Source organism: Niveispirillum sp. FG148, assembly GCF_057809655.1.
In genome coordinates, this window is record NZ_JBMDKJ010000025.1 from 1 (window position 1) to 57,311 (window position 57,311).

Below are 57,311 nucleotides of genomic sequence, written 5' to 3' on the forward strand. Positions count from 1 at the left end.
GAACCCTCGACCCCAACCTTGGCAAGGTTGTGCTCTACCCCTGAGCTACGCCCGCATTGCCAGTTCGGCCCCGCCTTGCGGCGGCTATATTCGGAAGATGGAGCGGGCGAAGGGATTCGAACCCTCGACCCCAACCTTGGCAAGGTTGTGCTCTACCCCTGAGCTACGCCCGCCCATTTCCGAGTTCCGCCAGGTGCCCCCCGGCGGTGAGCGCGGAATATAGCCATCAAAGTTGGGCATGCAAGGACTTTTTTGCCCCGCCTGTCGGATTTTTTCGCACCCGCACCCCGGCACCTTGCGCATGGCCGCCCTCGGGAGGTTTGCGGCCATGGCCTTGCCGCTCTATATAACGGCATGCACGGGTGGTCGGTATCGCCCGCCCGTGGCCCCTTCCTTATTCGACCAGGAACGACAAGACCCATGTTCCCGACCACGCCCGCCCCCACCGGCCCCAAGCCCGCCAGCGATCTGATCAAGGACGGCAGCGACGCCGGCTTCATGGCCGACGTCATCGAGGCGTCGCGCGACGTTCCCGTCATCGTCGATTTCTGGGCCACCTGGTGCGGCCCCTGCAAGACGCTGGGCCCCATCCTGGAAAAGGCCGTCACGGCCGCCAAGGGGGCCGTGAAGCTTGTGAAGATCGACACGGACAAGAATCCGGCCGTGGCCGGGCAGCTTCGCGTGCAGTCGATCCCCACCGTCTATGCCTTCTTCCAGGGCCGCCCCGTGGACGGGTTCCAGGGCGCCCTGCCGGAAAGCCAGATCAAGACCTTCATCGAACGGCTGGTGAAGCTGTCCGGCGGCGCGCCGGGCGGGCTGGACATCGCCGCCATCCTGGCCGAGGCCAAGCAGGCGCTGGATGAAGGCGATGCCCAGGGTGCCGCCGGCATCTATCAGGAAGTGCTGGCCGAGGAGCCGGAGAATGCCGCCGCCTATGCCGGCGTCATCCGCTGCCTGCTGGCCGTGGGCGAAACCGATGCCGCCAAGGGCATGCTGGCCGACGCGCCGGCCGCCATCGCCAAGTCAGCCGACCTGGCTGCCATCAAGTCGCAGATGGAACTGGCCGAACAGGCGGCCAAGGCCGGCCCGCTGCATGATCTGAAGGCGGCCGTGGACGCCGACCCGGCCAACAACCAGGCCCGCTACGATTACGCCCTGGCCCTGTTCGCCGCCGGCCGCAACGAGGATACGGTGGAAGCGCTGCTGGAGATCGTGCGTCGCGACCGTGAATGGAACGAGAAGGCGGCCCGCACCCAGCTGCTGAAAGTGTTCGAGGCGCTGGGCCCGACCGACAAGCTGGTGATCCAGGGTCGCCGCAAACTCTCCTCGCTTCTCTTCTCATGAGCCAGAACCCGTTCGACCTCTCGACCGATGACCTGCCGGAGACCATCCCCGTCTTTCCGCTGACGGGGGTGTTGCTGCTGCCGCGGGGCAAGCTGCCGCTGAACATCTTCGAACTGCGCTACCTGAACATGGTGCAGGATGCGCTGGCGACGAACCGTCTGATCGGCATGATCCAGCCCCGCGATCCGGTCGCGGCGCCGAACCCGCCCTTGTTCGATATCGGCTGTGCCGGCCGCATCACCAGTTTCACCGAAACCGATGACGGCCGGTTCCTGATCACCCTGACCGGTGTCAGCCGGTTCAGGATACGGTCGGAAATGGCGACGACGCGCGGGTACCGCCGCATTGTTGCCGATTGGTCGGACTTCGCCGCCGATCTGGCCGAGGATGCACCCTGCGGCCTTGATCGGGAACGGCTGGATCAGGCACTGCGCGGCTATTTCCGGCAGCAGGGCATCTCCGCCAACTGGGACAGCATTGCCCAGGCGCCGCTGGACCGGCTGGTCACGTCGCTGGCCATGATCTGCCCCTTCGACGCGCCGGAGAAGCAGGCCCTGCTGGAAAGCCCCGACCTGAACACGCGGGCGGCCTTGCTGCTGGCCCTGGTGGAAATGGCGGTGCATCAGGCCGGTGGCGAGGGCGATGGTGGCCTGCGCCATTGAACAGATGACGATCGAGACGACTCCAAAGGAACCATGATGACCGACACCCCCGCCGCCGATACCCCCCTGCCCGACAGCGCCCGCGTCGATCCGCGCCTGCTGGAGATTCTGGTCTGTCCGCTGACCAAGGGGCCGCTGCGTTATGACGCCGCTGCACAGGAACTGATCTCCGACGAGGCCGGCCTGGCCTATCCCATCCGCGACGGCATCCCCATCATGCTGGTGGATGAGGCACGCCGACTGGACAGCGCCGCCTGACATGGCCGAGGAACGTTTCGTCAGCGAGGCCGAGGGGACCCGCCACTGGCCCACGGAACTGCGCCTGAACCGGGCGGAGCGCCTGCTGGTCGTCAGCTTCGATGATGGCAGCCGCTTCGACCTGCCGGCCGAATATCTGCGCGTGGAAAGCCCGTCGGCCGAGGTGCAGGGCCATTCGCCGGCACAGCGGCAATGGCTGGGCGGCAAAAGCGGCGTTGCCATCACCGGGGTTGAGCCAGTCGGCAACTATGCTGTGCGCCTGACCTTCGATGACGGGCATGACAGCGGCATCTACAGCTGGTCGCTGCTGTACCGGCTGGGCCATGACCACGACGCGATCTGGGCCACCTATCTGGCCGAACTGGCCGTGCGCGGGATGGCACGCTGACCCGCCCAGGCCGGTGCGGCGTCTAAAAGTTAAAAAGTCGCTAAAATCCACCGCCTGCTCTTGAAGCCGTTTGCTCTGTCCCCCGCAGTTGCGTAGCATTTGATGGAAATTGCCCACCGGCATCCCGGTGGTGCCGGGGCGGGTGCGGACGGTCCATGACGGACGGAATGGTCGAAGCGGAACAGCAGCAGGTGGCGGTCGCCCGGCCGCCGGCCGCGTCTGTCGGCCCGGTCGATGAACTGGCCGAGGCGGATTACCCCATCCTGCCCGAATCGTCGCTGGTCGGCCCGCTTGATCTTTATGGTCTGGCCGAACAGGTGCTGGTCGCCGAACGGCATCTGGAAACCGTGCGCGATCCCGTGCAGCGCCTGCTGCTGCTGACGACGCTGGCCTGGTACAACCGGCAGCGCGACACCCGCCTGTCGCTGGAGATGGTGGCGGACGCCATGGGCCTGCTGCCGCATGCCACGGGCGCCAACGAGCGGGAGCTGCGCCGGTTGACGGCGCGCCTGCTGCTGATCAAGGCGGAGGGCAAGGCCCTGTTCGCCGAACTGGACCAGGCAGAGGGCCTGCTGGAAAGCGCCCGGCACACGTTCAGCCAGATCGGCGATCTGCTGGGCGAGGGTGACGCCCTGATGACGGAGGGGCTGCTGGCCCTGGACCGGGGCCAGACGCGGCGGCGCATCCAGGCCCACCGCAAGGCGCATGCGCTTTACCTGCGCGCCGGCGACAGCATGCGCCAGCAGATTGCCCAGGCCTGGATCGCGCGCGACGCCCTGTTCAGCGATGCGGTGGCGGCAGAGGCGGAATTCGGGCCGCTGCTGCCGGCGGGGCCGCTGCTGGAACATCCGGGCCTGGATGCAGTCGCTGCCTATTTCCATGGCGGCCTGTGCTTCGCCCGTGGTGATTTCATGAAGGCGCTGCGCCATTACCAGCGCGGCTGCGACCAGGCCGTACTGGCCGGGCAGATGCGTCTGGCGGTGCTGCTGGCCGGTAATGTCGGTGCTGCCTATGCCAACCTGAATGATTATGTCAGCGAGTTCCTGTGGCGGGAGCGGGCGCACAGCCTGGCGCGCGGCACGGGCTGGCCTGCCGCCGTGGGTCAGTGCCTGCGCGGCATGGGCGACACGCTGCGCCGATTGCAGCAGACGGGCAGGGCCCGGCATCTGCTGCTGGAGGCGCTGGAATGGCTGGCCCCGTTCGGCCGTACCCGCAATCACGCCATCGCCTGCCAGTATCTGGGCAGTCTGGAGATGGATGTCGGCAATGCCGCTGCCGGGTTGCATTGGTTCGACGAGTTGGCGGCGGTTGCCGACGATCTGGAACAGTCTGACCTGCTGGCGGAGGCGCAGAGCGGCCGCGCCCGTGCGCTGGCCGCCCTGGGCCGGCGGGACGCGGCGCTGGACGCCGCCGACCGCGCCCTGGCCCTGGTCCGTGCCCGTTCCGATCGCTGGCGGGAAATCGATGTGCTGCGGGCCCTGGCGGATATTCATCGCCGCTTTCCGGACCTGCCCCCACCCGACGGCACGGATGACGGGGCCGACCCGGTCATCCATCTGCTGACCCGCGCCCTGGAACTGGCCGAGTCGATCGAGGGGTACAGCGCACCTGCCGATCTGCTGGCGGCCCTGTCGGACGCGTATGAGGCGACGGGAGATCTGGCCCAGGCGCTGCATTGGGAGCGACGGGCCGGCAAGGCGCGTGGCGTCATCCACAGCCGGGAGGTCAGCGACCGCCTGCTGGCCATGCAGGCGGGATTCGAGACGGAGCGGCTGAAGGCCGAGGGGGAGTTTCACCGCAATCTGGCCGAGGCAGAGGCGGCCCGCGCCGCCGCCCTGCACGAGGCGACGCAGACTTTGGAACTGCTGGGCCGCATCGGCCAGCAGATCACAGCGACGCTGGATGCCGACGCGGTGTCGCACGTCCTGCACCGCCATGTCGGCAGCCTGCTGGAGGTGGACGCCTTCACCATCTATCTGCTGGATGATGCGGGGGAACGGCTGGATCTGCGCTATGGGGTGGAGGGGAACAAGCCGCTGCCGCCATTCAGCCGTCTGCTGTCCGATCCCGTCTCACTAGCTGCCCGGTGCGCGCGCGATCGGGAAGAGATGCTGATCCTGCGGCGTGCCAGCGACCAGATGGCCCCGTCGCATATTCCCGGCACACGCTTCATGCGGACCTTGCTGCTGTCGCCGCTGCTGGTCGGGTCCCGGCTGCTGGGCGTCATGTCGGTGCAGTCGGAACAGGACAATGCCTATGGCGAGCGGGAGAAGCTGATCTTCCGCACGCTGTCCGCCTATGGCGCCATCGCCCTGTCAAACGCCATCGCCTATGCCAAGGTGGACAGCACCCTGTCGGAACTGCGCAGCACGCAGTCAAGGCTGGTGCAGCAGGAAAAGCATGCCTCCCTGGGCCAGCTGGTGGCCGGCATCGCGCATGAGATCAACACGCCCCTGGGTGTGGCCTTCACCATGTCTACGCATTTGCAGAGCGAGCGGGACGAGATCGCATCGGCCTTCGCGGGCGGGCAGCTGAAGCGTCTGGCCCTGGAACAGTTCCTGGAAAAGCTGGACGAGGGTTTCCGCATCCTGACCGGCAACCTGGAACGCGCCGCCGATCTGGTGCGCAGCTTCAAGCAGGTGTCGGCTGACCGCAGCAGCGAGGCGGTGCGCACCGTCGACCTGACATCCTATGTCGCCGATGTGATGAAAAGCCTGGAGCCCATGGTGCGGCAGCGGCGGGTCGCCATCAGTATCGATGGGCCCGCCGGCCTGAACATCACGACATTGCCGGGCCTGTTGGCGCAGGTGGTCAGCAATCTGGTGCAGAACGCCATCGTCCACGGCTTCAACGGTACGGAGCGGCCGGAAATCCGCATCCATGTGCAGCGGGAGGGGGCCAACCATATCCGCCTGTCCATCGCCGACAACGGTACCGGCATGGATGCCGCCGTCCTGGCCCGCGCCTTCGATCCGTTCTTCACCACCAAACGCGACAGTGGCGGCACGGGTTTGGGCCTGCATATCGTGCATAATCTGGTGACGGGGCCCTTGCAGGGCACCATTGACCTGTCCAGCGAGCCGGGGGCGGGTACCCGCTTCGACATCACCCTGCCGGAGGATGTGCGGGCGGATTGAGGTGGGGGGTCCCTTCCACCCACACTTCATGCACCGACAGATCGGCATCCAGCAGCACCAGATCGGCACGGCAGCCCGCGGCCAGACGACCGACACGTTCCGACAGGCCCAGGAATTCCGCCGGGTACAGGCTTGCCATGCGCAAGGCCTCAGCCAGATCGACACCCAGCAGGTGGACCGCGTTGCGCACCGACTGGCCCATGTCGATATCGGCCCCGGCCAGGGTGCCGTCATCGGTGACCAGACGCCCGTCGCGGCGATGGATGGTGGCGCCATAGAGCGTGAAGCTGACCGCGTCCGTGCCCGTGGGCGGCATGGCGTCGGTGACCAGCATCAGCTTGCCGCGCGGTTTGGTGGCCAGCGCCAGCCGCAGAAGATCGGGATGCACATGCACCCCGTCGACGATGATGCCGCACCAGCTGTCGGGGTCGGTCATGGCCGCAAAGGCAATGCCCGGTTCCCGGTTGGCGATGGGCGGCATGGCGTTGAACAGGTGGGTGAAACCGCGCAGGCCCGCCGCCAGGGCCGCGCGTGTGCGGCCCAGCCCGGCGGCAGAATGGGCACCGGCCAGGATCAGCCCCGCGGCGGCCAGCCGGCTGATGGCCGCATCTTCCACCTGTTCGGGCGCCAGCGAAAGTACCGCGCGCCCGCGCTGATCGAACAGCGCCGGCAATGTGCATAGCCAGTCCAGATCGGCGGCGGTCGGGGTGCGGATGAAGCGCGCATCATGCACCCCGCGGCGGGTGGGGGCCAGGAAGGGCCCCTCCAGATGCACCCCCAGCACGCCGCTGCCCGGCAGCTGTGCCGCCATTGCCGCGGCTTCCGCGCCCTGGATCATGCAGTCCATATCATCGGTGATGATGGTGGGCAGCAGGCTGGTGGTGCCGAAGCGGCGATGGGCGGCGGCGATGGCCAGGGCCCCTGCCACCGTCGGACTGTCATTGAACAGTACGCCGCCGCCGCCATTCACCTGAGTATCGATGAAACCGGGGGCCAGCAGACCGTCCGGCGGCAGCGACCGGCGGGCCACCCCCGCCGGTGCTGCCCCTTCCGGCATCACGGCCCGGATATGGCCGTCCTCCAGCAGCAGGGCATGGCCGTCCAGGAAGTCATCGCCGGTGAAGATCCGGGCGCCGGTCAGCAGGGTTTGCATCGGTATCGGTCCTTCGCCGGGATCAGAGGGTCTCTGTGACCTTGCGCAGATTGGGCGGTACGTCCGGGTCCAGGCCCCGGTCGCGGGCGATGCGGTGGATGGCCAGATAGAAGCTTTCCACGGCCGTCAGCGGCGCCAGCTCCGGTGGCTGTCCGGCCAGGCTGGGCAGGGCGATGGTGCCGGGGATGGTGGCATCGGTGGACAGGACCGGCCCACCCAGCGATACCATGCGGGCAATGGCGGCGCGCGTCGGTTCCAGCGTCGCATCGGGCTGCGTCACCGCCAGCACGGGGAAGTCCGGGCCGACCAGGGCCAGGGGGCCATGGATGACTTCCGCCGCACTGAAGGCTTCGGCATGCAACCGGCTGGTTTCCTTGCATTTCAGGGCCATCTCCATCGCGGCCCCGCTGCCGATGCCGCGTGCGATCACATAAAGGCCGCGGGCCGACACCAGGGTGCGCAGGGCGGGATACCAGTCCAGCGCACAGGCGCGCGCCAGCCAGTCGGGTGCGGCCGCCGCCATGGCGCGCAGATTGGCATCGTCGCGCCATGCAGCCACCAGTTGCAGGAAGGCGAGCGCGGAGGTCAAGTAGCTCTTGGTTGCCGCCACCGACAGTTCCGGCCCGGCGCAGAGCGGGATAGGGAACTCCACCGCCTGGAACAGCGGCGATGTCTCATCATTGACGAAGGCCACCGTGATGGCTCCCTCCCGCCGCGCCTGCTCGGTCAGGCGCAGCAGGTCGGGGCTGCGGCCGGACTGGCTGACGGCGATGAACAGGGCGCCCTTGACGTGCAGCGGCGTGTTGTACAGCGACACGACCGACGGCCCGACAGAGGCCACGGGCACGCCCAGATGGGTTTCGATCAGGTATTTGCCATAGGTGGCGGCATGGTCGCTGCTGCCCCGCGCGCAGGTGACGACCAGGGGCACGTCGCGGTCGCGCAGATGCCGGCCCAGGGCGGCGAAGGCATCGGCCGTGCGTTCCAGCTGCCGGCGGGCGGCATCGGGGGTTTCGGCGGCTTCCCGCGCCATGGCGGTATCAAGCGGAAGGGCGGTCATGCGAGGGTTCCTTCAAACGGGGCCAGGGCGCGGCGGGCCAGCAGGATGCCGCCTTCCAGCGCGTCACCCCGGGGCGTGGTGAGCAGGCCCGCTGCGTCGGCGGGCAGATGCGGGGACAGCGGGCCCGACAGCCCGCCCAGAAAACAGATGGCCGGCGCGCCCAGTGCGGCCATGCGCCGGACATAGCGGGCCAGGGCATCGGCGGCACGGCGGCGGATATCCAGCCCTACCACGTCACCGGCCTCTGCCGCGCGCAGCACGGTGGGGCAGAAGCTGCCATAATCGCCGGGTCGGGCGCCGCCCACCCAGGCGACGATGTCACTGGGGCTGCCGCCCAGCCGTTCCAGGATCTGGGAGGTGAGCGCCGTGCGCGGGCCGATGCCGTCATGGGCGTGGAGCGCGCTCCGGATGGCTTCCCGCCCGATCCAGGCGCCGCTGCCTTCGTCCGATACTTCGAACCCCCAGCCGCCCAGACCCTGGCCGCGACCGCCCACCAGCAGATAGGCGGCACTGCCCGTGCCGGCGATCAGGATGCCGCCATCACCTCCGGCAAAGGCGCCAAGGCAGGCGGTATAGCCGTCGCTTTCCGCCGCGATGGCGCGGAAGCGGACGGGGGCGGCCGCGATCATGGATGCCGCATCGGCGGCGTGGGTGATCCCCGCCAGACCCAGGCCGATGGCGGATGCCGGCAGGGCCGTTCGGTCCAGCCCCGCCTGGCCCAAGGCCGCGTCGATGGCGGCCAGGATGCTGTCCCAGGCCTGGTCCAGGCCCAGGCGGATATTGGCCGGCCCGCCCAGCCCTTCACCCAGCAGCGATCCGTGCGGCCCGCGCAGCCGGGCGCGGCAGCGGGTGCCACCCCCGTCGATCCCGATGAAATAGCTCATGATCCCGTCGATCCGTCCGCCGCTGTACCAGTTCCCCCTGTGCGGGCCTTGCCGGAAGGGGGCGGTTGATGTCTCTTTCTGGCGGACCCTTTCACGGATCTCGCCATGGATTTGCTCGTCAAGCTCTACGACCTGCCCACCATTCCGCCGCTGCCCGGCATCACCATCCGTCCCGCCCTGGCCCCGGAGCGGGAGCCGCTGCTGGACTGGGTGGAAGCCCGATTCGGCCGGGGCTGGCGCGGCGAAGTGGCCGGGGCCTTCGGCACCTGTCCCGTGCGCTGCCAGATCGCGGTGGAGGACCGGCGCATCCTGGGCTTCGCCTGCTGGGATGTGACGGCCAAGGGCCTGTTCGGTCCCACCGGTGTGGACGAGGCGGCCAGGGGCCGGGGCGTGGGCAAGGCCCTGTTGCTGTCCGCCCTCTGGTCCCTGCGCCATGCCGGCTATGCCTATGCCGTCATTGGCGGGGCGGGGCCGGTTGAATTCTACCGCGCCGCCTGTGGGGCCGAACCCATTCCAGGGTCGGAGCCGGGCCTGTACCGGGGGCTGCTGCCCGCGGGTTGAGGGCGGGCGATTGATCTTGCGCATGCCCTGTGCCCCTCACGCCGCCTGCGCGATGCGCCGGGCCAGATGGCCGGGGCCGACCGGTTCCAGATCGCCCGGCGACAGCGACAGTTCGCGCACCCGTGCGGCTTCCAACCCGATGCGATGGGCGCCGCCCAGCGGCCGGTCCAGTTCCGGCACGGCGGCCAGCAGCAGCCTTGTATAGGGATGCTGCGGATTGTCGATGACGGCGGCAGTCGGCCCCATCTCCACGATGCGGCCGCGATAGAGGACTGCCGTGTGTTCGGCCACGCTGCGCGCCGTGGCGATGTCATGGGTGATGTAAAGCAGGGCAATGCCCTGTTCGGCCTTCAGCCGGCGGAAACTGTCCAGCACCCCCTTGCGGATGGACACGTCCAGCATGGAGGTTGGTTCATCGGCAATGACGATGCGCGGGCCCACGGCCAGGGCGCGGGCCAGATTCACCCGCTGACGCTGCCCGCCCGACAGTTCGTGCGGGAATTTGGCCATGGTGACGTCCGGGTCCAGTTCCACCTTGTTCAACAGGTCGGCCACGGCATCGCGCCGGGCGGCCCGCGACAGGTCCGGCCGGTGCAGGGCCAGCGGCCGGGTCAGGTGATGTTCCACATCATGGGCGGGGTTCAGGGCCGCGAAAGGGTCCTGGAACACCATCTGCACCGCGCGGCGGTAATCCAGCAGGGCGTCCCGGCCCCGCAGCCGCGTCACGTCGCGGCCGTCGAACAGGATCTGCCCGGATGTGGGCTGCAGGACATGGGTCAACAGCTTGGCGCAGGTGCTTTTGCCCGATCCGCTTTCCCCGACCAGGGCCAGGGCGCTGCCGGCCGACAGGGAGAAGCTGACATGGTCCAGGGCGCGGAAACGGGCGCCGGGGAAATCCATGCACAGGTCGCGCACCGCCAGAACGGTCGTCATCGCGGCACCTCCGCGCTTGGGGTGGATTTTGGATGCAGGGCGGGGATGCTGTCCCACAGCCGGGCGGTATAGGGATGGGCCGGGTTGGCGCCCATCGCCCCCGGCGGCCCCATTTCCACCAGCTCGCCCTTCAGCATGATGCCGACGCGGTCGCAGAACTGGCTCATCAAGGCCAGATCATGGGTGATGAACAGGATGGCGAAGCCGAAGCGGGCCTTCAGTTCCGCCACTTCCTCCAGGATTTCCCGCTGCACCACCACGTCGAGCGCCGTCGTCGGCTCATCCATGATCACCAGCTTGGGCCGCAGGGCCAGCGCCATGGCGATGACCAGGCGCTGACGCATGCCGCCGCTGAACTGATGCGGGTAATCGCGCAGACGGTCGGCCTGGATGCCCACCAGCTTCAGCTGCGCTTCGCTGCGGTCGCGGATTTCCGCCTTGTTGCGGATGCCATGGGTGCGGAACAAGTCGGCAAACTGCGCCTCCACCGTCAGCAGCGGGTTCAGGGCGTTCATCGCGCTTTGCAGGACCAGCGACAGGTCGCGCCAGCGCCAGGACCGCAGCTTGTCACCCTTCAGCCCAAGCACATCCACCCCGTCCAAATGCACCGATCCGCCCGTGATGAAGGCCGGCGGCCGGTGCAGGCGGGCGACGGCGAAGGCGACCGTGCTTTTGCCCGATCCGCTTTCCCCAGCCAGGCCCAGCACCTCACCGGGGGCGACATCGAAGCTGACCTTGTTCACGGCGCGGACCAGCCGGTCGCCCGATGCGTAATCGACACACAGGTCGCGCACTTGCAGCAGGGCGGTCATGCCGCACCTCCCGTCCGGCCGCCAAGCGCCGCCGCCAGCACCTTTTTCGGAATGCGCAGGGTGCGCAGGCGGGGATTGGCAATCTCATCCAGGGCGAAATTCACCAGCGACAGGGCGCTGCCGAACAGGATCAGCGCCACGCACGGGGCCGCGATCTCCCACCACGCCCCCACCTGCAGGGCCGATGTGGTCTGCGCATGGTAGAGCAGCACGCCCCAGCTGACCGACAAGGGGTCGCCCAGCCCCAGATATTCCAGCGTCGCCTCCGTCACCACGGCGTACAGCACGCTGCCGATGAAGTTGAAGCCGATGATGCTGGTCAGGTTGGGCAGCAGTTCCACGGCGATGATGCGCCAGGACGGCTCCCCGATCAGTTCGGCCGCCTTCACATAGTCGCGTTCGCGCAGGGACAGGGTCTGGGCCCGCACCACCCGCGCCCCCCAGCCCCAGGCCGTGCAGCCGATGATGCCGGCGATGACCAGGGGCCCCGCCTGACCGATGAAGGCGGCCAGGACCAGCATCAAGGGCAGGTTGGGGATGACCAGTACGATGTTGGTCAGCAGGTTCAGGCCTTCATCCACCTTGCCGCCGAAATAGCCGGCAGTGACGCCGACGCCGACACCGATGATGGTGACCACCAGCCCGGCGCCAAAGCCCACGGCCAGCGACATGCGCGTGCCGTGCAGCGTCTGGCTCAACACATCGCGGCCCATGCGGGTGGTGCCCAGCACATGTTCGGCGCTGGGGGCCTGATGCGGGCGGCCCACGCGTTCATTGACCTTGGCCGGTGCGATCAGCGGGGCCAGCGCGCCCAGCGCCAGGAACAGGGCGACGATGACGGCGCCGAAGGCGGCCTTGGGATTGGTGATCAGGGTGGTCCAGAAACGGGCCATGGTCATGCCCTCCGCAGACGGGGATCAAGGGCCAGGCAGATCAGGTCGGCCGCGAAATTGGCGGCCAGCATGGCGCAGGTCATCAACATCAACTGCCCCTGGATCAGCGGGTAGTCGCGCGCCGTGATGCCCTGGTAGAGCGTGTAGCCCAGGCCCGGATAGTTGAAGACCACCTCCGTCACCAGGGCGCCGCCGAAGACAGAACCCAGGGTCATGGCGAAGCTGGTCACTGTGGGCAGCATGGCGTTGCGGGCGGCATAGGCCAGGCGCAGGCGCCGGTCGTCCAGCCCCTTGGCCGTGCCCAGCGTGATGTAATCCTCGCCCAGCAGGTTGATCATGCTGTTGCGCATGGTGATCAGGTAGCCGCCGACCTGGGCCAGCGCCAGGGTGCCCACGGGCAGCACGGCATGGGAAATGACGGACCCGGTGAATTCCCAGGTCCAGCCGGGGTCCAGCAGCGGGAACCAGGCGTATCCCGTGGGCAGCCAGCGAAGCTGCACCGCGAACAGGGCCAGGGCCAGCAGAGAGGTGACCAGCGGCGGCACGGCCTGCAGCATCACCGCACCGGGGGCGCCCACGCTGTCGAACCGCCCGCCCCGGCGCCAGGCGGCATGGATGCCGCCCAGCGTGCCGACCGTGAAGGCCAGCAGGGAGGAGAAGACCACCAGCAGCAGCGTCCAGGGCAGGGCGCGCAGCAGCACTTCGTTCACGCTCAACGGGTGGAACTTCACCGACAGGCCCAGGTCCCAGGTGAAGACCGATCCCAGATAGCGCAGATACTGCACAGGCAGCGGCGCATCCAGGAAGCCGAAGGTCGCCTTCAGCGCCTCCAGGCTTTCCGGGGGCAGCGCCGTGCCGGCCTGGGCGAACATCACGTCCACCGGGTTGCCCGGCATCAGCCGGGGCAGCATGAAGTTGAAGGACGCGGCCACCAGGAAGGCGGCGATGTAGAACGCGACCCTTCGCAACAGGAACGCCATCGGTACAATCCCCCTGAACAAGGCAAGGAAGGGGCATTCGAGCCCCGGAGGCCGGGGATCGGCGGAAAGACGGATCGGGAAATCAGGTGCGGTGCCGACCGTCTTAGGGCGGGGCGGCGCGCACAGGTTCAAGCGCCAGCAGGTGCAGCAACCGTTCCGGCGTGCCGTCAAACACGTCGGGACGGCCGCCGGGATTGTCGGCGTTGAACCAGCCCTTGAAACGCTTGGAATTATATTCGTACCAGACCGGATTGCTGAACAGCGGCACATAGGGGGTGTTGGCGGCGATGATGGCCTGCACCTTGTCCATGGCGCGATGCTGTTCGGCGGGGTCGATGGTGGCGATGAAGCTGTCCAGCGCGCGGTCCAGTTCCGGATCGACGAAGCGGGTGGGCGCGAAACGGGTCTTGCCGGAATAGCGGCTGTGGAAGCCGCTGTCGAAGCTGCGATAGGGCGTTTCGCCATTGAACAGGCCGTTGATGGCCATGTCGTAATCGCCGCTGATCAGCTTGGCGGTCCAGGCCGCCGGCTCCGGCGTCGACACGCGCGCATCGATGCCGATGGCGCTCAATCCCTCGGCCACCAACTGCACCGTATTCACCCAGTCGGTCCAGCCATTGGGTGCCAGGATGGTGAAGCGGATGGGGGAGCCGTCGGGATTGTCGATATAGCCGTCGCCATCCTTGTCGCGGAACCCCGCCTCGGCCAGCAGGGCGCGGGCCCCGTCTTTGTCGAACTTGGCGAAGCGGCCGTAATTCTTCTCCACCGTCGCATCGACCCAGTCGGCATAGGCGCGGCCGATGCCGCTGGCATATTCATTGACGACGGGATAGCCGTAGCCGGCAATGTCGACGATGGCGCGGCGGTCCACGGCCATGGACACGGCCCGGCGGAAGGAAAGTGAACGGAAGGCGGCGCGGTTGCCGCGCGCCGGGCTGTCCAGATTGATGTCGATGGCGACCGTGCCGCCGGGCGGGAACCAGTATTTGTGATGGGCCGGATCGGTGGCGACATAGGTGCGCTCGATATCCGGCAGGAAGGCGCCGAACCAGTCCACCCCACCGCTGGCCGCCGCCGTCAGCAACTGTTCATTGTTCCCGATCTGCGGGAACGACATGCAATCGACCTTCAGGCTGGTCGCATCCCAATAGTTGGGGTTGCGGCACTGGACATAGATCTGGCTGGTGAAACGCTTCACCTCCGTCATCGGGCCGGTGCCGACGGGGTTGTCGTTGGTAAAGGTGACGGGGTCCGCCACCTTGGACCAGACATGTTCGGGCACGATGGGCACGCGGACCAGTTCGAACGCCATGTTGGTGTTCACCTGGGCCAGCGTGAAGATGACCGTATGGGCGTCCGGCGCCTCCACGGCGGAAATGCGCTTCCAGATGTCCAGCGTGTCCAGCGCCCGATGCTTCTTCATCAGTTCAAACGTGAAGACGACATCCTTGGCGCTGAAAGCATGACCGTCCGACCATTTCACCCCGTCGCGCAGCTTGAAGGTCAGGCGGCGCAGATCGCTGGAGAAATCATATTCGGTCGCCAGCCGATAATGCGGCCGGCCCCCCTGCAGGGCGTTGAAGACGATCAGCGGCTCGAACACGAATTCGCGCACGCTGGCCAGTCGCGTCGTCTCATTGAACGGGTTGAAATTGCGCACCCAGCCCGTTGACAGGCTGGCCACCACGGTCAGCGTTGCCGGCGGGGCACCGGCGGGCGCGGTCTGCGCCATGGCACCCGGCCCAACCATCAGCGCCGTCATCACCCCGCTCAGAAGGCGGCCGATCAAACGACGTGGGGGTGCAATTCCCTGCATCTCACCCTGTCCCATCACAATCATTATCCCTGTTCATCGGGCTGGTTCCGGTGACCGGCCGCCCTTTCTTTTATGGGATCAGGATGGCAAGCGCCGGGCCGGCCTGCCAGTCCCAACTTCGTCACTTTCGTCAGCGCACCCGGCCATCTCCGTCGTTTTCAGCCTGTTATGCGTCCAGAAGCCGGCGCAGTTCCGCGAGCGCTGCGGCACTGTCGCCCGTCGGCGGCGTGGGTAGGGTCGCGTTGGCGGCGGCGATGCGGGCGGCACTGCCCGGGCTCAGCGGCTTCACGGCGGCGGCGATGGGCATCCATTCATCGACATCGCCATGACTGGACAGGACGATATCCACGCCGGCCGCCTGCACGGACGCCGCGCGTTCGGCCAGGCTGCCGGCCAGGCTTTCCATGTAGATGCAGTCGGAGATCAGCACGCCGTCAAAGCCAATGCGGCGGCGCAGGACCTCACGGACCACCGTGGGAGAGATCGAGGCCGGATGGTCCCCATCCACGGCGGAAAAGACGACATGCGCCACCATGGCCCAGGGCGACCGGTTCAGGCGGCGGAAGGGCAGAAAATCTGTGGCATCCAGCTCGTCCAGGCCCGTCGCGACGACGGGCCGTTCCTTGTGGCTGTCGGCCGTGGCCCGGCCGTGGCCGGGGATATGCTTGACGATGGGCAGCGTGCCGCTGTCCAGCATGCCCTGGATGAAGGCACCGGCCAGGACGGTCACGCTGTCGGGATCGCCGGCAAAGGCGCGGTCGCCGATGACGGGGTCGGCCCCGCCCACCGGCACGTCCAGCAAGGGCGCGCAATCCACGCTGATCCCGTGCTCGCGCAGCAGCGACCCGATGGCCAGGCCATCCAGGCGCGCCGCCGTCAGCCCCGCCAGCGGATCGCGGGCATATAGCCGGCCGATTTCCGCAGGCGCCGGGAAGGCGGGCCAGACGGGCGGGTCCATGCGCTGATGTTCCCCGCCTTCGAAATCGATCAGGATCGGGGCGTCGGCGCGGCCCACGGCATCGCGGAAATCACCACAGATGCGGCGGACCTGATCCGGCGTCTCGCAGTTCCGCTTGAACAGGATCAGGCCCAGCGGATCGGCATCGCGGTAGAAGGCCTTCTGATCGGCGGTCAGTTCCGGGCCGGGCGCACCGAAGATCACGGCCAGTGGCTGGCGGGCGGATGAAGTGGATCGGGACATGGGCGGCCTCTCCCTCGCAGGACTGGTGTGGCAAACCGGTCTCGGTTGGGTGCGACATGGGCCGGACGCGCGCAAGCGTCCCTTTACGGAACAACGAAATTACCATTATGCTCACGGCCGGATCGCGTTGCCGGCCGCAGTAAAAAAGACGTCAAAACCGTCAAAATTAAAATAATCATGCCGCAGTGCGGTCATTCGGGAGGGTGCGGGTGACCATAGGGAAAGTTCGGAACCTGTTTGGGGCATTGCGAAGCCAGCTTCCGCTCGTCGGGGTCCTGGTATTCGTCTTGTTCCTCTGGTCCCATACCATTGCTGACAAGGTTTCGATCCAGGTTGAGGATTCGCGGACGGCGGTCGAACATGACCTGAAGGGGCTGGCCGCCTTCGCCAGCAGTCAGAGTGCGGCCTTCGCCAGCACCAGTTTCATCGGCTATTCCATCGGTCGCTACTACGGCTTCGCCCCCGCCTTCGCGCAAATCTCCCCCGATCCGGAACGCGCATCCGCCCTGTTGCGCTCCACCTATGGTCAGGGCAAGGGTCAACCCACCGATCTGCCGCCGGCACTGGCCGCCTATGACGCCGTGCATGAACGGTTCCACAATTCCTTTGTCGGGCTGATCGGGTCGACCGTGTTCGACGACCTGTTTCTGGCCGACCGGTTCGGACGCGTACTCTATACATTGCGCAAGGATCGCAGCTTCGGCATGGACCTGTCGGACCAGAAGAACCGGGGCAGCCCGCTGGCCGAGCTTTACCGGGAGGTGATGGCGCGCGTGCCCAAGGCCGACGATCCGCAGGACGTGCTGGTCATCACCCCGCCGCGCCGGTTCGATGATGGGGCGGCGATCCTGTTCGGCCGGCCCATCGTGCGGCACGGATCGGTGGAAGGCATGGTGGCCTTCCGCATGCCGCTTTCCACCGTCGAACAGCGATTCCGCGCCCTGCAGCGGCCGGGCCTGCGTTTCCAGATGCTGGATGATGACGGCCAGCCGCTGATGGGGGAGGCGGGACCCAGCGCCGAAAGCGAGGGGCCGCTGGTCACGCCGGGGACGACCGGATGGCAGGTGCGGCTGATGGTGGATCGTGGCCGGCTGGCCGGCTGGGCGCCTTGGACCTGGTGGGTGTCGCTGGCCGCCAGTCTGGCCGCGCTGTTCTGGCCATTGGCCGCGGGATGGCGGAAGCCGGCGCGGACGGCCCCGGCGATGCCCCCGTCGTCGCCCGCTTCTGTGCCCGTATCCGCCCCGCCGCCCGTCATGGCGCCGGTGGCAGCGGTGGAAGATGCCCATCCGGAGGAGAATGGGGAGGCGGCCGATGCCGTCGCCGATGCCACGGTGATAGATCCTGCCAGCGACCTGGACGGTGATGAGACCTTTCGCCGGTCCATCGTGGAAGTCATGTCGGCGGCCCTGGATTACTGGCAGAAGGCAAGGCGCAAGGGAAAGATCGAGCTGGCGGAGGAAAGCGGGCTCTGGCGCGTCTATATGGATCGCAGTTCCCTGCAGACCCGTACGCTGGACAAATATCTGCTGGTGGAGACGCTGCCCCGCAACCCGCGCTGGCGGGATGTCGTGCGCACAGCCGAATATGTCCTGCGCCATTGCCCGGAACCGATGGGTGAGCGCGAAAGCCTGACGGCAGCCCTGACCGAATTGAAACAGCAGTTGCGCCGCGCCGGCCGGATTTAGGGGCGCTGCGGGCCCGCCCAGGGGTGGCCGCCCCTTGCCGGCCCCGCTCGACTCGCCCCGTTCACCGGTTCCCGCGCCTGAATGGGCCGGATATTCCGTCATTTTCGACGTTCTTGCGGAACCAGCCTTTCGGAAAAGCGCCAATCGGCATTCGCTCTGTCCGTCCGCTGGATGACCGGCGACGGGTGGCACTGGTGGCGTAAACGGGGACGAACCGATCCCCCGGCCTCTTTCAAACGACGCCGCCCATAACACGATGAAAATCGAACAGGGCAATCAGGAGGGAGTAATGGGTTCTAAGCGGCTCAAGTTCGTCGGCACCGTCAGTCTGGTGGCAATGGCCGCCGTCGGTGCGGCGCAAGCCCAGAACAGCACCGACAGCAATCAGCTGGAGGAAATCGTCGTTACCGGCATCCGTGGCAGCCTGATCCAGTCGATCGCCACCAAGCGCGACGCCGACGCCATTGTCGATGCCATCACGGCCGAGGATATCGGCAAGTTCCCGGACAAGAATGTGGCCGAAAGTCTGGCCCACCTGCCCGGCGTGCAGATCGACCGCGATTTCGGTGAAGGCGAGCGTGTGGCCATCCGCGGCACCGACCCGGCGCTGAACCGCACCCTGCTGAACGGCCAGACGGTCGCGTCGACCGACTGGTTCATTCTGGACGCGCCGGGCCGCACCTTCAACTACACCATGCTGGCCCCCGACGTGGTCGGGCAGTTGGAAGTCTACAAGAGCCCGGAAGCCCGCATCGATGAAGGCTCCATCGGCGGCACCGTCATCCTGCATACCCGCAAGCCGCTGGATATGCACCCCGTGGCCGCCAGCCTGTCGGTCGAATACGGTTACAATGACCGTTCCGACAAGGGCGACCCGAATATCTCGGGTCTGGTCAGCTGGCATAATGACGCGGAGACGGTGGGCGTGCTGCTGTCCTATACGCATCAGGAACAGCAGCTGCGCCGCGACGGCTTTGAAACGCTGGGCTATGTGAAGTCCAACGCCTCGGGCGGCCCGCTGATGCCCAATGTCATCAACAGCGCCCTGTTCACCCAGACCCGCAAGCGGGATGGCGGCACCGCCACGGTGCAGGTCAAGCCGAACGAGAAGCTCGAGCTGACGGCCATGGGCATGTACAACCATGGCACCTACGATAATTTCAACCAGTCCAACTATTACTTCAACAATTGGGGCGGCACGCCCAACCGGCCCAACAGCCCCGTCGTGTCCAACGGCATCGTCACCGGCGGTTCCTATGGCAATGCCGGCACGGCAACCCAGGGTCTGCGCCTGCTGGACGCCATCGTCCGCAAATCGACCATCGAGACCTATGTCGCCGATTTCAAGGCGACCTGGACCGATGACAGCTGGTCGCTGTCGGCCGATGCCGGCAAGACAAGGTCGACGGGTGGCACCAAGCAGCAATATTTCGGCGAGTTCGAACAGCTGCTGGGCTACAGCTTCGACATTTCCGGCAAGTCCGGGCTGGCCAGCGTGACCCCGCAGTTCGATCCGAAGAGCGCGTCGGGCACCACGCTGGGCTTTGCCCAGCTGCGCCAGCAGCCGACGTCGGACGAGGAGACGTACGGCCAGCTGGATTATAAGAAAGACCTGGAGCTGGGCCCGATCACGGCCATCCTGGCCGGTGTGAAGTACCGCAAGCATGAGACGACGCAGGATAGCAAGCTGCGCCGTGTCGTCGGCGGCGCCACCCCCATTGCCAATTTCGATGGCGGCCTGACGCCCGACGGCTATCTGAAGGGCATCGACCTGAACGATACGCTGAAGAACTGGCTGACGGTGGACGGGGACAAGCTGGCCGACTGGTTCGAAACCCGCCCGGCCAGCGGCTATGTCGATCCCAGCTATTTCGACTATCTGCCGGCCCAGTTTGCCGTGCAGGAAAAGATCTGGGCCGGCTATACCCAGGTCAATTTCAAGACCGACGACATCTCCGGCAATTTCGGTCTGCGCTATGTCCATACCGACCAACTCAGCACCGGCAAGGCCGATCGCAATGGCGGCCAGTTCGGCCCGCCCATCATCGCGGCCAAGGACCTGCTGAACGTCCAGTATGACAAGAGCTATGACGACTTCCTGCCCAACGCCAATGTCAGCTTCAACGTCGCCGACGATGTCGTGCTGCGTCTGGCGGCCAGCCGCGTCATGGCCCGCGCCAACTATGCCGATATCAGCTCTTACCTGGAAACCAACAACACGCTGCGCACGGCCACGGGCGGCAATCCGAACCTGAACCCGTACCGCGCCAATAATTTCGACCTGTCGGCCGAATATTATTACAGCAAGACCGGCCTGGTGGCGGCGACGCTGTTCTACAAGGATATCGGCTCCTATATCTACAACGCCTCGGCCACGGAAAAGGTGTTCAACACCGATACCAACCCCGTGACCAACCCGACGGGTCCGGGCCTGCAGGACTTCACCGTCAGCCGGCCGCGCAATGGCGGGTCGGCCGAAATCCGCGGGTTCGAGCTGATCTACCAGGGCGACATCTGGGAGAATATCGGTCTCCAGGCCAGCTACACCTTCTCCGACAGCGAGACGGCGGACCCCGGCCTGTCGCTGCCCTTCAGCTCCAAGCACGCCTTCTCCGTCACGCCTTATTACGAGGATGACAAGTTCAGCGCGCGCCTGACCTACTCCTTCCGCAGCAAGTATTTCCGCGCGCTGGACCGGTCCACGGCCGTCATCAATGACAGCTATAACCAGCTGGACGCGTCGCTGGCCTACAACCTGACCGAACAGGTGACGCTGACGGCCCAGGCGCAGAACCTGCTGGACGAAACCCAGTACCAGTATGTGGGCAGCCCGTCGGTACCCAACGCTGCCTACAAGAACGGCCGCCGCTTCTTCATCGGTGCCCGTTACAGCTACTGATGCCGGCAAGGGGCGGGTCTCTGGCCCGCCCCTGTCCATTGTTCCCGCCCGACCCGTTCTCCCGTGGTTCGAGCGGTTCCTGCCCGCAGGCCGATGTCCCCCGGCCTGCGATGTTCCTCTCCCTGCCCGGAAGCCGTCACGGCTTCCGGGATTTTTTATGCCCGGCAGGACCCATCACAGCCGATCGGCAAAGCGGTTCAGGTTGCCACGCAGCTGCTGGATGCCGTCGCGCAGTTCCACCATCTCCTCCACGCTCATATCCGTGGCGCTGGTCAGATGGTCCCAGAACTGGTGCGTCTGGTCCTTCAGGGCCCGGCCGCTGTCGGTCAGGCGGATCAGGACCTGCCGTTCATCCAGGGGGTTGCGTTCCCGGCGCAGGTGGCCCGCCGCCTCCAGCCGCTTCAGCAGCGGAGTCAGGGTGCTGCTTTCCAGGAACAGCTGATCGCCGATCTGCCCGACCGTCTGCCCATCCTTCTCCCACAGCAGCACCATGACCAGATATTGCGGGTAGGTCAGGCCCAGCTTCTCCAGCAGCGGCTTGTAGACGCGGGTGAAGGCGTGGCTGGCAGAATAAAGCGAGAAGCAGAGGAAATCCCCCAGCTTCAGATCGGGGATGGTGGACATGGGGCAGCTCCGGCGGTGCGACGGCAACAGGCATCATATTGCATCGTGCGCGATATGATCGCAGGCCCTTTTGCTGCATGTCGGCTATCCGCAAAACGGGCCGGTCGCGACGGCGATACCAAGCGGGGTAGAGCAGGACCCCTGCGCCGGCCATAAAATTTCCTGCCCCTTGACATAAAATAAATGCACCGATTTTCACTTTCAATACCCTGCTGTTTCCAAATTGAAGGCCTTATTTTTCCAGTCGAATATTTTGTATTTGTATAACCGAAAGAATAGATAGCCTATTTTGTGGCTCCGGCCGCCTGGGGATTCAGTAGGATCAGGCATCCCCCATCCACCTCCGGTGTTGCCATGGACCTTTCACGCCTCAGCATTGCCACACGCATCCTCAGTGTCATCATCATGATGAGTGTGCTGGTTCTGTTTGTATCGGTTTTCGCCAGCATGCGTCTGATGAAGGTCGACGACGTTTACAGCAACCTGTTGGACAATGATGCGAAGGGCATGGTCGAACTGGCCCGGGCAAACCGTTCCGTCATTGCCGTCGGCCGGCAGACCTATAAGATCATAGCCCAGACCGATAACAGGCGCATGCAGGATGCGGTCGAGTCCGTCGGCAAGAACCGGGAGGCCGTTGACGGTGCCTATGACAATGCGGCCAAGCTGCTGCCCGACCATGCCGCGGCCATTGCTGATATGCGGACCCGCTTCGACGATGTCATGCGCGTCTATGACCAGATCAAGCCGCTGGCACTGGCCAATCGGAATGACGAAGCCCTGGCCCTTCTGAATGAAAGGTTCGATCCCAAGCTCGACGCTCTGCGTGACGAGAATATCAAGCTGACCGAACTGGTCCGCAAGGAGGTGGATGACCAGTCCGACGGGCTGACCGACGGTTCCATCTTCTCCCGCAACCTTGTCTATGCCACCGCGGGGATCGGCCTGCTGATCTTCGGCGGTCTGGCCTTCTACGTTGCCCGCTTCACCATCGCCGGGCCGGTCGGCCATCTGACCGACGCCATGACCAGCGTTGCCGGCGGCAACCTGAATGTGGTCGTGCCTGGCCTGGGTCGCGGGGATGAAATCGGCAAGCTGGCCGGAGCGCTGGAAACCTTCAAAGCCAACGCCGTCCGGGCCCGCGAGTTGGAGGAAGAAGCCAAGGAGGCCGAGAAGCGGGCGGCGGTGGAACGCCGGACTCTGATGATGAAGATGGCCGACAATTTCGAAGCCAGCGTCATGGGCGTCGTCTCCTTGGTGGCGTCGGCCGCCACCGAGTTGAATGCCAATGCGCAGTCGTTGGCTGCCGGTGCCGATCAGGCCCGCAGCCAGACCAGCATTGTGTCGGCGGCCACCGAACAGACATCGGCCAATGTGCAGACCGTCGCCGCCTCGGCGGAGGAGATGACCAGCTCCATCGGGGAAATCACCCGTCAGGTCGGCTCGTCCGCCAGCATCGCCCGTGCCGCCGCCGACCGTGCCGAGGACACCAACAAGACCATTCAGGAACTGGCGCGCGAAGCCGACGCCATTGGCGCCGTGGTTAAGCTGATTGCGGAGATCGCCGGGCAGACCAACCTTCTGGCCTTGAATGCCACGATCGAAGCAGCGCGGGCCGGCGATGCCGGCAAGGGCTTTGCCGTCGTCGCCAGCGAGGTGAAAAGCCTGGCCAGTCAGACGGCGAAGGCGACGGAGGATATCTCTGCCCGCATCAGTAGCATCCAGCTGGCGACCACCAATGCCGTGACGGCGACGCTGGAAGTCACCCGCACCATCGCAGAGATCAACCACATCGCCACGGCCATTGCCGCTGCGGTGGAGGAGCAGGATGCCGCCACCCGGGAAATTGCCCGCAATGTGCAGCAGGCGGCCGTTGGCACGCAGGAGATCGCCAACAATATCGCCGGGGTGCAGACCACGGCGCAGGGAGCTGCCAGTTCCGCCGAGAATGTGCTGGGCGCCGCAGGCTCGCTGTCGCGGGAGGCTGAGGCTCTGCGCCGTGAGGTGGATGGCTTCATCACCCGTATCCGTGCCGCCTGACCGGCGACCAAAGGTGGGGCGATGACAAGGGGGCGGCCGGCTGGTCCGCCCCCCTTTTTTATCCGGTCGAGGCGGGGAGGGGCAGCGCCGTGGGCGATGGCAGGGAGGGCCATTCCATGGCATAATAAATCGCACACGATATAATCGCTGACGTAATTAACGCATGGCACCCCTTCGCTGAATCGTATCGTACACGATCAAATCGTGAGTTATTTAATTGCTACCGAACAAACGGGGTGCCAGGGATGGCGCCGCCACCCGGAAACAGGAGATCATCATGAACGCCCTTCGTCATTCTGTCGCCGCCATTGCCCTGTCGCTGACGGCCTTCGCCGCGTCCCCCGTCCTGGCCGATGCCCCGGCGCTGGACGCCGGCACCCAGGCCTTCGTCGATGCGGTCGCCGCATCGGGTGGCAAGCCGATCTACGCGCTGAGCTATGAAGAGGCCCGGGCGGTGCTGGCCGGGGCGCAGGCGAAGAAACTGCCTTCCGCACCGACCAGCGTGCAGGACACGTCCTTCCCTGTTGGCCCCACCGGCAAGGTGGCCGTGCGCATCGTGAAGCCGGAAGGGGCCAAGGGGCCGCTGCCCGTGGTCATGTATTTCCACGGCGGCGGCTGGGTGATGGGCGATCACAACACCCATGACCATCTGATCCGCGAATTGTCGGCCGCCGCCAACGCCGCTGTCGTCTTCGTTGATTACGACCGGGCGCCGGAAGCCCGCTATCCCACCCAGAATGAGCAGGCCTATGCCGCCCTGCAATTTGTGGCCAAGAACGGGGCCGACTATGGCCTGGATGGCAGCCGCATCGCCGTGGCCGGTGACAGCGCCGGCGGCAACATGGCCGCCGCCGTCACCTTGATGACCAAGCAGCGCAATGGTGCTGCCATCCGCCACCAGCTTCTGTTCTACCCGGTCACCGACGATGTCTCGCAGAACAGTTCCTACACGGCCTTTGGCAATGGCCCGTGGCTGACGGAAAAGGCCATGTACTATTTCCTGGGGGCCACCTATCCCGCCGACAAGCGCAACGAGGTCACGGCCTTCCCGCTGAAGGCCGGCATCGACCAGTTGAAGGGCCTGCCCACGGCCACCGTCATCGTGGCGGAGAACGACCTGTTGCGTGATGAGGGCGAGGCCTATGCCCGGAAGCTGGGCCAGGCCGGGGTGACGGTGACGTCCGTGCGCTATAACGGCACGATCCATGACTTCGTCATGCTGAATGGTCTGGCCGACACGCCGGCCGCCAAGGGCGCCATCGCCCAGGGTGGTGCGGCACTGAAGGCGGCGCTGGCGAAGTAAGCCGCATCAATTCCCTGTCGCCTTCCTGGCTCAGGCCGGGAAGGCGACAGGGTGTGGTTCAGAACAAGACAGACAGACTGTCAGCACCCGCGACCTGCGGGCAGGATCAGGCCGCCGGTCTGCATCATCCCTGCTTGTTGAAGCGGTAGCTGACCTCGACGATGCCGTGATCGTCGGGATTGTCATGGCTGACAAAGCCCAGGTCGCGGCATAGGCCCAGCATGCCGGCATTTTCCCGCAGCACCTCGCCGAACACTTCCTGGATACCGCGGCTTTCGGCATGGGCCAGGATCTCGCGCATCAGCTTGGACCCCAGGCCCTTGCCCTTCATGTCGCTGCGCACCAGCACGGCATATTCGGCCCGTTCATTGTTGGGGTCGGCCGTGATGCGGACCACGCCATAGATGGGGCCGGGCTTGTCCGGGTCCATGGCATCCAGGGGAATGGCGACCAGGGCCATTTCGCGGTCATAGTCGATCTGGGTCAGGCGGGCACCCATCTGGTGCGACAGGCGGCGCATGGGCGCGAAGAAGCGCAGGCGCATATCCTCGACGCTGGTGTTCGCCACCATCTCATGGATGGCCGGCTCATCCTCCGGCCGGATCGGCCGGATGAAGAATTCGCGGCCGCTGCGCAGCGTCACCTTATGTTCCATGCGCTTGGGATAGGCGCGGATGGCCAGGCGGCGCTGGGCCTGCTCGGTCAGCGGCTTCACCTTGATGCGCGCGTCCAGCGCCAGCACCCCGGTCTCGTCGGCATAGAGCGGGTTGATGTCCAACTCGCTGATTTCCGGGAAATCGATGATCAGCTGGCTGACCTTGGTCAGGGACAGCGCCACCGCATCCAGGTCTGCACAGGCCATGTTGCGATAGCCCTGCAAAAGCTTGTAGATGCGGGTGCGGGTCATGGCCTCCCGCGCCAGGTTCAGGTTCAGGGGCGGCAAGGCCAGCGCCTTGTCATTCACCACCTCCACCGTCACGCCGCCGGCACCGAACAGGATGACGGGGCCGAACAGCTGGTCATCAACCATGCCCAGGATCAGTTCCTGGGCACCGGGCCGGTGCGCCATCTCCTGCACCGTGAAGCCTTCGATCCGGGCGTCGGGCATGGCGGTCCTGATCCGCTCCAGCATCGCTTCGGCCGATGCCCAGACCTGGCTGGGCAGCAGGTTCAGGGCCACGCCGCCCATGTCCGACTTGTGCGTGATGTCGGGCGACAGGATCTTCAGCGCAATGCGTCCGCCCAGTCGCTTGGCCGCGCGCTCCGCCTCGGCCGGGCTGGCGGCGGTGACGGTCTGCACGCAGGGGATGCCATACGCGCGCAGCACCTCCTTCGCCTCGTACTCCGACAGCCAGCCGCGTCCGTCGGCCAGGGCTTTGTCGATGACGATGCGGGTGGAAGGCATATCGACATCGAACTGCTCCGGCGCGCTGGCCGGGGTTTCCATCAGCAGTTCCTGATTGCGCTTGTACTGCACCAGATGCAGGAAGGCGCGGACGGCCTGATTGGGCGTCTGGTAATGCGGGATGCGGGCATGGTCCAGCACCTTGCGCGACGGGGCCGCCTGCTGTTCGCCCAGCCAGCTGGCCAGGACCGGCACCTTGCGCCCGCCGCCGGCCCGCTGATTATGGTCGCGCACGATGTCGGCCACGGCCTGGGCCGCGTCGCGCCCGTCCGCCACGGCCGTGGGGCAGTTCAGGACCAGCACGGCATCGCAATTCTTGTCGGCCATGACGATCTTCAGCGCGTCGGAATAGCGCTTGCCGTCGGCGTCGCCGATAATGTCCACAGGATTGCCATGGCTCCAGGTCGGCGGCAGCACCTTGGACAGGGCGTCGAGCGTTTCCGGCGACAATTGCGCCAGATGGCCGCCGCCCGCAATCAGCGTGTCGGTGGCCAGCACGCCCACGCCGCCGCCATTGGTGACGATGGCCAGCCGGTCACCGCCGATCTGTACGCCGGTGGCCAGCGTTTCCACGGCGGCGAACAGTTCGTCCAGTTCGCCCACGCGCAGCATGCCGGCGCGGCGGAAGGCGGCATCATAGACGGCGTCGGACCCGGCCAGGGCGCCCGTATGGCTGCTGGCGGCGCGCGATCCTTCCTCGCTGCGGCCGGCCTTGATGACGATGACGGGCTTGGCGCGGGCTGCCGTGCGGGCCGCCGACATGAATTTGCGGGCCGACGTGATGGCTTCGACATAAAGCAGGATGGCCCGCACGCTGGCATCCTGGGCCAGATAATCCAGCATGTCGCCGAAATCCACGTCCGACATGGAGCCCAGCGAGATCAGGTGGGAGAAGCCGATGCCGCGCGGCGTGGCCCAGTCGACGATGGAAGTAACGACCGCACCTGACTGTGCCACCAGGGCGATGTCCCCCTTCAGCGGCGCCACATGGCAGAAACTGGCATTCAGCCCCTGGCCCGGCACCATGATGCCCAGGCAGTTCGGCCCGATGACGCGCAGCAGATGCGGGCGCGCGGCATCCAGCACGGCCTGCTGCAGGCGCCTGCCCTCTTCCCCCATCTCCGCGAAGCCGGCGGTGATGACGACGGCGGCCTTGGTGCCGCGCGCACCCAGTTCGGCGATCAGGCCCGGCACCGTGGCCGGCGGCGTGGCGATGACGGCCAGTTCCGGCGTGATCGGCAGATCGGCCACGGACGGATAGGCCAGCACACCTTCGATTGATTTTTCCCGCGGGTTCACCGGCACGATCGGTCCGTCGAAGCCGGCATTGAACAGGTTGCGGGCGACCACCTTGCCTACCGACCGCTCCCGACGGCTGGCCCCGATCAAGGCCACGGAGGCGGGCTTGAACAGGGAATTCATGTTGCGGGTGGTCATGGGGCGGCTCCTCGCGGCATACGGGGGACTTGGTCCCGGTATCATGCCGGGACCGGGCGCCACCATAAACCACGACCATGATCGGGCGATGACATGGGTCAATCATGTCATCGTTGTCACATTACAGCAGCAGGGTCTCGGGATTGTTGATCGGCTGATCGCCCAGGGCCCGCACCAGGCCAACGATATTGCGCACAAGGGTCCAAAGGCTCGCCAGTCCGATCAGGGGCATGACGCCCGCCACGAACAACCAGTGCGAAGTCGGCCCGCCGCCAAAGCCGCGGGTAAGGCTGACCGCGAGGATGATACCGGCGGCGGCCACCAGCAGCGACAGCCAGAAGGTGCGGATGATGAAGGTGAAATGGCTTTCCCACATCGTCCCCCAGCCATCTGCCCGCTTCACATAGGAGATGATCAGGCCGATCAGGCTCAGCCCCAGTAAATTCAGGACATAGATGATGCCGACAGTAATGCGCAGCCGGCTATGGATGGGGCTGTCCTGGGTAACGTCCATGGTCGCTCTCCCGGCAGGGGCGGGATTTAAAGGAAAAGGCTCTTGGGATCGATGATCGGCTGGTCGCCCAGTGCTCGCAGCAGGCCCACCAGCATCCGGATGAAGGACCAGATGCCGACCAGGACCAGGATCACATAGCCGATCAGGATGAAGGTGGTCGCCCCGCCGATGATCAGGCCGATCAGCGTCAGCCAGAAGGTGCGGATGATGAAACTGAAATGGCTTTGCCAAAGGGTGCCATAGGCATCGGCCCGCTTCACATAGGCAACGATCAGCCCGATCAGGCCGAAGCCCAGCAGGGTCAGGACATAGGTGATGGCCACGGTGATGCGCAGCCGGCTGTTATTGGCAGTGACGTAATTCATGCTCATCTTTCCCGCCCCCATGATCTTCAACCCGGCGATGATGGACCCGTTGCCGCGTCGGCGACAACGGGTGCGGCAGCATCACCAGTAATAATCCTGTCCCCAACCGGGTGTCGTGCCCAGCACGGACATGTCCGGCGTCGGCGGGACGAAGCCGGTCAGGCTATAGGCCATGCGCCCCTCTGCCTGGCCATTGTCGATGTAATGCTGGACCAGCGCCGAATGGTTCAGGCCGAAGGCACCGAAAAGGTCGGCGTTGAAGGCGGCGTAGGCCTCCGCGCTGAAACCGACGGCGGCGCGTCCTTCCGCCAGGCCGGTGCTGATGAAATGCTCCACCAGCGCCTTTTCATTCAGACCGTAAGCCCGGAACAGGTCGGGGTTCAGCGCCGCATAGGCTTCCGCATCAAAGCCCGAGGCCAGCCGCCCCTCCTTCTCCCCATAGGCGATGTAATGTTCGACCAGCGCCTGGTGGTTCAGCCCATAGACCTTGTACAGGTCGGGGTTCAGGGCGGCATAGGCGACGGCGTCGAAGCCTTCGGCCGCGCGTCCTTCCTTGTAACCGGCGGCCTGGTAATGGCGCAGCAGGGCCGCCGCATCCAGGCCGAATGCCTTGTAGAGATCGGGATTCTGTGCGGCATAGGCTTCCGCGTCAAAGCCGGTGGCGATGCGGCCCTCCTGCCGGCCGTTATTGATGTAATGGGTGATCAGGGCCGCGTCATTGCCGGTGAAGACACGGTCCAGTTCCGTATTCATGGCGCGATAGGCGCTGAGGCTGAAATCGGCCTGGAAATCGTCGTTGAGGATGGTTGACCCAGCGTGGATCGTGCCATCCAGTGTGGGCACAAAAGCCCCTTTCACGTTGCTGACCGTGCCGATCAGCGTGTAGTCGGTCCAGACATTGGTATTGCCCGACACGGCGGACAGACGGATATCCAGACCGGTCTGGCCGGCCGCGATCGTGTAGCTTTTGATGCCGCTGGAATAGATGGCCGATGTGCCATAGACGAAATCGAAGGTGACAGCCTCTGCCGCGGCCGTTGACAGCCGGACATGGAACACAGCGTCGGCGCCGCCGCTGGCCGACACCGAACCGGTGATCTTGCCCTCCACGATGATGGGAAAGCTGCCGCGATTGCCTTCCAGCACCGTATCGCCGGACATTGTCAGGGTCGGCGTGACTGCTGCCGTCGTTGACAGGTTGAAGGTCCGGTCGGCAAAGACCAGCTTTTCCACCCCGATCAGACTGTCGGTCCCGTAGCCGCCCGTCTGGTGTTCGACCGTGGTGATGCCGTTGATGGTGGTGATCCGATAATTGTCGTAATTGCCGATGAAGACGGCAGAGTCGGTGCCGTCGCCACCAAACAGCAGGTCATTGCCCACCCCCCCGGTCAGCGTGTCATCGCCGGCCTCACCGAACAGCCGGTTGACATTGTCATCACCGGTCAACGTGTCGCCGGCAGATCCACCGAACAGGTCAGGCTCATTATAATTTGCCTGTCGTGTCACCGCCGTTTCCTGGCGGGCGAAGATAATATCGCCGGCTGCCAGTGTCGACCGATCGACCAGCAGGGTCAGGCTGCTGCCACTCCAGCTGCTGCCATTATGCAGGACGGTGGCCGTCTTGCCGCCCAGGCGCGCGGCATCGGCCATGTACATCAGCGTTTCCATGCTGGTGATGCCTAATGCCGACAGGTCCAGCTTGTCCTGGCCGGGCGTGAAGTCGGCAATCACATCGCGCCCGAAAATATGGCTGATGATGAAGCTGTCGCGGCCGGCGCCGCCGACCATGATGTCACGGTTGTAGTAATTGGCGGTTTCCAGGGGGTCATCAGCCAGCCTGTCATCGCCGGGCCCGCCGAACATGCGGTCCGACAAGAGCGAACCGTTGATCGTGTCGTTCCCCGTTCCGCCGGCCAAGGCACCGCCGCCACCGATGCCGACGACCAGATGGGCCGGTTGATCGGCGGCCAGCATGAAATCGGCCGCCGTCAGCTTCTCTTTGGCGATATTCAGGGTCAGGGTGTTGTTGCCGATCTGGAAGGCACCGCCCCTGTCATAGCCATTGCTGACCAGCGGCAGGCCGATCATCGCCTTCAGCACATCGAAGCTGCTGATGCCCAGGGCGGAAACATCGAGCCGATCCTGCCCCTGCACGAAGTCGCTGATGCGGATCGTGGACCCGGCAGTGCCGCCGGGCAGGACGAAGACGTCGTTGCCAGCACCACCGACCATGGTCGTCGCGCTGCTCTCCGCCCCGTACAGGATGTCGTCGCCCCGCTCCCCAAACAGCCATCCGCCCTGGCCACCGGCATGAAGCCGGTCATTGCCGCCGCCACCAAAAAGGTTAGATGTGCCGCTGCCATAGATTTCCTGCGGGGTATCGATCTGCGCCAGGATGAAATCCGCGGCGGACAGGCGTGCTGTATCGACATTCAGCAGGGCGACGGACGCCGTGCTGCCGCGGGCCAGCGAGAAGGACACGGCTCCGGTGCCGGGCTGGCTTTGCGCCATCATCAGCTTCAGCGATTCCCAACTGCCGACACCGAAGGCCGTCAGGTCGATCCTGTCCTCGCCCGGTGTAAAGTCGCTGATGGTGAAGGATGCGCCGTAATTGCCGCTTGGCAGCAGCACGAACGTATCCCGCCCGCCGCCGCCATTGGCGCGATCCCAGCCTTCGCGCAGGATCAGGCGATCGTCACCGCCGCCGCCGGCCAGGATGTCGTCGCCATAACCGCCATCAATGGTGTCATTGCCCGACCCGCCGATCAGATCGTCGGACCCCGTGTCGCCGACAATCAGAGCGGGGCCCCTGTCGGGGGCAAAAATGAAATCGGCGGCCCGCAGATTGGCCAGTTTCGCATCGAAGGTGAAGTTGATCTGGCCGGTGGGCTGGCGGAATACGAAACGCTGCGTAACACCGTCATAGGAGGTGAGGAAGGCCCGCAGCGTGTCGAAATCCACGATGCCCGTCAGCGACAGGTCGATGCGGTCCTCACCCGGGGTGAAGTCCATGATGCGCGATTCGTAGCCACCATAATTGTCCTTGTTGATAGCATAGAAAATGTCGCGTCCAAGACCGCCATACAATTGGTCGGCGAATCCGGTGTGAATAAAATCATCACCGGCATCGCCATACAGGGTGTCCCAGCCATTTCCACCGGAAATGGTGTCGTTTCCGCCTCCGCCATAGATAATGTCGTTACCATCGTCACCATATATACTGTCATTACCGCTGGTGCCGGTGATGGTCTCGTTGAGGATTGTCCCTTTAATCTCAGTCATCGCACGCCCTTATTTTTGTAATATATATTGCCGGATCGTTTCCTTGTATCATGGACCGCAGCCCGACTCTATGAGTGTCGGTGAAAAACCGTGATGAAAATCGCGGAAAAGAAATTTGCCGGTTTCGGCTCCCCGTGCCGTCATGAGACATCTGGATCAATGCGTCGGCACCAGCCTGAGGCAGGAACGCTGGGATGCCGGACCGGTTGGTGGAAATGGCGCCGTCTGACGTGAATGCCCAAAACAAAACCCCGTCGAATTTCGACGGGGTTTGTCAGCGATCTGCGGCCGGGCAATGCCCGGCCTTTGCAACTGTATGTACCAGGCTGTCCGGGTTCCGGATCAGCCTTCCTTCTGCGCGCGCTCGAAGCTTTCCTGGATCAGCTTAGCGGCGACGTCGGCCTCGTCCCAGCGGACGATGCGGACCCACTTGCCGTGTTCCAGGTCCTTGTAATGCTCGAAGAAGTGGGCGATCTGCTCGACCAGGATCTGCGGCAGCTGGCGATAGCTGGTGATGTCGGAATAGAACGGGTGCAGCTTGTCCACCGGCACGGCCAGGATCTTCTCATCCATGCCCGCGTCATCTTCCATGATCAGCACGCCGATGGGGCGCGAGCGCAGCACGACGCCGGGAACGACGGGGGTGGTGCCCACGACCATCACGTCGATCGGATCACCGTCCAGCGCCAGCGTATGCGGCACGAAGCCGTAATTGGCCGGATAGAACATGGCGGTGTGCAGGAAACGGTCGACGTACAGCGCGCCGCTGTCCTTATCCAGCTCGTACTTCACGGGCTGGCCGCCCTGCGGGATCTCGATGACGACGTTGATATCCCAGGGCGGGTTCTTGCCGACGGGGATCTTGCTGATGTCCATGGCACGGCCTTCTTGGCAACAATAAGGATCAAAAACCGCGCGATCCTAACCGAGTGCAGTTGCGAAAAGAAGTTTCCGGAAGGATGGGCCACTGTGCATTTCCGCCGCATCTACCAAGGTCGTAGGCGGTCAGGGGTCCGGCGGCTCCTCCCAGCCCAGCAGTCCGGTCTTGGCTCCGGCCAGCACAAGCAGGGCCAGCCGGTCGGCAATGGGCAGGTGCCGGGCGGGCCAGGCCGTCAGGTCACGGGCGAGCGCGAACAATCTGCTGTCCGACTGGTAAAGAGGTGTCAGCATCCGGCTGGCCCAGCGGTAGAAGCGGGTGCGGGCCCGGCGTTGCCGCCAATAGGTTGGAAAGGCCGTGGCGGGGTTTGCGTTGTGCGCAAGCAGGCTGTCGGTCAGCAGCGCGGCATCCAGCAGGGCCTGTGTGGTGCCCTGGCCCAGTTGCGGGCTGGTGCCATGCGCCGCGTCCCCGATCAGCAGGATACGACCCTGATAGGGCGGATCGGCCCAGACATCGCGATAGACGGCATGCTTCAGGTCGGACGGGGCCAGGGTCTCGATCAGGGGAGCCGCCTCCGGCCATAACCGCTCCAGTCCGCTGCGCCATGTGGTCGGGGGCATGGCCCGCTCGGCCTCCACCCGGTCGTTATGCACACTCCAGTATAGTGCGGCGACGGGCCGGCCTTCCTCATGGCCGGTCGGCAGGATGCCCAGCATCTGCCGTGCTCCCTGTACCCGTTGTTGCAGCACGTCGCGCGGCCACCCGTCCGGCAGGACGATTTGCGTCCACAGGCACCCCCATGGGTAGGTGGCCGATCGTCGCCCCGGCCAATGGCCGGCCAGCGTGCTGCCGCTGCCATTGGCGACCAGCATCAGATCGAAGGCGTGATGGGTGCCCCGCGCATCCTCTGCCGTGGCCTGCGCATCGTCGGTGGTCACGGTCACGATTCGGCAGCCGGCACGCAACAGGCAGCCCGCCGATGACGCCGCCGCCAGCAGGCCTTGCCAGATCGCCGCCCGCGTCAGCCCCAGGCCATGCAGGCCGGGACGGAGCCGTCCGTAATCCAGATCCAGCAATTGTCGGCCCGACAGGGTACGGGCGTCCAGCCGCGTCACGGTGGCTCCGCCGTCTCCTAACGCGTCCAGCAAACCCAGGCGGCGTAGCACAGTCTGGCCGGGTGGTTGCAGCAGAAGCCCCGCCCCCATGGGCACCGGATCGGCGGCGGCTTCCATGATCGTGACGTCGAAGCCGGCGCGCGCCAGCAGCGCACCCGCGGCAAGCCCGCCCAACCCTGCCCCGATGATGCCGATCCGTCCCAATTTCACCCCGATCATATCCCCGCCTTCCACTTTAGGGATTGTCGGCGTGTGAACAAGCGACATGCGCTTATGTTCATGACTTGTTCCGCGGAGGTGGCGGCGTTACCATCCGTCCGGTTTCCCGTTTCAAAGGTATGGTCACCTTGTCCTCCCTGCCGCTCGACCCGCTCTCCTTCCTGGCCGGTGCCGCTCTGGCGGCCCTGATCGTCAGCCTGTGGCTGCGGCAGGGGACGGCGGGGCTGCGGGCCGAACGAACGGCCTTGCTGGCGGAACGGGAGCGTGATCGGCACCATGCGGGGGAACTGCGGGGGGAACTGGCGCAGCGTGACGGGCTGCTGGCCGATCTGCGCCGGCAGCTGCAGGGCGAATCCGGCCGGCGGGCCGCGGCGGAAACCCAGGCCGTGCGCGTGCCAAGGCTGGAGGAGGCGCTGGCCGTGGCGCGGGACGAACAGGCGGAATTGCAGGCAGCCCTGGCTGAGGCGCGCACGGCGCTGGATCATGAGCAGCGCGCGCATGCCGACAAGCTGGCCCTGCTGGACCAGGCGCAGGCAAGGCTGGCCGATGCCTTCAAGGCGCTGTCGGCCGAGGCCCTGTCGGCCAATAATCGCGATTTCCTGACCCTGGCCCAGGCGCAGTTCGAAAAATTCGGAGAAAGCGCCAAGGGTGATCTGGAAAAGCGCGGGGCCGCCATCGACGCCCTGGTCACCCCCATCCGCGAGCATCTGTCGAAATTCGGAGAGGCGGTGCAGGGTATCGAACAGGCGCGCGTCGGCGCCTATGTCGAACTGAAGACCCAGATCGCGCACCTGATGGAAGGGCAGGGGCAGTTGCGGGCGGAGACGGGCAATCTGGTCAAGGCCTTGCGCAGCCCCTCCACGCGCGGCCGCTGGGGCGAGATCCAGTTGAAGCGTGTCGTGGAAATGGCCGGCATGCTGGACCATTGCGATTTTCACGAACAGGCCAGCGTCAATGGTGCGGACGGCAACCGCCTGCGTCCCGACCTGATCGTGCGCCTGCCGGGCGGCAAAAGCATCGTCGTCGATGCCAAGGCCCCGCTGGAGGCGTTCCTGGACGCCACGCACGCGCCTGACGATGAGACGCGGCAGGCGCAGATGGCCCGCCACGCCCGGCATATCCGTGACCATATGAAGGCGCTGGGCGAGAAACGCTATTGGGCGCAGTTCGACCCGGCCCCGGAATTCGTCGTGCTGTTCCTGCCGGGGGAGAATTTTTTCTCTGCCGCCCTGGAACAGGACCCCGGCCTGATCGAAGCGGGCATCGACCAGTCGGTGATCCCCGCCACGCCCACCACCTTGATCGCCCTGCTGCGCGCCGTCTCCTATGGCTGGCGACAGGAGGCGCTGGCCCGCAACGCCCAGGCCATCAGCCTGCTGGGCCGCGAACTGCATGAACGCCTGTCGACCATGGCCGACCATATGGCCAAGGTGGGCAAGGGGCTGGGTGGTGCCGTCAACAGCTACAATGCCGCCGTGGCGTCACTGGAAAGCCGGGTGATGGTCACGGCCCGCCGCTTCAAGGACCTGAAGGCCACCGCGGGGGACGAGCTGCCGGAACTGGCGCAACTGGACCAAGTGCCGCGCTTGCCGCTGCCCGAAGGGACGGAGATGTGATTGGTTGAGTGGTGGGCCGTTCTGACGGCCTTTCCCGGCGTGACTGTGTCACAGTCAGGAAATGGTGCAGGAAGAGTTGATCAAATTTGAATTTCGGTAATGAGAAATCCCAATATTTCGTAATAATCAGTCAAGATCGGATAAAAGATCAGCAGGCGGGGATGGAAGATCAGCTATTCCCCTACATGAGATGTTCGCTATTGATGATATAGCCTTTAAACCAGGATCGTCGGAGAAAATCTCCGTCGCATTGTTTACAGCGGCAATTGCTACGATCTGCAAATCAAATTTTATTCGATGCCGGCTTACTTGATTTCGCATGCCTTTCATACGTCCATTCCAATGCTGGCTCATGAGTGTAGCAACCTCAATCGCAGCTCGGTCGTCGAAGCCTACAATTCGGAAAACTGACAACTTGCGTATCGCCTCCAAATAAGAAGAAGCTGATACACCTGTATTAACCAATGCTTCAGCAAGAACTGGAGTCGGCAAAAGGAGCTTCGTTCCCCTCCTTGCCAAATCAGAAATCAACAGACGGATCTTTCCGGCAGCGTCCACCACAGGCTTTTCCGTGTTCGGGTCAATGGGAGCGGCCGAGTTCGGATTAATCAAATATGTGAAGACAGAGGTATCCAGCGCAATCACGATTCATCCTCGCTATTGCGAAGTTCCATCCAACTTGGCCCTTCACCAAATCCTCCCAGGGCGCGCAAACGTTCCAAGGCTTCTGGGAGGGGGGTATCATCCAGCACTTCCATGCTGGAAGCAGTAAAGCGTCCAAGTTCCCAGGTGCCAGACGGGGCTCTGGTCCAACTTCCATTGCCAGTTACCCTCAATGTAGAACCGAACAAGTGGCTTGCCATATCCCGTGCTAAGTGACGGCTAGTGGTGCCGCTCCATACGCGATCTCCATCGGCTAGATGGAAATGCACAGACCTATCTTTGCCGCCGATTCGGACCAGCTGCCCTTCAATTACAGTTACCTGTTGAAGGGGTCCGATGGCAGCAGCCAACAGCATCTTCCTTCCAGGGAACTCAATCACAGCGGCGTCACCTCCAGTGAGAATGCCGACAGCATTGTCCTGGCGTAATAAGTCGTTCAGTTTCGCGTTTGCTCGCTGGATATCAAGTGGCATATTGCCGGTACGAACCTGATCAACACGGCTATTAATCTTGGGGCGAGTGGGCTCGTCTGCCCATGCTAAAAGAACAGCGCTCCCCGCCTCTATCCGCTCGAAATGGAGGCCAGGCTCATCTCCCAATACCTTACTCAGTTCCGTCAGGTAAGCGACCAGTCGCCCCAAAGACAGGGTCTCAGGCGTAAGGGAGTCAATGGAGAAGCGATATTCTGCTTTCATGAAACTGGTTCCTTACGTACTGGCCAGATTATACGGCAGGAAACGATCTTCATGAACCTGAAAGTGCCCCTCAAATTCCAGCTCATGCGCAGAGCCAAGAAATTATGTCGCTTTGGGATGTAGGGCTGGTCCAGGACATTTCAAATGTCATAGCTATTTTCCGGGGCAAAGCATTTTTCACGAGCTTGCACCAAGAAAATGGCGGAGGGGATGAGATTCGAACTCACGATACGCTTTTGACGTATACCCGCTTTCCAGGCGAGCGCCTTCAACCACTCGGCCACCCCTCCGCACTGGATGGGCGCGGAACATAATCAGGTCGGTACGATCCCGCAAGCACTTTAATCACCCATTTTCACGCATGGCCGACCCACACCCGGCCATAAGGTCGTAAAGTACTGAATTATCGATATTTTCCAGGGTCAGCAGGGCGGCGTAGGCATCGCCGTCCAGGCCCAGAAGGCGGCAAAAGGCGGGTTCCGTCTTCATCCCCGCCGCTTTCAGGGCCCTGATTTGCGGGCGCAGCGGCGGGTGCAGGGCCAGCAGCCGCGCCTCTACCCGCATGTGGCGCCAGGCCATCTGGCGTTCCACGGGAACGGCCTGGACGAAGATTTCCACCGGCATGCCGTCCACGGTGAAGCCGGCCACCAGGGCGGGCCCGTCGGCGACATCGACCAGCCGCCACGCATAGCCCGATTCCCCGCCGAATTCCCTGTCCAGGTGTGGGACCAAAGTGCCGGGATCGGGGGCGTGGACCAGGATGTCGAGATCCGATCCCGGTACGGCGATGTCCAGGGGGAAGGTACCGGCCAGACCGGCATCAAACCCGGCCAGCCGGTCGAAAAGCCGGTGGCGGGTCAGCACGCCATGGGCGCGGCGCTGGTCGGCGCTGCCGCCCGCCAGCCGGGACCAGTCCCTGAAATCGGGCAGGCAGCCGGTATCAGCCATGGGCGGGCTTCAGCCGTTCCCCGAAAATGGCCGTGCCGACGCGGACCATGGTGGCGCCCAGGCGGGCGGCCAACTCGTAATCCCCGCTCATGCCCATGGAGACCTCTTTCAACCCGTGACGGCGGGCCAGATCGGACAGCAGGGCAAAATGGGGGGCCGGCTCCTCGTCGGCCGGCGGGATGCACATCAGCCCGTCGATGGTCAGGCCATGCACGTCGCGGCATTCGGCCAGGAACGCCGCCAGGTCGGTGGGGGCGATGCCGGCCTTCTGCGGCTCGGCCCCGACATTCACTTCCACATAAAGCCGGGGCAGGTGGCCGCGCTTGGCCTTCTCCTCGGCCAGGGCCGCTGCCAGCTTGGGCCGGTCCAGCGTCTGGATGACGTCGAACAGGGCCACGGCCTCCTTCACCTTGTTGGTCTGCAACGGCCCGACCAGGTGCAGTTCGATGCCGGGGAAGCGGTCGCGCAGGGCCGGGAACTTAGCCTTTGCCTCCTGCACCCGATTTTCCCCGAACAGGCGGTGGCCGGCCGCCAGCGCCGCCTCCAGTTTCTCCACGGGCTGCACCTTCGATACCGCGATCAGGCGCACGGCATCGGCAGGGCGGCCGGCGGAAAGGGCGGCGACCTGGATGCGGGATGTGATCTCGGCCAGGTTGGCGGCGACGTCGGTGGGGTGGTCGGTCATGGCTTGCCTGTCGGCTGGAAAATCGGGGTCGGGGCGGGGCTGCGGCCCCATCGGCCTTGTTTTCGCCCCATCACGCACGTAAAGCGGTTCGCACCCGCCCCGTCAATCCCGTGGATGGTGACCAAGTGCCCCGTTCGGTTTTCCGCCTGTCCCTCGCCCTGCTGCCGCTGCTGGCTACTGTGCCGGCGGGGGCCGCCACGACCGATTTTGACTGGCGTGGGATCGGACAGGCCGCCATCGTCCGATCGGGCGACGGGCATGATGCCTGGGGCGCCTATGCTGTGACCGGGGAAGGCAAGCTGACCACCGATGCCGGCCTGGGCCTGTCGCTGACCGGCACCGTCGGGTCGGGCGATTATCAGAAAAGTGCCGATCAGCCGGGCCGCAACGACCAGCTGACCTTGAACGAGGTCTTCATCACCGTCAATTCCGCCTGGGGCCGGGTGCGCATCGGGGACGAGGATGGAGCGGCCAAGCGGGCCGTCGATCTGTTGCCGCTGCTGGCCGGCGGGCAGATGGACGGGCTCTGGACGGAGAACCGGGCCATTGCTCCGCCCGTCACCTTCCTGGGCCGCGACAGCGACGATGCCACCAAGATCCTGTATGAGACGCCGCGTGTCATGGGTCTGCGCCTGGGCGTGTCCTATGCCGCCAAGCGCGACAGCGTGGTGGAGGATATCGCCAGAGAGACGCCAGGCGCACTGGACCGCGACCTGTGGGAATTCGGCCTGAATTACCAGGGTGACTGGCAGGCCTTCACCTATGAACTGGCCGCCGGCTATGTGAAGGCCGACAGCCGCAATCCGCTGCTGGGCGACACGGAAAGCCTGAAACTGGCCGGTCTTCTGACCTATGGCGGGTTCAGCGGCGGGGTGGTCTTTGTCGATGATGGCGACAGTGGCCGCCTGAAGGGCGACGACGCCAGCAGCACGACCCTGATGGGATCCTATGAGAACGGGCCCTATGGCCTGGCGCTGTGGTGGCAGTCGGTCGATCTGGATATCAGCCGCGATTATGATGCCTATGGTGCCGGCCTGTCCTGGCGCGTGTGGAAGGATGTGAGCCTGTCGCTGGACACCGTGCGCTATGAGGGCGGCCGGCGTGGCTGGACAGGCACGCTGGGCGCCGAGGCGCGATTCTGAGCGTCGGTCCGGCCCCGGCAGGATGGTGATTTTCCATCTCCCCAGCGAAATACTTGCCCTTCCATGTGAAATTCGCCCATCTACCGCGCTTGACCGCATGGCTGTGCCCGGTCAAAAGTCGCCGTCCAACCTTTTGCAACTCCTGTCAGGGGAAAAGCCATGTCTTCGGCCGAAGTGCCCGTTTCCAGCGCCCAGGTTTCCATTACGCTGCCCGATGGCAGCGTGCGGACCTATGCGCAGGGCACTACTGGGGCCGATGTGGCCGCCTCCATCGCCAAGTCCCTCGCCAAGGCCGCCATCGCGGTGAAGATCAATGGCGTGGTGAAGGATCTGGCGACGCCGCTGACGGCCGATTGCCGTCTGGAGATCGTGACGGAGAAGAGCGAGGCCGACGCGCTGGAGCTGATCCGCCACGATGCGGCGCATATCCTGGCCGAGGCGGTGCAGGAGCTTTATCCCGGCACGCAGGTGACGATCGGCCCTGCCATCGCCACGGGCTTCTATTATGATTTCGCCCGCGACATTCCGTTCACGCCCGACGATCTGGTGAAGATCGAAAAGCGCATGCACGAGATCGTGGACGAGAACCGCCCCTTCACGCGTGAGGAATGGGACCGGACGGAAGCCATCGAGCATTTCAAGTCGATCGGCGAGAAGTACAAGGCCCAGATCATTGAGGATCTGCCTGCGTCCGAGACGATCACCATCTATCGCCAGGGCCAGTGGTACGACCTGTGCCGTGGCCCGCACCTGCCCACCACGGGCCGGGTCGGCCATGCCTTCAAGCTGATGAAGGTGGCCGGCGCCTATTGGCGCGGCGATGCCAAGAACGCCATGCTCCAGCGCATCTACGGCACCGCCTGGCGGACCGAAAAGGAACTGGCCGAGCATCTGCACCAGATCGAGGAAGCGGAAAAGCGCGACCATCGCAAGCTGGGCCGCGAGATGGACCTGTTCCATGTGCAGGAAGAGGCCGTCGGCTCCGTCTTCTGGCACCCCAAGGGCTGGGCGCTGTACCGGACGCTGGAGAATTATATCCGCGCCAAGCTGATGACGGCCGGCTATGTGGAGGTGCGCACGCCGCAGCTCTATGACAGCAGCCTGTTCAAGGCGTCGGGTCACTGGGACCTGTATGGCGACAACATGTTCAAGGTCCGGGAATCCGTGACCGAAGACGGGGTGGAGAAGTATCTGGGCGTGAAGCCCATGAACTGCCCCGCCCATGTCCAGATCTTCCGTCAGGGTCTGAAGAGCTATCGCGACCTGCCGCTGCGCATGGCCGAATTCGGCAATTGCCACCGCAATGAGCCGTCGGGCGCGCTGCACGGTATCCTGCGCGTCCGCAACTTCACCCAGGACGACGCCCATATCTTCTGCACCGAGGATCAGGTCGGCCAGGAGGCGAAGGAATATTTCGCCCTGCAGTTGGGCGTGTACAAGGATCTGGGCTTCGACAAGATCGCCGTGAAGCTGGCGCTGCGCCCCGACAACCGTCTGGGCGACGACGCCACCTGGGACAAGGCGGAGGAAAGCCTGCGCGTGGCGCTGCGCGCCAACGGGCTGGAATTCGAGGAACTGCCGGGTGAGGGCGCCTTCTATGGTCCGAAGGTGGAATTCCACCTGACCGACGCCATCGGCCGGTCCTGGCAGTGCGGCACCCTGCAGCTGGACTTCCAGCTGCCCGAGCGTCTGGATGCCAGCTATATCGGCCAGGATGGCAGTCGCCACCGGCCAGTCATGCTGCACCGGGCCATCCTGGGCAGCCTGGAACGCTTCATCGGCATGATGATCGAACATTATGCCGGGAAGTTCCCGCTGTGGCTGGCACCCACCCAGGTGACCGTGGCCACCATCGTGTCGGATGCCGATGCCTATGCCGAAAAGGTGGCGGCGGCCCTGCGCAAGGCGGGTCTGCGGGTCGAACTGGACGTCCGGAACGAGAAGATCAACCTGAAGGTCCGCGAACATTCGCTCCAGAAGGTGCCGGTCATGCTGGTCGTCGGTGCCCGCGAGGCGGAGCAAGGCACCGTTGCCGTGCGTCGTCTGGGCTCCAATGCGCAGGAAATCCTTGCCCTGGACGCCGCCATTGCTAATCTGTCGGCAGAAGCCCGTCCGCCTGCGGAAGCGGCTTCGTCCGATTCAGCATTCTGATCCAGGCGTTCCGACCCGCCAGGGTCGGTCTTATTCCAGCGTTCCGACCCGCCAGGGTCGGAACGTGCAAGCCCAAAAAACGTTAACGGACGCGCCACCCCCTTCCCGGCAAGACGAAGCCGCGGGGTGGCCGTCCCAGGAAAACAGGAGAAGTTTCCATAGCCAGGCCCACCTCCCAGGACCGTGAACCCCAACGCGACGGTCCCCGCATCAATCGCGAAATCAATGTCCGTTCTGTCCGCCTGGTCGACGCCAATGGTGAGATGGTCGGTGTCGTCAGCCTGCGCGACGCCCTGTTCGCCGCGGAAGAGGCCGGGCTTGACCTTGTCGAGGTCAGCCCCAACGCCGATCCGCCCGTCTGCAAGATCCTCGACTATGGCAAGTACAAGTACGAGGCGCAGAAGAAGGCCAACGAGGCCCGCAAGAAGCAGAAGATCATCGAGGTCAAGGAAATCAAGCTGCGTCCGAACATCGACGAGCATGATTACGAGATCAAGATGAAGGCCATGCGCCGCTTCCTGGAAGAAGGCGACAAGGTCAAGGTGACCATGCGATTCCGTGGCCGTGAAATGGCTCACCAGGACATCGGCATGGCCGTGCTGGTCAAGGTCCGCGAGGCACTGGACGATCTGGGCAAGGTCGAACAGATGCCGAAGCTGGAAGGCAAGCAGATGATCATGGTGCTGGCGCCGCGCTGACCGGCCGCCGGACTCACGACAACTGGAAAAAGGGCCGTACCCGCCGGGTGCGGCCCTTTTTCTATGGTCGATCCCTGTCTGCACGAAGGTCGCCAGTCCGGTGATTTCCGGGAAATGATGAAACTAGCCTTATGCACATCTGGCGAGGACTTCTCCTGACGCTCACGGGATGTATGCTGTCCGGCACGAACTTTCCCGGCTGTTGCGCATCATGGAAAGGGGCGTCGATAAACGCCTCTCCCGCAGGGCATTCCCAGTTGTTTGCCGGTGGTTCATCAACAAGGGAGCGGAACGCATGCGCCTGTCGATGAAGATCCTCGCCCCGGTCGCCATCTTGTCCGCGGTCGCGCTGGCTGTTACAGCCGCCGCACTCTGGTCCAAGGCCCGCGTCAACGCCGCCACCGACGCCCTCAATCAGACAAACGCCGCAGCACTGGGCGCGGGCGAGTTGCGCTCCGTCAGCCGGGCCCTGCAGCGCGATGCCTTGAACCTGATCTTCGAACCGGCCGATGGCAGGGCGTCCATCACCGGGCGCTTCGATAAGCGGCTGGAGGCGATGGAGGCGGCTGTGGCGACCATGCGGACTCTGCAGACGCCCGTGCCGGACAGCAACCCCGCCAGCATTGCCAACGCCCAGGGCCCCGTGATCGCGGCCCTGCGTGAGGTGCGGGCATTGGCGCTGGATGGCAAGGTGGCAGAGGCTCACGCCCTGTTCCGGGAGAAGGTTCGCGCAGCGGAAAGGACGGCGTCGGAACAAGCCGATCCGTATATTACCCGGCTGGAGAAGGCGGTTGCCGGCCTGACCGCCGACCTGCATATGCTGGAGCGGCTGACCAGCTGGATGCTTTCGCTGACGGCGCTGGTGGGCACAATGGGCGGTATCGCCCTGTCGCTGGTGGTGGCCCTGCGGGGGGTCACCTCTCCCCTCAACCGCCTGATCGGGGCCATGGACCGGCTGGCGGCCAATGATCTGACGGTGACGCTGGCTGATACGGCGCGGGAAGACGAGATCGGCGCCATGGCGCGCGCCGTGGCCGTTTTCCGCGAAGGGATGGAACGGGCAGATCGCCTGGCGCGCGAACAGAAACAGGCGGAGGCCGCCGAGGCGGCGCGCCAGGCCATGCGCGACCGGCTGGTCTCCGAGTTCGTCGGCCGGATGGAGGCCATTGTCAACGATCTGGCGGGCAATGCCGACGGGTTGCAGGCGCAGGCGGGCAGCCTGCAAAGCGCGGCCACATCAGCGGCCCAGCGCACGGCCGACGCCGCCGTGGTTTCCAACCGCACCTCCGCCAATGTACAGACGGTGGCGGCCGCGACGGAGGAACTGGTGGCCAGTATCCGCGAGATCAGCCGTCAGTCCGCCCATGTCGCCGGCTTGGCGGGGGAGGGGGCGGAGGGCGCGCAACGCACGGCCAATGATATCACCGCCTTGGCCCAGGCTGTGGGACAGATCGGGGAAATCGTTGATCTGATCGACGGGATTGCGGCCCAGACCAACCTGCTGGCGCTGAATGCCACGATCGAGGCCGCACGGGCGGGAGAGGCTGGGCGCGGATTCGCCATCGTCGCGTCGGAGGTCAAAGCCCTGGCCACGCAGACTGCGTCGGCGACGGAGGATATCCGTCGACGTGTCGGTGGGGTGCAGAACGCCACGCAAGGGTCCGTGGCTGCCATTACCGGCATTGTCGACACCATTGAACGCATCCGGTCGATGACGGGGGCCATCGCCGCGGCTGTGGAGCAGCAATCGGCCGCCACGGCGGAGATCACGCGCAATGTACAGGCGGCGGCCGTCGGGACCGAAGATGTGCGCCAGGATCTGATGGGTATCAGCGAAGTTGCTGAAATGACGGGTCAATCCTCGTGCCATCTGTCCGGAACGGCGCATGGCGTCGCGGGGCAGGCTGCTGCCCTGCGCGGTGATGTGGAGGGTTTTGTCGGCAAGTTGGCGGCGGCGTGACCGGCCGGCCTATCGACGGCCGATGAAATCCCCCAGCCGTTCCAGCGTCAGGGCCGGTTCCAGGAACGGTCGCAGCGCCGGATTCAGGAAGATGACCGGCACGCGCGCCGCGCCCCAGCTATGGCACCAGTCTTCCTTGTAGGCATAGGTGCCGCCACCGAAGCAGAAGGTCATCTTCTCCCGGAAAGCGCGCTTGATCAGGTCGACCAGCAAGACCTTGGACGGGGAGTACGCGGCATAGGCCGGGTCGTATGAGACTATATAGTAGTAGTAGCGGCCCTTGTGGACGAAGCCCAGGCAGCCGGCGATCATCCGATCGTCCAGCATCAGCGTGGATGCTTCCAGCACACCGGAAGGGGCCAGACGGCCCATCAGATCGACCAGGAAATCCTTCCACTCGCCGCGACCGGCGTGAATGTGCTGGTCTCCGAATTTCTGTTCGTTCAGGGTGCAGATGGCGCGGGTGACGACGGCGACATCGCAACCCCGGTCAGGGGATCGGAATTCAAGCCGGCCCAGTTCGGCCAGACGGCGTTCGCAGCGCTCCGCATCGCGTACGGTGGCGTATTTGCGGCCACGCCGATAATCGCTGAAGCTCTCGCTGCGGGTTTCGATCTGGCCATATGAAACCGTGCCCAGCACCTTCATGGCGCCCGGCTCCACACTTTCCAGCAGGCCGACATAGGTGGGCGACGTTGCCCGCAGCGGCCCCAGGAAGACGATTTCAACCTTCATCAGATCGCGCAGGACGTCGATCAGCAAGGCTCGCGTCAGTTGCGTACAGATATCCCCCCGGACGGGAAACTCCACATAGGGGAAATAGGGGACGCCGAGCGGCCGGCAGGCCCGCGACACCCCGCCCGCATGTTCGATATTATAGATCGACAGGGGATAGATCGCGGCGGGAACGGTGGAACCCTCTTCGAAGAAGGCGACCACCAGCCAACCCGGCGGCTGCAGGCAGGAGACATAGGCCTGGACATAATCCCAACTGGTGAAGACCAGGGTATTTTCCGGCTGCGACATTGTCAGCCGCTGCCATCCGTCCCTGATCCTTGCCAGGGCCTCGGGCGTATTGATGATCTGGACGCTGAGTTTCATATCGATTCGGACAGGAAAGTGGGAACTGTTGCTGGAAACCCGCCAAGGTGCCGTGTTTGCCGGTGCAAACGGAATTCGCAGGGTCGATAACGCCCAGGATGCAAGGCAGGTTCACTACACTCGGCTCTGCAACTTCTCATAGTAGGCAAACTGTCACGCCGATCGTCACGCGATTATCCGGCCACACCCATCCGGATGTCGCGTAGGCTATTGGGATACGCAGGTCGGGTTCGGCTTGACCCGCATGTGACGGGCACGCCATGGTGGCCCCGGAACTGATCCCAGGATGTCCATGCCGACAGACCCACCTTCATGGCGCTACATGCGGCACCAGTCCATCTGGCTGGCGGATGATGGCTGGAGTGTGGAGGTCATTGATCAAACCGCCTTGCCAGCGCAGTGCCTGATGCGTCGCCTGACGTCCCCGGGAGAGGTGCTGTCGGCGATCGCGGCCGGCGTGGTCCAGGGGGCAGGTCTGGTGTCTGTGGCTGCGGCCTATGGTCTGGCACTGGCGGCGCGGCGCGACCCCGACATGGTCCCGATCATGACCGCTTGGCACGCCCTGGCGGCCAGCGACCCGCGCTGTCCGCGGCTGCGCGGTGTTCTGGACCGCATGCGGGAAGTGTTCGACGTGACGCCGCCGGGTGACCGGCCGCAGCGCGGCTATGTGGAAGCCGACGCCATCGCGGCAGAGGAACTGGCCGCCAATCTGGCCATCGGCCGTCACGCCATGGGACTGATGCGGCGAATCGGACCCGGCGGCGGGGGCGGTCGACCGCAGACCCTATTACTGCTGTCGGAACCAGGATGGCTGGGTGGCGTGGGCTGGGGCGCGGCGTCGGCCGGTCTGTTCCTGGCGCAGGAACAGGTTGATCTGCGTCTGGCCACCGGCGGTGTGCTGGGCGAGGATGTGGCGCCGCCGCATGTCATTACCGTCGGGCCGCTTGCGGCATGGGAAATGGTCGAAGCCGGCATTCCCCACAGTCCCGTCGATCTGGCCGGGGCGACCGACCTTGTCCAGCGCGGAATCGTGGAGCGCGTGTTCGTCGCGGCCATGCGCGCTTCACCCCGCGGCGACTGTCTGGTGCCTGCCGGATATCCCGATCTGGTGCGTGTTGCGCGGAAGGCGGGGGTGGCCATTCATGTCTGCCTGCCCTCGTCGGCCATCCAATGGCAGGCCATGACGCCGACGGCGCTGATGGCGCCGGGGCGGGAGATATTGCCGCTGACGCTGACCGACGGGTTCGTTACCGATCGTGGCCTGTGCGCTGCCGATCCATCGGCCCTGGCAGACCGGTTCCCCGATCATGACACGATGTTTGATGAGGAACTGCCCGCCGCCAACGACGCGTGAGGGCCATTCCGATCCGCTTTCTGCGCCATATCCGGGTGACCCGGCCGATCAACCGGGTCGCCTCCCGTCCAACCCTGGTGTTACGGCTTTGCCGGCGCGGATTTGGCGCGATAGATGTGAAGCTGTTCGTTGAAGCGGTCGGCGAAGATCTGCATGGCCGTGATCGTCAGATCATATTGCTGAATCAGGGCCATATATTCACGCACGGTGATCTTGGCCGACGTGGCCTTCACCAGCTTGTCCAGGCAGGCGTTGAACGCCTCGGACTCGGTGACATAGGTCTTCACGGCCACCTGGGCCTTGCGCATCTCCTCTTCCGTCGCCTTGGAACCATCGGGCAGGGTGCCCGGCGGCTTGGGGCGCGAACAACCGGGGGCGGCGGCCTGGGCGGCCTTGGCCTGGGCATCCTGCTGCTTGACGATATCGCCCATGGTCGGGGCGTTGCTCTGCGGCAGCGGGGCCGGGGCGGCGGCCGGGCGGGCGGGCTGTTCGGCCTGACGGACGATATCGCCCATGGTGGGGCCGACGGGGCGGTTATTGTCCTGGGTGGCGGCCAGGGCCGGCAGGGTAGCCAGCGACAGCGAGGCGGCGAACAGCGTACGGATCAGCGCGGACATGGACAGACGAACTCTCCGACGGAGATGAAAACCGGTGCGGTGGCGGAGTTACGCACAGCGCACGCCTGCTGGCAAGCGGTCGCAGGTGAAATGCCCTGCCATCGCCGCAAACCCGTGCTAAACAGCGGAAATCGGGTCTGGGAGTGGGTTCGGGAATGATCGGCGTTTTCGATTCGGGTCATGGTGGCTTGACGGTGCTGCGTGCCTTGCACCGGTCCCTGCCCGGTCATGATTTCCTGTATCTGGGCGACCATGCCGATGCGCCTTATGGCGATCGCACCCCGGAAGAGATTTATCAACTGACCCTGGACGGCGTGTCGCGCCTGTTCGATCGGGGGGCCGGGCTGGTCATCCTGGCCTGCAACACGGCGTCGGCCGTGGCGCTGCGCCGGTTGCAGCAGACCTGGCTGGACCAGGCCTGGCCCGACCGGCGCGTGCTGGGCGTGCTGGTGCCCATGGTGGAGGCGGTGACGGGTGTGCCCTGGATGGCCGATGTCGCCGCCAGCCGGCAGGCAGGCGAGGCGCGGACCATCGGCATCTTCGCCACCAGCCGCACCGTCGACAGCGGCGCCTACCCGCGCGAGATCGCGGCCCGCGCGCCGGAGGTGCGGGTGGTGCAGCAGGCCTGCCCCGGCCTGGTCCCCCTGATCGAGGCCGATGCCCCGCCGGCGCGGGTGGAAGATGCCGTCCGCCGCTATGCCGACGGGCTGCTGACGCAGTTGGACGGTCAGGCGCCGCAGGCGGTCATGCTGGGCTGTACCCATTATCCGCTGGTGGCCGACCTGTTCACGGCGGCCCTGCCATCGGGGGTGGAGGTGCTGTCACAACCCGATCTGACGGCCAAAAGCCTCGCCGCCTATCTGCAACGCCATCCGGAATTCGACCGGGTGGGTCGCGGCGATGTCGGCTTCCTGACCACAGGCGACAGCGGCCGCGTCACCGATCTGGCCACCCGCTTCTTCGGCAAGCCGGCACGGTTCGACCGGGTCAGGTGACGGATCGCTGGCCTGCGATGGTCATGGCGTCATTCTGCTGTGATAAGTGAAGGGGGCCGGACCCGGCCGTTCCCACCCATAGGGCCGCCATGACGAAGCTTCCCCTGTCCGTCTTCATCATCAGCCTGAACGAGGCCGACCGGATCGGGCCCGTCATCCAGGCCATCAGCGGCTGGGTGGACGAAGTGGTGGTGGTCGATAGCGGCAGCACCGACGGCACACCGGAACTGGCCCGGTCCCTGGGCGCGCGCGTCATCCACAATGACTGGCCCGGCTATGGCCCGCAGAAACGCTTTGCCGAGGCACAGTGCCGCCATGACTGGCTGTTGAACCTGGACGCCGACGAGGTGCCGGTGCCGGAACTGGCGGCGGAAATCCGCGCCCTGTTCGCCGCCGGCCCGCCACCGCACCAGGGTTATCGGATCCAGACGGTGATGACCCTGCCCCACCAGCAACGGCCGCACCGTTTCGCGCCCCGGCACAATTACATCCGCCTGTACGATCGCCGCCACGGCCGTTTCGCCGACAGCACGACCCATGACGCGGTGCAGATGCACAGCGGCACCGTGTCGGCCCTGCGCTCGATCATCGTGCATTATTCCATCCGCAACCATGCCGACCTGATCGCCAAGCTGAACCGCTATTCCACCGCCCAGGCCGAAGAGATCGTGGCCAGGGGAAAGGCGAAGCGGTACGGCGCCCTGCGTTCCATCACTGAATTCCCGATCAACCTGTTCCGCTATTTCTTCCTGAAGGGCTATTGGGTGTTCGGGCTCTATGGGTTGGAACTGGCCGCCATCATCGCCTTCTTCCGCTTCGCCCGCGTGGCGAAAGTACGGGAAATGAAAAAATAGCCCCTTGAACGGCGCTGCCGCCACCCTACATCTGGCGCATCCGGGCCCCTCTGGCAGCCGAGGCGTCGGCTGTGATGTCGGATAGAACCCTCGTCGCTGACGCAAGCACTCGACTGGTCACCAGGAGGCGCTCCCATGGAGCTGCTCACCGCGATCATGCTCGAGCCGGTTCTGGGCAAGGCCCTCTGGCTCTGGCTTGTTTTCATTTCCATTGTCATCGCCCTTCTCGTCTTCGATCTGGGTGTCCTGAACAAGAAGGACCACGAGATCGGGGTGAAGGAGAGCCTGGTCCTCTCCGCCCTTTACATCGCCATTGCCGCAGCTTTCGGCGGCTGGGTCTGGTGGTATCTGGGTCCTGTGCCGGGCATGCAGTATTTCACCGGCTTCGCCTTGGAAAAGGCGCTGGCGATGGACAATGTCTTCGTCATCTCCCTGATCTTCGGCTATTTCGCCATTCCCCGCCTGTATCAGCACCGCGTGCTGTTCTGGGGCATCCTGGGCGTCATCATCCTGCGCGGCATCATGATCGGCGCCGGTGCGGCCCTGGTCACCGAATTTGACTGGCTGCTTTATATCTTCGGCGGCTTCCTGATCCTGACCGGCCTGAAGATGCTGTTCATCGCCGACAAGGATGACAAGAAGCTGGACGACAATGCCATGGTCCGCTTCCTGCGCCGTCATCTGCGCGTCACGGATGGGCTGCATGGCAATGCCTTCTTCGTGAAGGCGCCCGATCCCAAGACGGGCCGGGTTGTGCGCTGGGCCACGCCCCTGTTCCTGGCGCTGCTGATGGTGGAATTCGCCGATATCGTGTTTGCGGTGGACAGCGTGCCGGCGATCTTCGCCATCACCACCGACCCGTTCATCGTCTATACCAGCAACATCTTCGCCATCCTGGGCCTGCGCGCGCTTTACTTCGCGCTGGCCGCCATGGTCCATCGCTTCCATTACCTGAAATATGCGCTGGCCGTGGTGCTGGTGTTCATCGGCGGCAAGATCTTCTGGAACCAGGTCTATGGCAAGCTGGACCCCGCCATCTCCCTGTCCGTGACCTTCGGCCTGCTGGCCACGGGCGTGCTCTACTCGCTCTACAAGACGCGTGGGCAGCAGACGGTTGCCTGACGCAGAAAGGCCCGCCGATCCGTAAGGATCGGCGGGCCCTGCGTTTGATGCTTCCTCACCCGCGCAGCAGCGGGTTCAGCCAGCGCATGAAGCGGCCCGTCAGGCGCAGGGGCGCATCGGTGAAGGCCAGGCAGATGCAATCGCCGTCATCATCAGCCACAGGCCGATGGTCGACGCTGGGGTCGGTGGCGGCGAAATCACCACGCAGATAATGGCCGCCCGCATCGGAGAAGCCGCCCTGCAGCACCAGGGTGAATTCATCGCCGCCGTGGGTGTGCTGGGGCATGCCCATGCCCGACCGGATGCGCATCATCCGCACCGACCCGCCGCGACAGGCGATATCGGCCTCCTGCAGGCCGGGAATGGTGCGGCGCCAGCGCACACGGTCCAGATCGCCGCCGAGATAGGATCGCAGCGGTTCCGGCATCACGGGGCGCGGGCCGGGCGCCGTGCGCGGCCGCCTGCGCGGGATGGCGGGAACCGGATTATCCAGCCGGGCCAGCACGCCGGACAGCAGATCCTCGCTGATGGCGGCCGTGTCACCGCCCGTCAGCAGGGCGCCCCCCACCTCTTCCAGGCGCGCCACCTCTGCCCGGCATTGGGGGCACAGGGCCAGATGGGTGGCCAGCACCAGCGACACGCCTTCGTTCAGCGTACCGGCGGCATAGGCCAGCAGCAGGTCGTTATCGGGGTGGTGATGGGGATGATAGCTTGTCATGCCGGCTCTCCCAGCCTGTCGCCGTCCATGGCCTTGCGCAACCGGGCGAGCGCCAGGCGCAGGCGGGATTTCACCGTGCCCAGGGGCAGGCGCCGTTCGGCGGCGATGGCGCTGTGCGCCTTGTCCTCGAAATAGGCCATCCTCAACAAATCCGCCTGTTCGGCCGGCAGTTCCCGGATCGCCCGGTGCAACAAAGCCGCCCTTTCTTCCACCATGATCATCTCTTCGGCCCCGTCCGCTTCGTCCGGCACCAGGGCCGGGTCGTCGGGGTCGAAGCTGGGACGCCGGTCACGCCGCAGCCGGTCGATGCGCCGGTTGCGGGCGATGGCGTAAATCCAGGTGCCGGCCGCCGCCAGCGTGGGGTCGAACTGCTCGGCCCGTTGCCAGACGGTGACCATCACATCCTGGATGGTCTCCTCCGCCGCGCCGGCATCCATCCCCGCACGCAGCAGGAATGATTTCAGGCGCGGGGCGAAATGATGGAACAGGGTGACGAACGCCTGACGGTCGCGCTGCCGCGCCACGCGCAGCAACAATCCGTTCAGCCGGTCGACCTCGGCGGTGTCAGCCATCTCCGCGGTCATGTCCGGGGGCGGTATCCTTTGGGTAACAAGAACGGCACCGGCGCCGGCCTGCTGGCCGCGCCGCACCTTTCCGATTGCCCTCGGACTATAGAGGCCACTCTGTCCCATGCCAACCAGTACGAATGATGGGGCGGATCGGATCACCGGCAAGGGTGCGATTTTTTTGGGACTTCGTTTGCCCGGCCATTTCGGTTAAAGGGGAAGGGGTAATCGTGGCAACAGATGAACCGGCAAGGCCCCATGCGAAACCCGCTCTGGCAGATGATCCGGCTGACGGCCCTGGCCCTTCCGGCCCTGGTGCTGCTGTCCGGGCCTGCGCTGGCGGCCCCGCAGGAACCGAAGCTGATCGGCATCTTCCGCGACTGGAACGCCTTCATGCTGGACGAGGCGTCCGGGCCTGTCTGCTGGATGGTGTCGCGGCCCAAGAAGCAGGAAGGCGATTTCACCAAGCGTGGCGATGTCTTCCTGCTGATCACCCACCGCCCGGCGGAACGCAGCTTCGATGTGGTGAATTTCATCGCCGGCTATCCGTTCGCCGACCGCAGCGAGGTGCAGGTCCAGATCGGCAAGCAGAGCTTCAAGCTGTTCAGTGAGGGGGAACAGGCCTGGGCCCGGGACGAGGCGACGGACAGGGCCATTGCCCAGTCGCTGCGCCAGGGCTCCACCCTGGTCATCCGCGGCACCAGCCTGCGCGGCAGCCGCACCACCGACACGTTCAGCCTGGCCGGCAGCGGCGGCGCCTATCAGGCCATCGGTTCGGCGTGTGAGGAACGGCTGCGGCAATTGCAGCCTGTGACGCAGTAATACCTGTCCCGATGATCGGAACCGATCATCGGGAATGGGTATAACGGGGCTCTATTGCCCCTCGCTCCCCGGCCGGCTTTTGGCGATGGCGCGGGACAGCAGGATGACGGGCAGGATGCCCACGGCAACAATGGCCAGTGCCGGCGTGCTGGCCTCCGCCAGCCGTTCATCGCTGGCCAGGGTGTAGACGCGGACGGCCAGCGTGTCGAAATTGAACGGCCGCACGATCATGGTCGCCGGCAGTTCCTTCATCACATCGACAAAGACCAGCAGGGCCGCCGTCAGCAGGCTGCCGCGCATGATCGGCGTATGCACCTTCAACAGGGTACGGCCCGGCGTCTGACCCAGGATGCGGGCGGCCTGATCCATGGTCGGGCGGATCTTGGACAGGCTGGCCTCCACCGTGTTGAACGATACGGCCAGGAAGCGGACCAGATAGGCATAGATGATGGCGGCAATGGTGCCTGACAGGACCAGGCCCGTGGACAGGTCGAAATGCAGGCGCATGAAACCGTCAACGGCATTGTCCACGCGCGCGGCGGGGATCAGGATGCCGACCGCGATGACGCTTCCCGGTACCGCATAGCCCAGGGCGGCCACGCGCGCCGACCCTTTCAGGGTGCGGGTGGGATGCAGGCGCAGGCCATAGGCGACCAGGCAGGCCAGGGCCACGGCCAGGACGGAGGTCAGGCCGGCCAGCGTGAAGGAATGTCGCGCCAGTTCCCAGAAGCTGGCGCCGAACAGATGATCGCCGCCATCCACGGCCAGCCGGGCCAGTATGCCGATGGGGATGACGAAGCCCAGCAGCAGCGGCGTGACGCAGGCGATCCAGGCGCCGGCGGCGCGCAGGCCTTTCAGCTGGTAGCTGGGCAGGACGCGGTAACGGCCCGTGGAATGGAAATAGCGGGCCTTGCCCCGGCTGCGCCGTTCCAGCACCACCAGCACCAGCACAAACATCAGCAGCACGGATGCCAGTTGCGCGGCCGCCACCGGCTCCCCCAGCGCAAACCAGGTGCGGTAGATGCCGGTGGTGAAGGTGTCCACGGCGAAATATTGCACGGTCCCGAAATCGGCCAGCACCTCCATCATGGCCAGCGCCAGACCGGCGGCCACGGCGGGCCGGGCCAGCGGCAGGGCCACGCGGGCAAAGCTGCGCCAGGGCCCGGCGCCCAGGGTGCGCGCCACTTCCAGCACGCAGACCGACTGTTCCAGAAAGGCGGCGCGGGCCAGCAGATAGACGTAGGGGTAGAGAACGAAGGACAGGACCGTGATGGCCCCGCCCAGCGACCGGATTTCCGGGAACCAGTAGTCTGCCCGACGCCAGCCGAACAGGTCGCGCAGGGTCGTCTGGACCGGGCCCACGAACTGCAACAGGTCGGTATAGGTGTAGGCCATGACATAGGCCGGCATGGCCATGGGCAGCAGCAGCGCCCATTCCAGCCAGCGCTGGCCCGGGAACCGACACATGGTCACCAGCCAGGCCGTACCCACACCAATGATGGTGACGCCCAGACCGACCCCGCCGGCCAGCCAGACGGTATTGGCGATATAGGTGCCCAGCACGGTGGAGGCCAGATGCGACCAGACCCCGTTGCTGGACACAAAGACACGGCTGCCCACAATCAGCACCGGCAGCGCCACCAGGGCCGCGATCAGCAGCACGGACAGGGTCCAGCCGTTGGGCAGGAAGCGCCGCCATGCGGATTTCAGGGCCGGAAGCGGGGCAGGGGGGGTAAGGGCATGGTCGCTCATGCCCACACTTTCCCATCCCTGCGAACCGCTCGCAATCACCTTAAGGCCGCAGGCACGCCATCGGTGCCATGCCGGGGGCGGGGGACGCTGCCCGGATCAGTGGCTGCCCAGCCAGGCCAGGGTGACGGATGCCAGCGTTTCCGCGCCGATGCTCAGGCTGCCTTCATCCACCTTGAACAGGGGGGAATGGTTGGACGGCACCTTGTCCAGCGATACCGATGGCTCCGTGGCGCCGACCCAGAAGAAGAAGCCGGGGATCTGCTGCTGATAAAAGCTGAAATCCTCTGCCCCGGTGGATTTCGACCCCAGGGTGATGTGGTCCTTGCCCATCACCTGTTCCAGCACGGGCACGGCCCAGGCGGTCAGGTCGCGGTCATTGTCGGTGACGGGATATCCCTTGTCGATCGTCACCTCCGCCGTGGCCCCGGCACTGGCGGCGATGTTTTCAGCCACTTCCTTGATCCGGGCATGGATCTGGTCGCGCATGCCGGCGTCGAAGCTGCGGATGGTGCCGATCATTTCCGCCTTGTCGGGGATGATGTTGTTGCGCACCCCGCCCTGCAAGGCGCCGACCGTCACCACGGCCGGTTCCTTGATCAGTTCGACATTGCGGCTGACGATGGTCTGCAGGCCCATCAGGATCTGGGCAGAGGTGACCAGCGGATCGACGCTGGTCCAGGGGCGGCCGCCATGGCCCTGGCGGCCCTTGACCACGATCTTGAACATATCGGCGGCGGCCATGGCCGGACCGGGACGATAGGCGACGGTGCCGACATGGTAGGCCGAGCCCAGATGCAGGCCGAAAATGGCCTGGGGCTTGGGATCAGCGGAAAGCACCCCTTGCTTCACCATCAGTTCGGCGCCGCCTTCTTCCCCCTCCGGCGCGCCTTCCTCAGCGGGCTGGAAGATGAATTTCACGGTGCCGGGCAGGTCCGCCCGGTGTTTGGCCAGCAGCTCCGCCACGCCCATCAGGATGGCGACATGCCCGTCATGGCCGCAGGCATGCATGACGCCGACATTCTGACCGTTATAGGTGGTCTTCACCTTGGACGCGAAGGGCAGGTCCACCTGCTCGGTGACGGGCAGGGCGTCCATGTCGGCGCGCAGCGCGACGACGGGACCGGGCTTGCCGCCCCTCAGGATGCCGACCACGCCCGTATGGGCGACGCCTGTCTGCACCTCGATCCCCAGCTTCTTCAGATGATCGGCCACCAGCTTGGCTGTGCGCGTCTCCCGGTTGCCCAGTTCCGGGTTCTGGTGGATGTCGCGGCGCCAGGCGATGATCTTGGGCGTCAGGGCCTGGATATCGGCCTTCACATAGGCCGGGACCGTGGCCTGCGGTTCCGCTGCCTGGACCGCGGGCATCAGGCTGGACAGGGCGACCAGCGCCGTCAGGGTGCCCCGGATAGCGTTCTTCATCATCTTGGCCATCGTCGCTTCTCCGGTCAGTGGGAGTTCAGATAGGCCACGGTCAGCGCGGCCATGGATTCGGCCCCGGTCACCAGGCCGCTTTCATCCACCTTGAACAGCGGTGAATGGTTGGATGGCGCCTTGTCCACCGGCACGTCGGCATCGGTGACCCCGATATAATAGAAGAAGCCGGGGATCTGCTGCTGATAGAAGCTGAAATCCTCCGCGGCACCGGCCTTGGGCGCCAGGCTGACCTTCTCCTTGCCGGCCACCTGCTCCAGCACGGGCACGGCCCAGGCGGTCAGGCCGGGATTGTTGACGCTGACGGGATAGCCCTTGTCGATCGTCACGTCGGCCGTGGCGCCGGCGCTGGCGGCGATGCCCGTGGCAATCTCCTTGATCCGGACATGGATCTGTTCGCGCATGGCCGGGTCGAAGGTGCGGATGGTGCCGATCATCTCCGCCTGGTCGGGAATGATATTGTCGCGCACGCCGCTGTTGAGCGCGCCCACTGACACGACGGCCGGTTCCTTGATCAGCTCGACATTGCGGCTGACGATGGTTTGCAGGCCGCTGACGATCTGGGCGGCGGTGACGATGGGGTCGGTTCCGGCCCAGGGATAGGCCCCGTGGGTCTGCCGCCCCTTGACCACGATCTTGAAACTGTCGGACGCCGCCATGGCGGGACCGGGACGGTAGGACACGAAGCCGGCATGGGCGTCGGACCCGACATGCAGGCCGAAAATGGCTTCCGGTTTCGGGTCGGTGCTCAGCACGCCCTGTTTGACCATCAGTTCGGCGCCGCCTTCCTCGCCGTCGGGCGCCCCTTCCTCGGCCGGCTGGAAGATGAACTTCACCGTGCCGCGCAACTCGCCCCTCCGCTTGGCCAGCAGTTCGGCCACGCCCATCAGGATGGCGACATGGGTGTCGTGCCCGCAGGCATGCATGACCCCCACTTCCTTGCCATTATAGGTCGTCCTGACCTTTGATGCGAAGGGCAGGTCGACCCGTTCCGTCACGGGCAGGGCATCCATATCGGCGCGCAGGGCCACCACGGGACCGGGCAGGGCCCCCCGCAGCACCCCGACGACGCCCGTATGGGCGACGCCTGTCTGCACTTCGATTCCCAGCTTTTTCAGGTGGTCGGCGACCAGCTTGGCCGTCCGCGTCTCCCTGTTGCCCAGTTCGGGATGCTGGTGGATGTCGCGGCGCCAGGCGATGATCTTCGCCTCCAGTGCCTTGGCATCCGGCTTGATGAAAGCCGGGATGGCGGGCGCATCGGCCGCTGTTCCCATCGCGGTTCCGCCCAGCAACAGGGCCGCAAGCGCCAAAGCCGACGCGCCGATCTTCTTCATGTTCATGCTGGCCCCCCGGCCCCCCTGTGCGGCCAGCGGGCAACCGCCGGCCTTACCTCTGGCGATCAATGGCTGTTCAGATAGGCAACCGTCAGGGCCGCCAGCGTTTCCGTCCCGGTCAGCAGGCTGGCCTCATCCACCTTGTAGAGCGGGGAATGGTTGGAAGGGGCCTTGGCGGGGTCCACATCCGGCCCGGTGGAGCCGACCCAGTAATAGAAGCCGGGGATTTTCTGCTGGAAA

At 65.1% G+C, this 57,311-nt stretch carries 48 protein-coding genes and 2 tRNA genes (1 of these 50 running past the window's edge); 20 read left to right on the plus strand and 30 right to left on the minus strand.

The window, feature by feature from the left end:
- Nucleotides 1-98: 98 nt before the first annotated feature.
- A tRNA-Gly gene (locus tag ACODTW_RS21235) sits at nt 99-173 on the minus strand.
- A 247-nt stretch (nt 174-420) separates the two neighbouring features.
- On the opposite strand from ACODTW_RS21235, the gene trxA reads away from it, so the two are divergent.
- The 5 genes from trxA (at nt 421) to ACODTW_RS21260 (ending at nt 5,789) form a co-directional block, all read left to right on the plus strand.
- The gene (trxA, locus tag ACODTW_RS21240) at nt 421-1,344 is read left to right on the plus strand and encodes a thioredoxin (RefSeq protein WP_488948083.1); all 924 of its coding nucleotides are present in this window, start codon (nt 421-423) and stop codon (nt 1,342-1,344) included.
- Nucleotides 1,341-2,006, plus strand: coding sequence for an LON peptidase substrate-binding domain-containing protein (locus ACODTW_RS21245; RefSeq protein WP_488948084.1), 666 nt, complete (start codon nt 1,341-1,343; stop codon nt 2,004-2,006). Before trxA ends, ACODTW_RS21245 begins: the two co-directional genes overlap by 4 nt.
- 36 nt (nt 2,007-2,042) lie before the next feature.
- Nucleotides 2,043-2,264 carry a Trm112 family protein gene (locus ACODTW_RS21250; protein WP_488948085.1) on the plus strand — a complete coding sequence of 74 codons (222 nt, stop codon included), beginning with the start codon at nt 2,043-2,045 and terminating at the stop codon, nt 2,262-2,264.
- Nucleotide 2,265: 1 nt separating this feature from the next.
- A complete protein-coding gene (locus ACODTW_RS21255; RefSeq protein WP_488948086.1) occupies nt 2,266-2,652 on the plus strand; it encodes a gamma-butyrobetaine hydroxylase family protein in 387 nt (128 codons plus the stop codon).
- A gap of 155 nt (nt 2,653-2,807) precedes the next feature.
- Entirely contained in the window at nt 2,808-5,789 is a 2,982-nt protein-coding gene (locus tag ACODTW_RS21260; protein ID WP_488948087.1) for an ATP-binding protein, read from the plus strand.
- On the opposite strand, the gene nagA is transcribed toward ACODTW_RS21260, so the two are convergent.
- The 3 genes from nagA to ACODTW_RS21275 are packed head-to-tail and all read right to left on the minus strand — an operon-like array spanning nt 5,758 to nt 8,886.
- Nucleotides 5,758-6,942: an N-acetylglucosamine-6-phosphate deacetylase gene (gene nagA / locus ACODTW_RS21265; RefSeq protein ID WP_488948088.1), complete on the minus strand. Its 1,185-nt coding sequence runs from the start codon at nt 6,940-6,942 to the stop codon at nt 5,758-5,760. The genes ACODTW_RS21260 and nagA overlap by 32 nt on opposite strands.
- 22 nt (nt 6,943-6,964) lie before the next feature.
- Nucleotides 6,965-8,002 (minus strand): SIS domain-containing protein, encoded by a 1,038-nt coding sequence (locus ACODTW_RS21270; RefSeq protein WP_488948089.1) that lies wholly within the window; start codon nt 8,000-8,002, stop codon nt 6,965-6,967.
- Nucleotides 7,999-8,886, minus strand: coding sequence for a glucosamine kinase nucleotide-binding domain-containing protein (locus ACODTW_RS21275; protein ID WP_488948090.1), 888 nt, complete (start codon nt 8,884-8,886; stop codon nt 7,999-8,001). Before ACODTW_RS21275 ends, ACODTW_RS21270 begins: the two co-directional genes overlap by 4 nt.
- Before the next feature lie 105 nt (nt 8,887-8,991).
- Between ACODTW_RS21275 and ACODTW_RS21280 the strand changes: the two genes are divergently transcribed.
- A complete protein-coding gene (locus ACODTW_RS21280; protein WP_488948091.1) occupies nt 8,992-9,447 on the plus strand; it encodes a GNAT family N-acetyltransferase in 456 nt (151 codons plus the stop codon).
- Between the two features lie 36 nt (nt 9,448-9,483).
- Here ACODTW_RS21280 and ACODTW_RS21285 read toward each other — a convergent pair whose 3' ends face one another.
- The 6 genes from ACODTW_RS21285 to ACODTW_RS21310 all read right to left on the minus strand — a co-directional run bounded on the left by ACODTW_RS21285 (nt 9,484) and on the right by ACODTW_RS21310 (nt 16,082).
- Complete coding sequence (locus ACODTW_RS21285; protein ID WP_488948092.1) at nt 9,484-10,380, minus strand: ABC transporter ATP-binding protein; 897 nt, start codon at nt 10,378-10,380, stop codon at nt 9,484-9,486.
- On the minus strand, nt 10,377-11,192 hold the full coding sequence (locus tag ACODTW_RS21290; protein WP_488948093.1) for an ABC transporter ATP-binding protein: 816 nt from the start codon (nt 11,190-11,192) through the stop codon (nt 10,377-10,379). Before ACODTW_RS21290 ends, ACODTW_RS21285 begins: the two co-directional genes overlap by 4 nt.
- Nucleotides 11,189-12,085 carry an ABC transporter permease gene (locus tag ACODTW_RS21295; RefSeq protein ID WP_488948094.1) on the minus strand — a complete coding sequence of 299 codons (897 nt, stop codon included), beginning with the start codon at nt 12,083-12,085 and terminating at the stop codon, nt 11,189-11,191. Before ACODTW_RS21295 ends, ACODTW_RS21290 begins: the two co-directional genes overlap by 4 nt.
- Nucleotides 12,086-12,087: 2 nt before the next feature.
- Nucleotides 12,088-13,065 carry an ABC transporter permease gene (locus ACODTW_RS21300; protein WP_488948095.1) on the minus strand — a complete coding sequence of 326 codons (978 nt, stop codon included), beginning with the start codon at nt 13,063-13,065 and terminating at the stop codon, nt 12,088-12,090.
- Between the two features lie 103 nt (nt 13,066-13,168).
- A complete protein-coding gene (locus ACODTW_RS21305) occupies nt 13,169-14,827 on the minus strand; it encodes an ABC transporter substrate-binding protein (RefSeq protein WP_488948096.1) in 1,659 nt (552 codons plus the stop codon).
- A 220-nt stretch (nt 14,828-15,047) separates the two neighbouring features.
- Nucleotides 15,048-16,082: a glycoside hydrolase family 3 N-terminal domain-containing protein gene (locus ACODTW_RS21310; protein ID WP_488948097.1), complete on the minus strand. Its 1,035-nt coding sequence runs from the start codon at nt 16,080-16,082 to the stop codon at nt 15,048-15,050.
- A 287-nt stretch (nt 16,083-16,369) separates the two neighbouring features.
- Between ACODTW_RS21310 and ACODTW_RS21315 the strand changes: the two genes are divergently transcribed.
- Nucleotides 16,370-17,767, plus strand: coding sequence for a hypothetical protein (locus tag ACODTW_RS21315; RefSeq protein ID WP_488948098.1), 1,398 nt, complete (start codon nt 16,370-16,372; stop codon nt 17,765-17,767).
- A 289-nt stretch (nt 17,768-18,056) separates the two neighbouring features.
- A complete protein-coding gene (locus ACODTW_RS21320; RefSeq protein ID WP_488948099.1) occupies nt 18,057-20,666 on the plus strand; it encodes a TonB-dependent receptor in 2,610 nt (869 codons plus the stop codon).
- Between the two features lie 174 nt (nt 20,667-20,840).
- Here the strand turns inward: ACODTW_RS21320 and ACODTW_RS21325 are convergent, their stop codons facing one another.
- Complete coding sequence (locus ACODTW_RS21325) at nt 20,841-21,290, minus strand: MarR family winged helix-turn-helix transcriptional regulator (protein ID WP_488948100.1); 450 nt, start codon at nt 21,288-21,290, stop codon at nt 20,841-20,843.
- 354 nt (nt 21,291-21,644) lie between these two features.
- Between ACODTW_RS21325 and ACODTW_RS21330 the strand changes: the two genes are divergently transcribed.
- Both ACODTW_RS21330 and ACODTW_RS21335 read left to right on the plus strand, forming a co-directional pair.
- The gene (locus tag ACODTW_RS21330) at nt 21,645-23,330 is read left to right on the plus strand and encodes a methyl-accepting chemotaxis protein (protein ID WP_488948101.1); all 1,686 of its coding nucleotides are present in this window, start codon (nt 21,645-21,647) and stop codon (nt 23,328-23,330) included.
- A gap of 277 nt (nt 23,331-23,607) precedes the next feature.
- The gene (locus ACODTW_RS21335; protein ID WP_488948102.1) at nt 23,608-24,633 is read left to right on the plus strand and encodes an alpha/beta hydrolase; all 1,026 of its coding nucleotides are present in this window, start codon (nt 23,608-23,610) and stop codon (nt 24,631-24,633) included.
- Nucleotides 24,634-24,757: 124 nt separating this feature from the next.
- Here ACODTW_RS21335 and ACODTW_RS21340 read toward each other — a convergent pair whose 3' ends face one another.
- The 6 genes from ACODTW_RS21340 to ACODTW_RS21365 all read right to left on the minus strand — a co-directional run bounded on the left by ACODTW_RS21340 (nt 24,758) and on the right by ACODTW_RS21365 (nt 33,847).
- Nucleotides 24,758-27,475 carry a bifunctional acetate--CoA ligase family protein/GNAT family N-acetyltransferase gene (locus ACODTW_RS21340; protein ID WP_488948103.1) on the minus strand — a complete coding sequence of 906 codons (2,718 nt, stop codon included), beginning with the start codon at nt 27,473-27,475 and terminating at the stop codon, nt 24,758-24,760.
- 121 nt (nt 27,476-27,596) lie between these two features.
- Nucleotides 27,597-27,989, minus strand: coding sequence for a hypothetical protein (locus ACODTW_RS21345; protein ID WP_488948104.1), 393 nt, complete (start codon nt 27,987-27,989; stop codon nt 27,597-27,599).
- 26 nt (nt 27,990-28,015) lie between these two features.
- A complete protein-coding gene (locus ACODTW_RS21350; protein ID WP_488948105.1) occupies nt 28,016-28,360 on the minus strand; it encodes a DUF4870 family protein in 345 nt (114 codons plus the stop codon).
- A 75-nt stretch (nt 28,361-28,435) separates the two neighbouring features.
- Nucleotides 28,436-31,636 carry a calcium-binding protein gene (locus ACODTW_RS21355; protein ID WP_488948106.1) on the minus strand — a complete coding sequence of 1,067 codons (3,201 nt, stop codon included), beginning with the start codon at nt 31,634-31,636 and terminating at the stop codon, nt 28,436-28,438.
- Nucleotides 31,637-31,978: 342 nt separating this feature from the next.
- Complete coding sequence (gene ppa, locus ACODTW_RS21360; RefSeq protein WP_488948107.1) at nt 31,979-32,512, minus strand: inorganic diphosphatase; 534 nt, start codon at nt 32,510-32,512, stop codon at nt 31,979-31,981.
- A gap of 129 nt (nt 32,513-32,641) precedes the next feature.
- A complete protein-coding gene (locus tag ACODTW_RS21365; protein ID WP_488948108.1) occupies nt 32,642-33,847 on the minus strand; it encodes an FAD-dependent oxidoreductase in 1,206 nt (401 codons plus the stop codon).
- A 128-nt stretch (nt 33,848-33,975) separates the two neighbouring features.
- Here ACODTW_RS21365 and rmuC point away from each other — a divergent pair, with 128 nt between their 5' ends.
- Nucleotides 33,976-35,463 (plus strand): DNA recombination protein RmuC, encoded by a 1,488-nt coding sequence (rmuC, locus tag ACODTW_RS21370; RefSeq protein ID WP_488948109.1) that lies wholly within the window; start codon nt 33,976-33,978, stop codon nt 35,461-35,463.
- 126 nt (nt 35,464-35,589) lie between these two features.
- On the opposite strand, the gene ACODTW_RS21375 is transcribed toward rmuC, so the two are convergent.
- The 5 genes from ACODTW_RS21375 to ACODTW_RS21395 all read right to left on the minus strand — a co-directional run bounded on the left by ACODTW_RS21375 (nt 35,590) and on the right by ACODTW_RS21395 (nt 38,454).
- Entirely contained in the window at nt 35,590-36,108 is a 519-nt protein-coding gene (locus ACODTW_RS21375; protein WP_488948110.1) for a type II toxin-antitoxin system VapC family toxin, read from the minus strand.
- Nucleotides 36,105-36,821, minus strand: coding sequence for a hypothetical protein (locus ACODTW_RS21380; protein WP_488948111.1), 717 nt, complete (start codon nt 36,819-36,821; stop codon nt 36,105-36,107). The genes ACODTW_RS21375 and ACODTW_RS21380 overlap by 4 nt, the downstream gene beginning before the upstream one ends.
- Before the next feature lie 199 nt (nt 36,822-37,020).
- Nucleotides 37,021-37,111 (minus strand) — tRNA-Ser (locus ACODTW_RS21385).
- Nucleotides 37,112-37,166: 55 nt separating this feature from the next.
- Nucleotides 37,167-37,769 carry a DUF4269 domain-containing protein gene (locus tag ACODTW_RS21390; RefSeq protein ID WP_488948112.1) on the minus strand — a complete coding sequence of 201 codons (603 nt, stop codon included), beginning with the start codon at nt 37,767-37,769 and terminating at the stop codon, nt 37,167-37,169.
- Nucleotides 37,762-38,454, minus strand: a complete 693-nt coding sequence (locus ACODTW_RS21395; protein ID WP_488948113.1) for a YggS family pyridoxal phosphate-dependent enzyme — start codon at nt 38,452-38,454, stop codon at nt 37,762-37,764. Before ACODTW_RS21395 ends, ACODTW_RS21390 begins: the two co-directional genes overlap by 8 nt.
- A 125-nt stretch (nt 38,455-38,579) precedes the next feature.
- Between ACODTW_RS21395 and ACODTW_RS21400 the strand changes: the two genes are divergently transcribed.
- The 4 genes from ACODTW_RS21400 to ACODTW_RS21415 all read left to right on the plus strand — a co-directional run bounded on the left by ACODTW_RS21400 (nt 38,580) and on the right by ACODTW_RS21415 (nt 44,405).
- The gene (locus tag ACODTW_RS21400; RefSeq protein ID WP_488948114.1) at nt 38,580-39,596 is read left to right on the plus strand and encodes a porin; all 1,017 of its coding nucleotides are present in this window, start codon (nt 38,580-38,582) and stop codon (nt 39,594-39,596) included.
- Nucleotides 39,597-39,755: 159 nt separating this feature from the next.
- Nucleotides 39,756-41,747, plus strand: a complete 1,992-nt coding sequence (thrS, locus tag ACODTW_RS21405; protein ID WP_488948115.1) for a threonine--tRNA ligase — start codon at nt 39,756-39,758, stop codon at nt 41,745-41,747.
- Between the two features lie 158 nt (nt 41,748-41,905).
- Entirely contained in the window at nt 41,906-42,445 is a 540-nt protein-coding gene (gene infC, locus ACODTW_RS21410) for a translation initiation factor IF-3 (protein ID WP_488948157.1), read from the plus strand.
- 295 nt (nt 42,446-42,740) lie between these two features.
- A complete protein-coding gene (locus ACODTW_RS21415) occupies nt 42,741-44,405 on the plus strand; it encodes a methyl-accepting chemotaxis protein (protein WP_488948116.1) in 1,665 nt (554 codons plus the stop codon).
- Nucleotides 44,406-44,414: 9 nt separating this feature from the next.
- Here the strand turns inward: ACODTW_RS21415 and ACODTW_RS21420 are convergent, their stop codons facing one another.
- On the minus strand, nt 44,415-45,506 hold the full coding sequence (locus ACODTW_RS21420; protein ID WP_488948117.1) for a GNAT family N-acetyltransferase: 1,092 nt from the start codon (nt 45,504-45,506) through the stop codon (nt 44,415-44,417).
- A 286-nt stretch (nt 45,507-45,792) separates the two neighbouring features.
- On the opposite strand from ACODTW_RS21420, the gene ACODTW_RS21425 reads away from it, so the two are divergent.
- Nucleotides 45,793-46,860, plus strand: coding sequence for a translation initiation factor eIF-2B alpha/beta/delta subunit family protein (locus ACODTW_RS21425; protein WP_488948118.1), 1,068 nt, complete (start codon nt 45,793-45,795; stop codon nt 46,858-46,860).
- Between the two features lie 80 nt (nt 46,861-46,940).
- Here ACODTW_RS21425 and ACODTW_RS21430 read toward each other — a convergent pair whose 3' ends face one another.
- Nucleotides 46,941-47,477, minus strand: coding sequence for a hypothetical protein (locus tag ACODTW_RS21430; RefSeq protein ID WP_488948119.1), 537 nt, complete (start codon nt 47,475-47,477; stop codon nt 46,941-46,943).
- 155 nt (nt 47,478-47,632) lie between these two features.
- Between ACODTW_RS21430 and murI the strand changes: the two genes are divergently transcribed.
- The 3 genes from murI to ACODTW_RS21445 all read left to right on the plus strand — a co-directional run bounded on the left by murI (nt 47,633) and on the right by ACODTW_RS21445 (nt 50,448).
- Entirely contained in the window at nt 47,633-48,472 is an 840-nt protein-coding gene (murI, locus tag ACODTW_RS21435; RefSeq protein WP_488948120.1) for a glutamate racemase, read from the plus strand.
- Nucleotides 48,473-48,561: 89 nt separating this feature from the next.
- Nucleotides 48,562-49,326, plus strand: a complete 765-nt coding sequence (locus tag ACODTW_RS21440; RefSeq protein WP_488948121.1) for a glycosyltransferase family 2 protein — start codon at nt 48,562-48,564, stop codon at nt 49,324-49,326.
- 135 nt (nt 49,327-49,461) lie between these two features.
- Nucleotides 49,462-50,448 carry a TerC family protein gene (locus ACODTW_RS21445; protein ID WP_488948122.1) on the plus strand — a complete coding sequence of 329 codons (987 nt, stop codon included), beginning with the start codon at nt 49,462-49,464 and terminating at the stop codon, nt 50,446-50,448.
- Between the two features lie 55 nt (nt 50,449-50,503).
- Here ACODTW_RS21445 and ACODTW_RS21450 read toward each other — a convergent pair whose 3' ends face one another.
- Both ACODTW_RS21450 and ACODTW_RS21455 read right to left on the minus strand, forming a co-directional pair.
- Entirely contained in the window at nt 50,504-51,166 is a 663-nt protein-coding gene (locus ACODTW_RS21450; protein WP_488948123.1) for a ChrR family anti-sigma-E factor, read from the minus strand.
- On the minus strand, nt 51,163-51,738 hold the full coding sequence (locus ACODTW_RS21455) for a sigma-70 family RNA polymerase sigma factor (RefSeq protein ID WP_488948124.1): 576 nt from the start codon (nt 51,736-51,738) through the stop codon (nt 51,163-51,165). Before ACODTW_RS21455 ends, ACODTW_RS21450 begins: the two co-directional genes overlap by 4 nt.
- A gap of 252 nt (nt 51,739-51,990) precedes the next feature.
- On the opposite strand from ACODTW_RS21455, the gene ACODTW_RS21460 reads away from it, so the two are divergent.
- A complete protein-coding gene (locus ACODTW_RS21460) occupies nt 51,991-52,554 on the plus strand; it encodes an invasion associated locus B family protein (RefSeq protein WP_488948125.1) in 564 nt (187 codons plus the stop codon).
- Nucleotides 52,555-52,605: 51 nt separating this feature from the next.
- Here ACODTW_RS21460 and ACODTW_RS21465 read toward each other — a convergent pair whose 3' ends face one another.
- The 4 genes from ACODTW_RS21465 to ACODTW_RS21480 all read right to left on the minus strand — a co-directional run.
- Nucleotides 52,606-54,306 (minus strand): ABC transporter permease, encoded by a 1,701-nt coding sequence (locus ACODTW_RS21465; protein WP_488948126.1) that lies wholly within the window; start codon nt 54,304-54,306, stop codon nt 52,606-52,608.
- Nucleotides 54,307-54,402: 96 nt separating this feature from the next.
- Nucleotides 54,403-55,737, minus strand: coding sequence for an amidohydrolase (locus ACODTW_RS21470; protein WP_488948127.1), 1,335 nt, complete (start codon nt 55,735-55,737; stop codon nt 54,403-54,405).
- 14 nt (nt 55,738-55,751) lie between these two features.
- Nucleotides 55,752-57,077, minus strand: coding sequence for an amidohydrolase (locus tag ACODTW_RS21475; protein ID WP_488948128.1), 1,326 nt, complete (start codon nt 57,075-57,077; stop codon nt 55,752-55,754).
- 59 nt (nt 57,078-57,136) lie between these two features.
- Nucleotides 57,137-57,311 carry the 3' portion of an amidohydrolase gene (locus tag ACODTW_RS21480; protein WP_488948129.1) on the minus strand. 1,190 nt of this gene lie beyond the right edge of the window, so 175 of the gene's 1,365 nt are visible here — the last part of the coding sequence; the start codon falls outside the window, past its right edge; it ends in the stop codon at nt 57,137-57,139.

What these genes read in the sequence shown, in the direction of transcription:
- ACODTW_RS21340 (WP_488948103.1), bottom strand. Translation starts at nt 27,475, where the DNA reads ATGACCACCCGCAACATGAATTCCCTGTTCAAGCCCGCCTCCGTGGCC.
- ACODTW_RS21350 (WP_488948105.1), bottom strand. Translation starts at nt 28,360, where the DNA reads ATGAGCATGAATTACGTCACTGCCAATAACAGCCGGCTGCGCATCACC.
- ACODTW_RS21345 (WP_488948104.1), bottom strand. Translation starts at nt 27,989, where the DNA reads ATGGACGTTACCCAGGACAGCCCCATCCATAGCCGGCTGCGCATTACT.
- ACODTW_RS21455 (WP_488948124.1), bottom strand. Translation starts at nt 51,738, where the DNA reads ATGGCTGACACCGCCGAGGTCGACCGGCTGAACGGATTGTTGCTGCGC.
- ACODTW_RS21335 (WP_488948102.1), top strand. Translation starts at nt 23,608, where the DNA reads ATGAACGCCCTTCGTCATTCTGTCGCCGCCATTGCCCTGTCGCTGACG.
- ACODTW_RS21425 (WP_488948118.1), top strand. Translation starts at nt 45,793, where the DNA reads ATGTCCATGCCGACAGACCCACCTTCATGGCGCTACATGCGGCACCAG.
- ACODTW_RS21260 (WP_488948087.1), top strand. Translation starts at nt 2,808, where the DNA reads ATGACGGACGGAATGGTCGAAGCGGAACAGCAGCAGGTGGCGGTCGCC.
- ACODTW_RS21445 (WP_488948122.1), top strand. Translation starts at nt 49,462, where the DNA reads ATGGAGCTGCTCACCGCGATCATGCTCGAGCCGGTTCTGGGCAAGGCC.
- murI (WP_488948120.1), top strand. Translation starts at nt 47,633, where the DNA reads ATGATCGGCGTTTTCGATTCGGGTCATGGTGGCTTGACGGTGCTGCGT.
- ACODTW_RS21295 (WP_488948094.1), bottom strand. Translation starts at nt 12,085, where the DNA reads ATGGCCCGTTTCTGGACCACCCTGATCACCAATCCCAAGGCCGCCTTC.
- ACODTW_RS21310 (WP_488948097.1), bottom strand. Translation starts at nt 16,082, where the DNA reads ATGTCCCGATCCACTTCATCCGCCCGCCAGCCACTGGCCGTGATCTTC.
- ACODTW_RS21290 (WP_488948093.1), bottom strand. Translation starts at nt 11,192, where the DNA reads ATGACCGCCCTGCTGCAAGTGCGCGACCTGTGTGTCGATTACGCATCG.
- trxA (WP_488948083.1), top strand. Translation starts at nt 421, where the DNA reads ATGTTCCCGACCACGCCCGCCCCCACCGGCCCCAAGCCCGCCAGCGAT.
- ACODTW_RS21365 (WP_488948108.1), bottom strand. Translation starts at nt 33,847, where the DNA reads ATGATCGGGGTGAAATTGGGACGGATCGGCATCATCGGGGCAGGGTTG.
- ACODTW_RS21415 (WP_488948116.1), top strand. Translation starts at nt 42,741, where the DNA reads ATGCGCCTGTCGATGAAGATCCTCGCCCCGGTCGCCATCTTGTCCGCG.
- ACODTW_RS21380 (WP_488948111.1), bottom strand. Translation starts at nt 36,821, where the DNA reads ATGAAAGCAGAATATCGCTTCTCCATTGACTCCCTTACGCCTGAGACC.
- ACODTW_RS21470 (WP_488948127.1), bottom strand. Translation starts at nt 55,737, where the DNA reads ATGGCCAAGATGATGAAGAACGCTATCCGGGGCACCCTGACGGCGCTG.
- ACODTW_RS21355 (WP_488948106.1), bottom strand. Translation starts at nt 31,636, where the DNA reads ATGACTGAGATTAAAGGGACAATCCTCAACGAGACCATCACCGGCACC.
- ACODTW_RS21250 (WP_488948085.1), top strand. Translation starts at nt 2,043, where the DNA reads ATGACCGACACCCCCGCCGCCGATACCCCCCTGCCCGACAGCGCCCGC.
- ACODTW_RS21285 (WP_488948092.1), bottom strand. Translation starts at nt 10,380, where the DNA reads ATGACGACCGTTCTGGCGGTGCGCGACCTGTGCATGGATTTCCCCGGC.
- ACODTW_RS21305 (WP_488948096.1), bottom strand. Translation starts at nt 14,827, where the DNA reads ATGACGGCGCTGATGGTTGGGCCGGGTGCCATGGCGCAGACCGCGCCC.
- ACODTW_RS21430 (WP_488948119.1), bottom strand. Translation starts at nt 47,477, where the DNA reads ATGTCCGCGCTGATCCGTACGCTGTTCGCCGCCTCGCTGTCGCTGGCT.
- ACODTW_RS21325 (WP_488948100.1), bottom strand. Translation starts at nt 21,290, where the DNA reads ATGTCCACCATCCCCGATCTGAAGCTGGGGGATTTCCTCTGCTTCTCG.
- ACODTW_RS21255 (WP_488948086.1), top strand. Translation starts at nt 2,266, where the DNA reads ATGGCCGAGGAACGTTTCGTCAGCGAGGCCGAGGGGACCCGCCACTGG.
- ACODTW_RS21420 (WP_488948117.1), bottom strand. Translation starts at nt 45,506, where the DNA reads ATGAAACTCAGCGTCCAGATCATCAATACGCCCGAGGCCCTGGCAAGG.
- ACODTW_RS21440 (WP_488948121.1), top strand. Translation starts at nt 48,562, where the DNA reads ATGACGAAGCTTCCCCTGTCCGTCTTCATCATCAGCCTGAACGAGGCC.
- ACODTW_RS21390 (WP_488948112.1), bottom strand. Translation starts at nt 37,769, where the DNA reads ATGGCTGATACCGGCTGCCTGCCCGATTTCAGGGACTGGTCCCGGCTG.
- ACODTW_RS21475 (WP_488948128.1), bottom strand. Translation starts at nt 57,077, where the DNA reads ATGAACATGAAGAAGATCGGCGCGTCGGCTTTGGCGCTTGCGGCCCTG.
- ACODTW_RS21460 (WP_488948125.1), top strand. Translation starts at nt 51,991, where the DNA reads ATGCGAAACCCGCTCTGGCAGATGATCCGGCTGACGGCCCTGGCCCTT.
- thrS (WP_488948115.1), top strand. Translation starts at nt 39,756, where the DNA reads ATGTCTTCGGCCGAAGTGCCCGTTTCCAGCGCCCAGGTTTCCATTACG.
- ACODTW_RS21320 (WP_488948099.1), top strand. Translation starts at nt 18,057, where the DNA reads ATGGGTTCTAAGCGGCTCAAGTTCGTCGGCACCGTCAGTCTGGTGGCA.
- ACODTW_RS21330 (WP_488948101.1), top strand. Translation starts at nt 21,645, where the DNA reads ATGGACCTTTCACGCCTCAGCATTGCCACACGCATCCTCAGTGTCATC.
- ACODTW_RS21245 (WP_488948084.1), top strand. Translation starts at nt 1,341, where the DNA reads ATGAGCCAGAACCCGTTCGACCTCTCGACCGATGACCTGCCGGAGACC.
- ACODTW_RS21300 (WP_488948095.1), bottom strand. Translation starts at nt 13,065, where the DNA reads ATGGCGTTCCTGTTGCGAAGGGTCGCGTTCTACATCGCCGCCTTCCTG.
- ACODTW_RS21275 (WP_488948090.1), bottom strand. Translation starts at nt 8,886, where the DNA reads ATGAGCTATTTCATCGGGATCGACGGGGGTGGCACCCGCTGCCGCGCC.
- ACODTW_RS21280 (WP_488948091.1), top strand. Translation starts at nt 8,992, where the DNA reads ATGGATTTGCTCGTCAAGCTCTACGACCTGCCCACCATTCCGCCGCTG.
- ACODTW_RS21450 (WP_488948123.1), bottom strand. Translation starts at nt 51,166, where the DNA reads ATGACAAGCTATCATCCCCATCACCACCCCGATAACGACCTGCTGCTG.
- ppa (WP_488948107.1), bottom strand. Translation starts at nt 32,512, where the DNA reads ATGGACATCAGCAAGATCCCCGTCGGCAAGAACCCGCCCTGGGATATC.
- ACODTW_RS21270 (WP_488948089.1), bottom strand. Translation starts at nt 8,002, where the DNA reads ATGACCGCCCTTCCGCTTGATACCGCCATGGCGCGGGAAGCCGCCGAA.
- ACODTW_RS21465 (WP_488948126.1), bottom strand. Translation starts at nt 54,306, where the DNA reads ATGAGCGACCATGCCCTTACCCCCCCTGCCCCGCTTCCGGCCCTGAAA.
- nagA (WP_488948088.1), bottom strand. Translation starts at nt 6,942, where the DNA reads ATGCAAACCCTGCTGACCGGCGCCCGGATCTTCACCGGCGATGACTTC.
- ACODTW_RS21395 (WP_488948113.1), bottom strand. Translation starts at nt 38,454, where the DNA reads ATGACCGACCACCCCACCGACGTCGCCGCCAACCTGGCCGAGATCACA.